Origin of the sequence: Sinorhizobium fredii USDA 257 (assembly GCF_000265205.3) — a bacterium.
GTDB classification, from domain to species: Bacteria; Pseudomonadota; Alphaproteobacteria; order Rhizobiales; family Rhizobiaceae; genus Sinorhizobium; species Sinorhizobium fredii_B.
Genome location: NC_018000.1, coordinates 684,903 through 738,751 on the forward strand (window position 1 = coordinate 684,903; position 53,849 = coordinate 738,751).

The window sequence follows — 53,849 nt, forward strand, 5'->3', positions numbered from 1 at the left end:
CCTGATCGCCATGCCCAGCATGTTCGATGCCAATTTTGCCCGCACGGTGATCTTCGTCTGTGCCCATTCCGAAGACGGCGCCATGGGCTTCGTGTTGAACCGAGCCCAGCGGCTGACCTTTCCCGACGTGCTCCTGCATCTGCAACTTCTCGACCCCGACGAAGCGATCCGACTGCCTTCGACGGCACGCGAGTTCCAGATCCAGGCAGGCGGCCCGGTCGAGACCGGCCGTGGCTTCGTCCTGCATTCGGATGATTACCTGAGCGATTCGAGCATCCCGGTCAGCGACGATATCTGCCTGACGGCGACGCTCGACATCGTCAAGGCCATTTCGCGGGGCGAGGGGCCTCTCAAGGCCACGATGCTGCTCGGCTATGCCGGATGGGGACCGGGCCAGCTCGAAAACGAAATCTCCAGCAATGGCTGGCTCACGTGCCCGGCGCGCGAAGAGCTGATCTTCAGCCGTGACCTCGATGAGAAATACGATCGGGCGCTTGCGATGATGGGCATCTCTCCAGCTATGCTTTCCCCCGACGCCGGCCACGCCTGATAGACATCCAGCCGATTCCCCGTTACGCCCTCTTCATGAGCGGAAATCGCTCCTTTAGGAGCCGCAGGATCGATTCCGACCCGACGGGCGGGCCGAACAGGAAGCTCTGGCCATAATCACAGCCCATCTGTGCGAGCTGGATCGCATCCTCCTCCGACTCGATACCTTCGGCGACGATCCGCATGTCCAATTCGCGCGCCATGGCGATCACCGAGCGCAGCACGACGCCGCGCTTGTCGCTTGGATCGCGGACCAGCGCCTTGTCGATCTTGATCGTGTCGAAGGGGAAACGGGTCAGATATGACAGCGAGGAATGACCGGTGCCGAAATCGTCGAGGGCGAGCCGCAGTCCCGCTTCCCTGAGTTTTTCGAGCACGAGCCGGGCCTGTTCCGGATTTTCCATCACCAGCGATTCGGTCAGCTCCATCTTCACCTTGGCCGGATCGCACCGGTTCTTGTTGAGGATGGCGCGCACGTCATCATAGAGCCCGTTGTTGAGGAGCTGCGCGCTCGAAAGATTGATCGAGACGAAGATAGGCAGATCGCCGGTCTGGATCTGCCATTCGGAAAGATCGCTCGTTGCCTGGTCGAAGGCGAACATGCCGAGCTGGTTGATGATGTCGGAGTTTTCCGCGATCGGGATGAACTCGGTCGGCGAGATATTGCCACGCTTCGGATGGTCCCAACGCATCAGCGCTTCGAAACCGGCGACCTCGGCGTCGCTCAGACGCACGATCGGCTGGTAGACGAGCGACAGTTCCTTGCGTTCGATCGCTCGCTTCAGGTCCGCTTCAAGCTGCAGGCGATCCGATCCGGATGTCCGGAAGGCTGGCCGAAAGGGCTCGACGCGGTTGCCGCCCTCCTTCTTGGCGCGGAACATCGCAAGCTCCGCATCGTCGAGCAGGCTTGCAGCGCTCTGCTCCTGGTCGAGCCAGGATACCAGCCCGATCGACGCGGTAAGGTTAATCTCGCGGTTGCCGTAGTTGAGCGGCACCATGATCGCCTTGCTGACCGCATCGGCGAAATCGGCGATCTTCGCCGGGTCGCGCTCGGACATCAGGATCAGCCCGAACTGGTCGCCGCCGAGGCGGGCCAGTGTGTCCTGCGGGCGCAGCAGCCGGCGCAGCCGCCGCGTCAGCGCGATCAGAATATTGTCGCCGGCCGCGATTCCGAACAGGTCGTTGACCTGCTTGTAGCGGTCGACGTCGATGGCGAGAACGGTCGGTCGCGTCGCAGTGGTGCCGTCGGACATCAGCAGGATCGCCTGCAGACGGTCGAGGAAGACCTGCCGGTTCGGCAGGCCGGTGAGGTTGTCGAGGAGGGCGTTCTGCAACAACCGCTCGACCGAATTGCGCTGTTCGGTAATGTCGACGATGGTGCCGACGCAGCGGATGATCTCGCCATTGGCGCCGAGAACCGGCCGCGCCCGGATCGACAGCCAGTGATAGTGGCCGTCCTCGGCGCGCGCGCGAAATTCATGGTTCAACCGGCCGCGCCTGTGCTCGAGAAGCACGTCCAAGGTCGCCCGGAAACGGTCTCGGTCATCCGGATGCAGCCGCGGCACCCAGTTGCGGACCGGTCCGTTCATCGTGCCGAGCGAGAGGCCGAGTTGGTGCGAAATATCCGGGATCGTCACGACGCGGTCGCGCGCCACGTCCCAGTCCCAGACTGTGTCTCCCGAACCGGTCAGCGCCAGCGCCTGCCGCTCTAGGTCCGAAAAGAGGCCCTGCTGATAGGCGCCGCCGGCAAAGGCGTGCTGCATGACCGTGAAGCCGATCAGCAGGACGATCAGAACGAGGCCGCCGCCGAGCGCCGGCTGGACGATATCATTGGCGAGCTGCCCGGTAACCGCCAGCCACGCGCCGAAAAGCCAGACAAGGATCAGGAGCCAGGCCGGAACGAGAAGGATGGCGCGGTCGTAGCGATTGAGGCCGAGATAGGCGATCAGCACGATGCCAACGGTCGCCGTCAGCGCAAAGGAGAGGCGGGCGATGCCCGATGCGATGGCAGGATCGTAGACGGCGACGCCGAACAGCAATGCTAGGCCGAGAATCCAGGCGAGCGTCGCATAGCCGAGATGCTGATGCCAGCGGTTGAGGTTCAGATAGGTGAAAAGGAATATCACCAGGCCTGCCGCCAGGAAGACTTCCGTTCCGGCTCGCCATATGCGTTCGTCACCGGCCGTCACGCTGATCAGCTTCGACAGAAAGCCGAAATCGACGCAGATATAGGCAAGAACGGCCCAGGCGAGCGCCGCCGTCGCCGGCAGCATCGACGTGCCTTTGACGACGAAGAGAATGGTCAAGAACACCGCAAGCAGACCGGCGATCCCGAGCACGATGCCGCGATACAACGTAAAGGCGTTGACCGTGTCCTTGTAGGCGTCCGGCTGCCAGAGATAGATCTGCGGCAGTTCCGGCGTTGCAAGCTCGGCGACGAAGGTGATGACCGCGCCGGGGTTGAGCGTGATGCGGAACACGTCCGCCTCGTCGCTCGGCTGGCGGTCGAGGGCGAAACCCTCGCTCGGGGTGATTGACAGAATGCGTTGCGAGCCAAGGTCCGGCCAGAACAGCTTCGAATTGACCAGCCGGAAATGCGGCGCGACGATCACCCGCTCGAGCTGCTCTTCGGAAACATTGGCGAGCGCGAAGACGGCCCAATCGCCCTGGTGGTGCTCCGTGCTCGACCTGACCTCGATGCGCCGCACGATGCCGTCCGTTCCGGGGGCGGTGGACACCTGGAAAGCTTCGCCTCGGCCGGAGTAGATTTCCGTCGTGGCGGTCAGGTCGAGCGCCGTGTCCTCGCGCGAAATCTTCACCGGCTCGAGAGCATGGGCAACGCCGCCCGCGACGCCGAAAATGAAAACGGCGAATGCGACCAGAAACGCCGCCAGCCTTGCGACGGGCGCTGCGAACGGCTTGCGGGTCAGGGGCATCAAAGGGGCATGTTCCTGCTCGGTACGGCATCCGCGGACAGAAGCGAAAACATCAGGTGATCGCGCCACTGGCCGTTTATCTTTAAGTACTGTCTCAAGTAGCCTTCGCGCTCAAAGCCGGCCTTTTCAAGGAGCCGAATGCTCCGTGTGTTTTCTGGAATACAGGCTGCTTCGATACGGTGCAACTCGAGGGTCGAAAAGATGTAGGGGATCGTCAGCTTCAGTGCCTCGTACATGTGGCCCTGGCCGGCAAATTTCTGCCCCATCCAGTAGCCGATCATGCAGTTCTGCGCCGCGCCCCGGCGGATATGGCCAATCGACAGGCCGCCGAGGAGGATCTCGTCGGGTTTGCGGAACAGGAACAGCGGCACCGCCTGGCCGGAAGCATATTCCTGTTCGTTGCGAATGACGCGGCTGCGAAACGCCCCCTCGGTCATCTCGTCAGTCCGCCAGGTCGGTTCCCACGGTTCCAGGAAGCTGCGGCTCGCGCTTCGCAATTGATACCATTGCCCATAGTCAGCGTAGCGAGGGAGGCGAAGAAGGTAATCCTTGCTGGCGATCTCGACCGATTCGGGCTGCCGCGACAGGAACCGAAAAACCGATCGTGCCATATATGCCTCCGGGCCAAAACTCGCCTGCCGGCGGGCGGAGATCGGCTTCATGCTCTTCCTCGTCCCGCTCTGGTCAACTTACGCAGCCGGGCCGAAATGCCAGCCCGGATCGCGCCATCACTTCCAAGGATTCCGAAGGCGCTGTCTCATTGCGAAGCGTTGCACAAGTCAGGGGCTAAATCGAATCCGATTTTGGAGATCGTGCAAGAAAACACGGGTCGCGCGGGCGCCGGGACGCGATCCCGCCAACTGTGATGTGACTTTAACCCGCGAGGGCGTGGACGGCGGCGGGCCCGGCGTTCAAAGACGACAGGATGTCGCTCATCGGGGCGAGGTGCTCGAGGGGGCCGATCGCCGAAAGGGTAGGGGCCGTATCGAAGAAGAGCCGACCGGCGAGATCGGTCAGCCGCTCTATCGTGATGCCGGACAGCCGCTCCATCAGTTCCTCGTTGGGAATGGGGCGCCCGTAGAGCATCATCTGGCGGGCGATCTGGCCGGCGCGCGCCGCCGGGCTTTCCTGTCCCATCAGCAGTTGCGCCCGGATCTGTGCGCGGGCACGCTCGATCTCCTGCTGCTCGATGCTGGTCGAGGACTTGCGCAACTCGTCGATGATGACCGGCATCAGTTCGGGAAGGTTTTCGCCCCCCGTTGCGGCATGGATGCCAAAGATGCCGGTATCGGAAAAGCCCCAATGGAAAGCGTAGACCGAATAACAGAGCCCGCGATGTTCGCGTACTTCCTGGAACAGGCGCGAGGACATGCCGCCGCCGAGGATATTGGCAAGGATCTGCGAGCAGTAGAAGTCCCGGGCGTGATAGGCCCTGCCTTCGAAGCCGAGCAGCACCTGGGCGTCCATCAGGTCACGGGTCTCGCGGCCGTCGCCGCCGGTGTACCGCGCCGTATCGAGGACCGGGGGCGACAGCGGCGTGACGGGCAGGGTGGAAAAGCGCTCCTGGACCTGGCGCACGATCGTATCATGGTCGACGGCACCGGCCGCGACGATGAACATTCTGTCGGTCGTGTAATTGCGGCCGAGATAATGACGGATCTGGTCGGGGGTGAACGACATCACCGTTTCCGGCGTACCGAGGATCGGGCGCCCCACCGTCTGGTCGCGATAGGCGGTCTCGGCGAAGCGGTCGAAGACAACGTCATCGGGCGTGTCGTCAGCCGCGCCGATCTCCTGCAGGATGACGTGCTTCTCGCGCCTGAGCTCTTCCTCCTCGAAGGTCGAGTCCGTGAGGATGTCGGCAAGAATATCGATCGCCAGCGGCACGTGGTCCTTGAGCACCCGGGCGTAGTAGGATGTCGTCTCGGTGGAGGTGGCGGCGTTGACCTCGCCGCCGACATTTTCGATCTCTTCGGCGATCTGGCGGGCGCTGCGCCGTCTCGTCCCCTTGAAAGCCATGTGCTCCAGCAAATGCGCAATTCCGTGTTCATCCACGGTTTCGTTGCGCGAACCGGACTTGATCCAGACCCCGAGCGCCACGCTTTCCAGATGCGGCATTCGCTCGGTTACCACCGTCAGCCCGGAAGAGAGCCGGGTGCACTCAACTTTCATCATTCGTATCTTTCGTTCTATTCCCGAACGCGGGTACGCTCGCCGATGAAGGTTTCGACCTTTTTCAGCTCAGCATCCAGGATATCGAAACGCTCCGCCCCAGTCATGAGATCAGCAAGCCACGTCGGAAGCGTGGGGTCAATACCACTTGCCGATTTTACGGCGTCGGGAAATTTCGCGGGGTGGGCGGTCCCGAGCGTTACCATCGGTGCCGATGGCTTCTCGTGCCTGGCGGCGACGCAGACGCCGATTGCCGTATGCGGATCAAGGAGATAGCCCGATTTCTCGAACGTGTCGCGGATCGTTGCGGCCACCTGCTTTTCCGAGGCGCGGCCGGCGCGAAATTCCTTGCGAATTTTTTTTAGTGCGCCCTCTGCGATTGCAAAGGATCCGGATTGCTTGAGGCTTGCCATTGCGGCGCGCACCCCTTCAGCCTCGCGCCCATAGACCTCGAACAGCAGCCGTTCGAAGTTGGATGAGATCTGAATGTCCATCGAGGGCGAGGTCGTCGCCTTGACCTCGCGCATCTCGTAGCGGCCGGTCTTCAGCGTGCGCGCCAGAATGTCGTTCTCGTTGGTCGCGATGATCAGCTTGTCGACCGGCAGGCCCATGCGTTTGGCGACATAGCCGGCGAAGATGTCGCCGAAATTGCCGGTCGGCACCGTGAAGGAAATCCTCCGGTCAGGGCCGCCAAGCGCGATTGCCGTCGTGAAGTAATAGACGATCTGCGCCATGATGCGCGCCCAGTTGATCGAGTTGACGCCCGAGAGCTTGACGCGGTCGCGAAAGGCCGTGTCGTTGAACATCGCTTTGACGAGATTCTGGCAATCGTCGAAATTTCCCTTGATGGCGATCGCATGCACGTTCGATGCGCCCGCGGTCGTCATCTGCCTCTGCTGTACCGGCGAGACCTTGCCGTGCGGGAAGAGGATGAAGATGTCGGTCCGTTCCCGACCGGCAAAAGCGTCGATCGCGGCTCCTCCCGTATCTCCGGAGGTCGCCCCGACGATCGTCGCCCGTTCGCCGCGCTCGGCAAGCACATGGTCCATGAGGCGGGCCAGCAATTGCATGGCGACGTCCTTGAAGGCGAGCGTCGAACCGTGGAAGAGTTCCATGACGAAAGAGTTGGGGCCGGTCTGGACGAGCGGTGCAATGGCCGGATGGCGGAAGGTGGCGTAGGCCTCGTCGATCATCTCGCGGAACTTGGCCGCCAAGATTTCGCCATTCGTGAAGGGTTCGAGAACGGCGAAAGCGATTTCCTGATAGGATTTGCCGCGCAGCGCCCGGATTTCCTTCTTCGAGAAGGTCGGCCATTCCTTCGGCAGGTAGAGACCACCGTCACGGGCAAGTCCTGCCAGAAGAGCGTCGCAGAAGCCGAGGGGTGCTGCTTCCCCACGCGTCGAAATATACTTCACCTTCTTCATCCTTCGTTACCGCATCTCAGTGTTACAGCGGGACGGACGGTCCGCTTTCCTAGCGCGCTATCACGCCGACGTTGCATGTCCTTTAAGGGAGAACCGCCGCCCGGCCACCTATTTGTTCCAGTTCGCCAAAAATCGCGCGGCCATTCTTGTCACCATGGCAAATTTCCGAACATTTCGGAAATTTGGGCTTGCGGCGCCCGACCGGTCGATTTTTCGAATTGCCGCTGCTATAGACGATGCCCGAGGGCCGAGAAAGGCCTTCACCGTTCGTCGGTCTGGAGGAGGAGGGGATTGCGCATGGGTTCCTGCTCCGGCCATGGAAGGGATCGCGACAGCTTCGGCCTAACGCGCCGCAGTTGCTGTGGTCTCAAAGCTTCACCGGTTCAGTAGGGGTCGTGCAACGTGTCTCGCCATCTTCTCGCAATGTCTGTCCTTTTGGTCGTCGCAGGCTGTAACAAGACGCAAGACGGCGGCGCCATCGAATCTGGCGGCAACGCGGCCGCGCCGACGCCGGCCGTGATCCAGGCGGCTTGCCCTCCTGTAACGCTGCGGGACGGCACCGCCTCCTATCGCACCTATGCGAAGGGCGGGAAGGATGACCCGACCAAGGTCGTCTATCAGGCGTCCCTTGCCGACACCACGCGGCAATGCGTGCAGAGCGAAGGCGCCCTGACGGTGACGGTGGTCGCTCAGGGCCGCGTCGTGGCCGGTCCCGCCGGTGGTCCGGGCAAGCTGACGATGCCGATCCGTGTGGCAGCGACCGACGGCGAAAAGACGCTCTATTCCGAACTGACGCAATATCCGGTCGAGGTCCCGCCGGGCAGCACCAACACGCAATTCATCTTCACAAAGGCGAATGTCACCCTGCCGGCCGGCGCCGGAACCGATGCCAAGATCTTCGTTGGCTTCGACGAGGGGCCGCAAAAGGCGAAGCAGTAGACCGCATCGCCATCCGCGGAAGAGCGAGTCCCGCTGCAATCCACCGCCCAAAGCCAAACGCCGGGGGGCACTGCCCCGGCGCTGCTCTTCCCGTCGGCACCCGTTACTCGGCCGCGACGCTCTTGCCGGCTTCCCATTTGTAGAGCGAGAAGCTCGGCGACGTGAGATCGCCGCTTTCGCCATAGGTCAGCTTGCCGATGGCGGTGTCGATCGCCTCGCCGGACTTGATCGCCGTCGCAACCGCGGTTGCATCGTCGGCGGATCCCGCCTTCTCGATGCCCGCCTTGATGACCTGGACGGCGGCATAGGCATTGAGCGTGAAGGCTTCGGCCGGGATGTTCTTGGCGTTCAGTGCCTCGATCACCGGGGCCGCGGCCGGGTGGCGGGTCGCGTCGCTGGCATTGGTGTAGATCGTGCCCTCGGCGGCGTCTCCGCCGATCGCCCAGAACTCGGTGTTGGAGAGGCCGTCGCCGCCGATCAGCAGCGACTTGACCCCCTGATCGCGCATCTGGCGGACCATCAGGCCGGCCTCGGCGTGATAGCCGCCGAAATAGACGACGTCGACATTCTCGGCCTTGAGACGCGTGACGATGGCGCTGAAATCCTTTTCACCGGGGTTCAGGCCCTCGTAAACGACTTCCGTGATGCCGCCCGCGTTGATTGCAGCCTTGAAGCCGTCGGCGAGCCCCTTGCCGTAAGCACCCTTGTCGTGCAGCACGGCGACGCGCTTGTCCTTGAGGTTCTTGACCACATAGTCGGCGGCGACGACGGCCTGCTGGTCGTCGCGGCCGCAGGTACGCAGCACGTTCCAGAGCCCGCGCGTGGTGAGGTCGGGCGTGGTTGCCGTCGGCGTGACCATCAGGATGCCGTTCTCGGCGAGCACGTCGGATGCCGGCATCGCCGTGCCGGAAAGCACCGGTCCGACGACATAGCGCACGCCTTCGCCGGCAAGCTGGTTCGAGACGGAGACGGATTGCTTCGGTTCACCGGCGTCGTCGACGATCTTGATGACGATCTTCTCGCCCTTGATGCCGCCGGCATTGTTGATGGCTTCGACCGCTGCCTCGGCGCCGTTCTTTACTTGCTCGCCGAAGGCCGCGACCGGGCCGGTGAGAGGGGTGATCACGCCAAGTGTGATGTCGGCATGGGCGAGCGGCGCGAAGGCGACGCCGGCAGCCAAGGTCATTCCGGTCAATAGTGAAAGACGCATGGTATTTTCTCCTTGGAATTAACCGCTACAGCGCCCGGATGCACGAAGGCGCTGTGGCACTTTGAACTGCTGCATGCTGCGGAAGCGGAACCATGCAGTGGTCGACCTTGATATAGACCTCGCGCGCCGTCCGAAAACCCGCTGATTCTCGGAGGAGGGCATGCGTCTTCAATGCGGCACGCCGTCCTTCGCCAAACATGCGCCTGGGTCGTTCGAGGGTTCTTGCGCCGGCGATCGCCGAAGCAAAGCGCAATCAGGCCCGGTGAGGATCAGGCCGTCAGAGCCTCAGACCACTCGGCGAGTGCCGCGATGACGCCCGGCAGGGCGGCCATCCGCGAGACGACGGTCTCGGCGCCGGCCTCCGTCAGCTTGTCGGCATGCGACGGATAGGTGTGCGAGCCGCCCGTGAAACCGACGACGCGCATGCCTGCGGCGCTGGCCGCATGGACACCATGCACCGAATCCTCGATGACGAGAACGCGTGCCGGATCGACGCCGAACTGGGCGGCGCCATGCAGAAAGATATCCGGCTTCGGCTTGACCCGGTCGGGGCCGAGATCGCGCGCCGAATAGATGTGCTTGCCGAAATGCTCCTGAATGCCGACCTTGCCGAGCATCGTCGCGAGCCGCGCCGAGGTCGAGTTCGAGCAGATGCAGTGCGGCAGCGCCAGCTGCAGCAGCACGGGCTTGACGCCGTCGATGATCTTGACGTCGCGGGCGAGCCGCTGGTCGAGAATGGTGTCGACGCGGTCGATCAACGAAGCGGAAAGCGGGATGCTGGCTTCCTTCTCGATTGCCAGCAGCGTGTCGCGCCAGGTCATGCCGGCGAAGCGCTCGCTCATTTCTTCGACGCTGATCGGGTAACCGGCCTCGGTCAGGAGTCCTGCCTCGACTTCCGAGGCGATGATTTCCGAATCGACGAGAACGCCGTCGCAGTCGAAGATGATGAGGTCAAATCCAGTCATTTTGCGTCCTTGGGAGAGGGGCGCCGCTGGCAGGGGAGGGGTCTGGTGCGGCGGGAAAATTGGATCCCGGCAGATTTATACGATGGCAGATCAAAGCTCAACCTTTGGAAATCGTCTTGCGCAGGTTGCGCCTTGCTCGACAGGCCCGGGCAGCACCTCTATCTGTAGTGCATGACAAAGGAACATGACGACACACTTGCAAGCCGGATCAGCCGGGCGCTTGCCGAGAGGATCATCTCCGGCGCCCTGTCACCGGGCGAGCGGTTGCGTCAGGACCATGTCGCCGAGGAATTCGGCGCCAGTCACGTGCCCGTGCGCGAAGCCTTCCGGCGCCTGGAGGCGCAAGGCCTTGCCGTCAGCGAACCGCGCCGCGGCGTGCGCGTCGCCTCCTTCGATCTCAAGGAGGTGCGCGAGGTTGCCGAGATGCGCGCGGCGCTGGAGGTGCTTGCGCTCCGCCATGCCATACCTCACCTGGCGCCCGCCATTCTCGATCGGGCCGAAGCGGCAACGGTTGCGGCGGACAAATCGCGCGACGTGCGCAGCTGGGAGGCAGCAAATCGCGCTTTCCACCGGCTGATCCTCGAGCCCTGCGCCATGCCGCGCCTGCTTGCCGCCATCGACGATCTTCATGCGGCGAGCGCCCGTTTCCTCTTCTCCGCCTGGCGCTCCAGTTGGGAGGCCCGCACCGATCACGACCACCGCGCAATTCTTGCGGCCCTGCGTCAGGGAAGGGGCGAGGAGGCCGCCTCGATACTCGAGCGCCATGTCGGCTGGATCGGCAAGACGCCGGTCAAGACCGCGGGCGGGGAAGTCCGCGACGCCTTTTCTATCGTCGGGTAGCCGCAATCTGTCGTAAACTCCGAATGAGCAAGTTCGTAAGCGGTGAGACCTGCCAATGGTTCGCCTGCGCGGCCATCATCTTCTGTGTCTGCTGACCTTCGTAGGTGAAGGCTATACGCCCGCATTCACTCGCAACTATCTCCGGATCGCCGGCCGCCTTTCGTCCGGCGAGGCGATCGAAATCGTCGAGGGGCCGGACGATATCTGCGCGCCCATGCTGGATGTGCGCGAAGCCCATTGCCGGAACGACAGCGTTCTTGATCGTGACGGGAAGGCCCTTGCTGCCGTCACCGACCTTCTTGGCATTTCGTTGAAAGCCGGCTCGGTACTTGTTCTTGACGGCGATCGCCTGGAGCGCATGCGTGCCTCGTTCGCAGTCGGCACCGTCCGGACCGCCTGCGAGGATTGCGAATGGTCGCCGCTATGCACGCGCATTGCGCGCGACGGCTTCGGCGGCACGCTTGTCCAGGCCAAGCCGTCATCCACCGCGAAACGGCTATAGCGGAAAAAGCGCGAGGAAGGCCTCTTCGCCCCTCTCTGTGAAGCGGATGGCGCGGCTGTCCTTCTCGCGTTTCGCCCAGCCCCTGTCGGTGAAAAGCGTGAGCAGTGCCTCGCCGAGCGAGCCGGCGAGATGCGAACGGCGTTCGCTCCAGTCGAGGCAGGTTCGGCAGATCGGCCGGCGGGATTTCTTGAGTGCCGCATAGTCGATGCCAAGTGCCTCCATTCGGGTGCGGCCGGCATCGGTCAGCGCGAGGTCGTCACCGCCAGCCATCTCGATCTCACGGGCCGCAATCAGGCTGTCCAACATGCGTACGCCGTAGTCGCCGGCGAGATGGTTGTAGCACACGCGCGCCTTACGCAGCGCCGGGTCTCTCGGGCCCGGCCGGTGGCGCGTCAGACCGCGGCTCGCGGCAAAGCCCATGAGGCTTTCGAGCATCAGCCCCACTTCGTCTTCGCTCAAGGCGTAATAACGGTGCCGGCCTTGCTTGCGCTGCGTGACCAGCCCGCCTGCCTCGAGCTTGGCGAGATGCGAGCTAGCGGTCTGCAGCGTGATGCCGGCCACACCTGCAAGCTCCGTCGGCGTTAGCGCCTGACCGCCCATGAGCGCCGTCAGCATGTTGGCGCGCGCAGGATCGCCGATCAGCGATCCGATCAGGGCTATATCCGGACCTTCCTTCATAGTTCGATCGTAATCGAAGCATCGCTGACGGGCAAGCGGGCATAATGGCGCCGATCAACAAGGAGAAAGCCATGATCACCTGCTTCATTCGCTACGAGATCGATCCGTTCCGAAAGGAAGATTTCGCCACCTATGCCCGCAATTGGGGTAAGGCTATTCCACGCTCAGGCGCCGATCTCATCGGCTATTTCGGCCCGCACGAAGGCTCGGCAACGACCGCCTACGGCGTCTACAATATCGAAAGCCTCGCCGCCTACGAGGCCTATCGGGCGCGTCTTGCCGCCGATCCGCTTGGGCGTGAGAATTACGAGTTTGCTCGCCGTGAGCGTTTCATCCTCAAGGAGGACCGTATCTTCCTGAAAAACGTCTCCCTGCCACTGGCAAAGGAATGATGCGATGATTGCGGTGATCTTCGAAGTCCTGCCGGCTGACGGCAAGCGCGGCACCTATCTCGGGCTCGCCGCCGACCTGCGTCCGCTTCTGGACGGGATCGACGGCTTCATCTCAATCGAGCGGTTCCAGAGCCTTGCCGATCCGAACAAACTCTTGTCGCTCTCCTTCTGGCGCGACGAGGCGGCGGTGAAGGCGTGGCGTAACGGCGCCGAGCATCGCGCGGCGCAGGCTGCGGGGCGGAATGGCGTTTTCGCCGACTATCGCCTCAGGATCGCCGCGGTCGTCCGGGACTACGGTCTTGACGATCGTGAGGAGGTGCCGGCGGACAGCCGGCAATGGCACGACAAGGACCGTGCCGCCTGAACGAGGGCGGCACCTGCAGCGACGCGAACTTTTCCGGACAGCCTTCAGGCTTTGGTAACCATCTTCGGTAACCATGAGTGCTATAGTCAGTCCCGAGTAAGCGTATTTGCGAGTTGCCCATGTCTTCAGTTGTTTCGCTTGCCGAAATCTCCCGTGCCGCCCGTCCGCTGAGCTGGCTGGACAGCATCATCAAGGGGGATTGCGTGGCCGCGCTGAACGCGCTTCCCGACAATTCGGTCGACGTCGTCTTCGCCGATCCGCCCTACAATCTCCAACTCGGCGGCATGCTGCACCGGCCCGACCAGTCGCTGGTCGATGCGGTCGATGACGAATGGGACCAGTTCGCCTCCTTCGAGGCTTATGATGCCTTCACCCGCGCCTGGCTGCTGGCCTGCCGCCGCGTCCTGAAGCCGACCGGCACGCTTTGGGTGATCGGCTCCTATCACAATATCTTCCGGGTCGGCGCGATCTTGCAGGACCTGCATTTCTGGATCTTGAACGACGTCATCTGGCGCAAGACCAACCCGATGCCGAACTTCAAGGGCCGCCGCTTCCAGAACGCCCATGAGACGCTGATCTGGGCGACGCCGAATGCCAAGGCGAAGGGCTACACCTTCAACTACGAAGCGATGAAGGCCGCCAACGACGATATCCAGATGCGCTCCGACTGGTTGTTCCCGATCTGCTCCGGCTCCGAGCGCCTGAGGGGCGATGACGGCAAGAAGGTGCATCCGACCCAGAAGCCGGAAGCGCTGCTCGCCCGCATCCTGATGGCCTCGACCAAACCCGGCGACGTGGTGCTCGATCCCTTCTTCGGCTCCGGCACCACCGGCGCCGTCGCCAAGCGCCTCGGCCGCCATTTCGTCGGCATCGAGCGCGAGCAGGACTATATCGATGCGGCCGCCGAACGCATCGCCGCGGTCGAACCGCTCGGCAAGGCGACGCTTTCCGTCATGACCGGCAAGAAAGCCGAGCCGCGCGTGGCTTTCAACACGCTCGTCGAAAGCGGGTTGATCAAGCCCGGCACGGTGCTGACGGACGCCAAGCGCCGCTATAGCGCGATCGTCCGCGCCGACGGCACGTTGGCTTCCGGCGGCGAGGCCGGATCGATCCACCGCCTCGGCGCCAAGGTCCAGGGCCTCGACGCCTGCAACGGATGGACCTTCTGGCATTTCGAAGAAGGGAAGACCTTGAAGCCGATCGACGAACTCAGATCCGTCATTCGAAATGACCTGGCAAAACTGAACTGATCAACCAGTTCCGCCTGGGTCTTCGAAAAGCGCTCCGCCCGGTTTTGTACCTTCAGTCCCGGAAGGAGAGCTTTAAACGCCCGGAATCCGTGAGGATTCCGGGCGTTTGTATGAGAAAGCCCCGCCGTGTTCAAGCGGCAGGGCTTAGCATCGGATGTGAAGCGTCAGAGGAAGAAGTCGTCGACCCTCAGGCTGGTGACGCCATTGACCTTGATCTGGAAGTCGGCATAGCCGTCGCCATTGACGTCGCCGGACAGGACGCCGGAGCGGAAGTTCAACTGGCCGGCGTCGCCCGAAAAGGCGCTGCCGCCGATGAAGGTGAATTTCTGATTGCCGCTCCAGGTCGTGTCCGCGTCGATCGTCGAAAGGTCGATGACGTCAAATTCGGAACGGTGGAAATCGGTGATCACATCGCGGCGGGAACCGACGGCCGATTCGCCGATCGCGTTGAAATCGAAACTGTCGATGCCGGTGCCGCCGACCAGATAGTCGAAGCCGGTGCCGCCGCGCAGGATGTCGGCACCCGAACCGCCATAGAGGTCGTCGTCGCCGCTGCCGCCGTCGAGGAAATCGTCGCCGCCAAGACCTTCGAGAATGTCGTGGCCACCAAGCCCGCGCAGCGTGTTAGCGACCGAGCTGCCGGTGATGTCGTCATGGCCGTAATTGGTGCCCGTGGCATTCTCGATGCTGATCAGGTCCTCGCGCCGGCCGGTGCCGGTGGTCGCGTATTTGTAGCCGAGGTCGATCGTGACGCCTTTGCCGCGCTCCGAACTCCAGTCGTCCTGGAACTGATAGCTGATCGAGTCGATGCCGGTGCCGCCGTTGAAATAGTTGTTGAAGCCGGCCGAGAGGAAGGTGTCGTTGCCGCTCTCGCCGTAATAGTCGCTGGCATAGCCGTCGATCTCGAAGCGGTCGTTGCCGCTGCCGCCGTAGACGACGTCGTAGGAGCTCGTATCGCGTGACCGGATGTCGGCGACATATATGTCGTTGCCGGCGCCCATGTAGATGTCGTTGCCGCCTTCGTAGGAGTTCACCACGAGGTCGTTGCCATAGCCCGCGTCGACAAAGTTGTAGCCGCCGTAGCTGTCGGTCCTGTTCAGGTAGATGTCATCGTCGCCGTCATAGGCATGGATCTCGACCGAGATATAGCCGTTCTGCTTGAGGATATCGGCGAAGTTCGTACCGTAGATGCGCGTTACCATTGCTAGACCTTTTCAGGGAAGGCGTTGAAATCTAACGCGGATCATGGAGTAAGGAAGCTGAATGGCGGGTGAACCGATTGCGGCGTTTTCGTGAATTCACCGAGCCCGTTCGATGCGAAAATCACGCGATCAGGCCGGTGTCGCCACTGCCGGACCGAGGTCATCAAGATCAGCCAACGGTTGCACGCCATAAGCGGCGAGATCGATTCTCAGCCTTTGGGCATCGGTGAAATGTACGGCATGCCAGCCGGCGGCCCGGGCGCCTTCCACATTGGCCAGGCTGTCGTCGATGAAGATCGTCGCGGCGGGCTCCAGGCCGTAGGTCCGGGCGTGAGTCCTGTAGATCTCGATGTCCGGCTTGATCAGGCCGACGTCGCCGGAAACCGTCACGCCGCGCGGCAGGGTGAGGAACGGAAAGCGCTTCTGCGCCTCGCGAAACGTGTCGGAGGCGAAATTGGTGAGCATCGTCACGTCGCGCCCCTCGGCGATCAGCCTTTCCATCAGTGCGACGCTGTCTCCATAGGCATGCGACACCATTTCGTGCCAGTGCCGCCTGAAGGCGCGAATCTGCTCTTCCCGCTCCGGGTGATCCCGGATCAAGAGCGTCTCGGCTTCCTCCCAGGAACGGCCGCGATCCTGTTCGATATTCCAGTCGTGGGTGCAGACATTGGTGAAGAACCAGCGGCGCTCCGCTTCGTCCGGGATGATCCGGGAGTAGGGGATCTGAGGATCGTAATGGATAAGAACCTTGCCGATGTCGAAAACGATGTGGCGGATGTCGACGCTGCTCATGGGCTATTCCTGAATGACTATGAAAACCGAGCGACCGGCAGGTGAGGTGCCCTGCATTACACCGCTTTGAACGCATGCGGTATAGCCTGCGCGATTGCTTTTTTCATGACGGTCGGCAGCGCCTGCGCCTTCAGCGACGCGATCGGCTCCCACCAGCCCTCGGCGCACGCCCCGGCCTGCGCGACTTTGGCGCGGTAGACCGAGAGGCGCAGCTCGAAATGCGTGAAGACATGGGTGACCGTGCCGCAGGCCTCCCAGGCCGCCGTGAAGGGTTGCGCCTCGATTGAGGTCTCGCCGTCGCGGCGTGCGGTCCAATCGGTGCCCGGCACCTCGGTCATGCCGCCGAGGAGGCCCGTCTCGGCGCGCTTGCGCAGATAGACGGCATCGGCCTTGTCGATCGCCACGAAAGCGGCGCCGAGGCGCAGCGGCCTTTCCTTCTTCGCCGCCTTTCGCGGAAATGTTTCCGGGTCGGCGACAGCGAGCGCAAGACAGCTTGCGCGGAAGGGACAGAGCGCGCAGGCCGGCCGCTTCGGCGTGCAGATCGTCGCACCGAGATCCATCATCGCCTGCGCGAAATCGCCGGGCCGGTCATGGGGCGTTAGTTCCGAGACAAGCCGTCGCATGTCCGGCTTGGCCGCGGGCAGCGGCGTTTCGATCGCGAAAAGGCGGGAGATCACCCGCTCGACATTGCCGTCGAGCACGGCGCTCTGCCGATTGAAGGCGATCGCCGCGATCGCGGCAGCCGTATAGTCGCCGATGCCGGGGAGTAACCTTAACCCCTCTTCGGTATCCGGGAAGCGGCCGCCATGCTCGCGCGCCACCGCCTCGGCGCATTTCTTCAGATTGCGCGCCCGGGCATAGTAGCCGAGGCCGGCCCAGGCCTTCATCACGTCTTCGGCCTCGGCCGCGGCAAGGTCTTCCACCGTCGGCCAGAGCGTCAGAAACTTGTCGAAATAGGCCTTGACCGCCTGCACCGTGGTCTGTTGCAGCATGACTTCGGAGAGCCAGACATGGTAGGGGTCGGCAACGGCGCCGCGAGCGGCCATCGACGGCGAGACACGCCAAGGCAGATCGCGGTGATGGCGGTCGTACCAGTCGAGCAGGAGGGGGGCGGCCTCGGTCGCCTTCAAGCTGTTCAGCGTCATTTGCCGGGGAGTCCTTTTCTGGCCTATACTTGGCCGACGCCCGCCCGAGCTTCAAGGCTCGATCGAAGTTGCGAACAGAAAGTCGTTCCGGTGAGTCAACAGAAGTCCCGCAAGGGCGTCGTCCAGATCAGCGAGGTTGCAAACGGACTGATCGATCCGGTGCTGGCCAAGCGCGCCGGCATCAACACGATGCTGCTTGGCTCCTGGGACGAGATCGCCGGCGCGGAATTTGCCGATTGCACGCGGCCGGAAAAGATCGCCTGGCCGCGCCGCGCCTCCGAAATCGGTAGCGATGGCGGCTACCAGCCCGGCGTGCTGACGGTCGCCTGTGAGGGCGCCAGGGCACTCTTCCTCACCCATGCCCAGGGCGAACTGATCCAGCGCATCAACGGCTTCTTCGGCTTCTATGCGATCGGCCAGCTGCGCATCGTCCAGAAGCCGGTCGCGGCTCCGCCCAAGCCCTACCGACGGCCGCGCCCGCTGACCGGCGAACCGGCCCGCCGGCTCGACACCATGGTCGAAGGCATCGAGAGCGAGGCGCTGAGGGCGGCGCTGAAGCGGCTCGGCACGGCCGTAATGTCTGAGCGCCGGAAGTAATTCACCATCAGGTGGTCACATTTCTTTGAATTCAGTTGAGAAACCACCCCTTGCCGCCTTGCGCGCGGCAAGTTATCGAAATCGCACTCCAGTTTTCCCCTCCTAGAACACGGGTCGAATTCATGTCCGCTTCCGAACTGAGCCTTCCGAAACGCCTCCTCAGCGGTGCAGCTGTCGCGGCGATCGCCCTCGTGCTCGCAGCCTGCAGCGACGAACAGAAGGAGGCGGCTTCCAAGGCGCCGACCGAAACGTCGGCGAGTGCGGATGCAACAACCACCGGCTCCACCAATACGGCGCCGGCTGTTAATCCGGCGAAGCCCGCCGGCACCGAAATGGCGCAGGCCGCCGCTCCGGCCGCCAAGGCCGAGCTGCCGCAGGCGGAAGGCAGCGTCGACGTCACGAAGCTGATGGAGCCGGGGGCACTGCCGGAAATGGCGCTGGGCGAGGCCAATGCGCCGGTGACGATCGTCGAATACATGTCGATGACCTGCCCGCACTGCGCCAACTTCCACAACAAGACCTTCGATGCCATCAAGGCGAAATATGTCGACAGCGGCAAGGTGCGCTTCATCGTCCGCGAGTTCCCGTTCGATCCACGCGCCGCGGCGGCCTTCATGCTGGCGCGCTGCGCACCGGAAGGACAGTATTTCCCGATGATCTCCATGCTGTTCAAGCAGCAGGAACAATGGGCCGCCGCGGAAAACGGCCGCGATGCGCTGTTGCAGATGTCGAAACTGGCCGGTTTTACACAGGAGAGCTTCGAGGCCTGCTTGACGAACCAAAAACTTCTGGATGATGTGAACGCAGTCATGCAGCGCGGCGCCAAGGAGTTCGGAGTGAAGTCGACACCGACCTTTTTCGTGAATGGCGAGCACTATTCGGGGGACATGTCGGTTGACGTTCTGTCGGCCCTCATCGACAGCAAGCTCTGATCCATCGCTTTTTCTGACAACGGGCGACGGCGGCGGCCGTGCGCCCGTTTTTTCCATGCCCTACAGGGTGAGGTCTCGTCATGCCTCACGCTGACGTCATTCCGAAAACCCGCGCCAATGCACGTCGTATGCGGGCCTCAATGGCTGGGGCCGAGCTGAAGCTCTGGAACGAATTGCGCGCTCATCGACTGATGGGTCTTGGTTTTCGCCGCCAGGTTCCCATCGCGGGCTACATCGACAATGTATGCGAGCACATCGTGCGGGTGATCGGGAAGGGGGCTTTCGAGTGAGGCGCTCGTGGCTCACCCCCCTCTGCCCTGCCGGGCATCTCCCCCGCAAGGGGGGAGATTCGCAAGCGGTGATGTTCCGGTCGACCAAATACCTTTCGCTTGGATCGACGGCGTCTGCGACCTTAATGTCGCGGAAAGCCGTGCTTCTTGCCGATCTCCCCCCTTGTGGGGGAGATGCCCGGCAGGGCAGAGGGGGGCACTCGCTGTCCACCCCAGTGTCCCGCCCATGAAATTCAACAAGCTTCGCCTGCTCGGCTTCAAGTCCTTCGTCGAACCGACAGAATTCATCATCGAGCGCGGCTTAACCGGCGTCGTCGGCCCGAATGGCTGCGGCAAGTCGAATCTCGTCGAGGCGCTACGCTGGGTGATGGGGGAGAACTCCTACAAGAACATGCGCGCCTCCGGCATGGACGACGTGATCTTTTCCGGATCGGGCAACCGGCCGGCGCGCAACACTGCAGAGGTGGGTCTCTATCTCGACAATGGCGACCGCACCGCGCCGGCCGCCTTCAACGACAGCGACGAAATCCAGGTGACGCGCCGCATCGAGCGCGAGCAGGGTTCGGTCTACCGGATCAACGGCAAGGAGGCGCGGGCCAAGGACGTCCAGCTGCTCTTCGCCGACGCGTCGACCGGCGCCCGTTCGCCGTCGATGGTCGGGCAGGGACGGATCGGCGAGCTGATCGCCGCAAAGCCCCAGGCACGCCGGCAATTGCTCGAAGAGGCGGCCGGCATTTCCGGCCTGCACTCGCGCCGCCATGAGGCCGAACTACGGCTGAAGGGGGCAGAGACCAATCTCGAACGGCTCGACGACGTCACCTCGCAGCTCGAAAGCCAGATCGAAAGCCTGAAGCGCCAGTCGCGCCAGGCCAACCGCTTCAAGATGCTGTCGGCGGAAATCCGCCGGCACGAGGCGATCCTGTTCCACATTCGCTGGGTACAGGCGAAGGAAGCGGAAGCCGAGGCGTCAAGTCAGCTGAACCAGATCACCGCGCTCGTTGCCGAGAAGGCGCAGGCGCAGATGGAGGCGGCCAAGCACCAGGCGATCGCCAGCCTCAAGCTGCCGGAACTGCGCGAGAACGAGGCGAAGCACGCAGCAGCGCTGCAGCGCCTGCAGATCGCCCGTGCGCAGCTCGAGGAGGATGCGGGGCGCATCCTGCGCCGTCGCGACGAATTGCAGCGGCGGCTTTCGCAGCTTGCCGAGGATATCGCCCGCGAGGAGCGGCTCATCGCCGACAATGCCGGCATTCTCGCCCGCCTCGACCAGGAGGAAGATGACCTCAGGGAGGCTCTTGCGGAGGCGGACGATCGCGCCGCGGAGGCGCGCGACAAGCTGGAGGAAGCCAATGAAAGGCTTTCTGGCAGTGAGGCGGATCTGGCCCGGCTGACCGCCGAGCGCGCCGAAGCGCAAGCGGCGCGCAATCAGCTCGACAGGACGCTGCGCGATCTCTCCGAGCGGCAGGGCCGCCTTGCCCGTCAGCTCGCCGAGCAGGCGCGCGACCTCGAAGGCCTCGATCGCCAGATGGCAGCACTCCCCGACCCGCACGAGAAGCAGGGACAGGTGGAGGCGGCGGAAGCGGCGCTGGAGGAGGCCGAGGCGGTGGTGGTCTCCGTCGAGGAGAGCCTTGCCGAAGCGCGAGCCGAGGAAGCGGCCACTCGCGCTCCCGTCGATCAGGCACGGGCACGGCTGAACGGTATCGAGACGGAGGCCCGGACGATTCGCCGGATGCTTGAGGCCACCGGCACCAGCACCTATCCGGCGGTCGTCGAGGACATCAAAGTCGAGCGCGGCTTCGAGACGGCGCTTGGCGCCGCATTGGGCGATGACCTCGATTCGCCGCTGGAGCAGGCGGCAGCCTCCCACTGGCGCATGCCCGGCGACCACGCGGACGATCCTGCCTTGCCCGCGGGCGCGGTGCCGTTGAGCGATTATGTCAGCGCCCCTGAGGCGCTCGGGCGCACGCTCCGCCAGATCGGCATCGTCGAAAGCGAGACGGAGGCCGAGCGCTTGCTGCCGCTCTTGAAGTCCGGCCAGCGGCTGGTGACGAAGGAAGGCGCGGTCTGGCGGTGGGATGGTCACGTGACCGGATCGGAGGCGCCGAGCGCCGCTGCCCTCAGGCTCGCCCAGAAGAACCGCCTTTCCGAGCTCGAGGCGGAGGCCGAGGATGCAGCCGTGGCCTTGCGCCAGGCGGAGGCGGATCTCGCCGCCGCCAGCGCGCGCATTCGCGCCGAGGACGAGCGGCTCCGCCTGTCGCGCGATGCCCAGAGGATGATTTCCAGGCAGCTCGCGGAGGCGCGCGACGCTCTTGCGGCAGCCGAACGCGCCTCGGGCGACCTCGCCCGCCGCCGCGCCGTGCTCGCCGAGACGAAGCTTCAACTCGAGGCCCAGGTCGAAGAGGTGGCCGAGCAAATCGAGGCGGCGAACGATGCGCTGGCCGAGGCGCCCGACCTCTCGGAACTCGAGTTGCGGCTGCGCACCCGGACGGCGGACGTTGCTGCGGACCGTGCCGCGGTCGCCGAAGTGCGTGCGGCGCATGATGGTCTCGCCCGCGAAAACGAGGCGCGTCTGCGCCGGCTCACGGCAATTGCCGGGGAACGCGAGACCTGGCGGGCGCGCGCGGCGAGCGCCGAGGAGCACATCGCCACGCTCCGCGACCGCGAGGCGGAGGCGCGCGAGGAGGTCGAGGAACTTATCGACGCGCCCGACGAGTTCGAGGAGAAGCGTCGCGCCCTGATGAACGAATTGCAGAAGGCGGAGACGGCGCGCCGGCAGGCGGCCGACGTCCTCGCGGAGGCGGAGACCCGCCAGCGTGAAGCCGATCGCCTCGCGGCGACGGCGCTTTCGGAGCTTGCCGAAGGGCGCGAGAAGCGCGGCCGGGCCGAGGAGCGGCTCGTCTCGGCGCGCGAACGGCGCGTCGAGATCGAGGCCCGCATCCTGGAGGCGCTTTCCTGTGCACCACACGACGCGATGCGCCTGACGGGACTGGCCGTCGACGCGGTGCTGCCCGACATGCGCACCATCGAGCGGGAACTCGAGCGGCTGAAGATCGAGCGGGAGCGCCTCGGCGCCGTCAACCTGCGGGCTGACGAGGAACAAAAGGAGCTTTCCGAACGGCTGGCGGCGCTCCTCAAGGAGCGCGACGACGTCATCGAGGCGATCCGCAAGCTGAGGAGCGCCATCCAGAATCTCAATCGCGAGGGGCGTGAACGGCTGATTGCCGCCTTCGACGTGGTCAATGTCCAGTTCCAGCGGCTCTTCACCCACCTCTTCGGCGGCGGCACGGCGGAGCTGCAGCTGATCGAGAGCGACGATCCGCTCGAGGCCGGTCTCGAAATCCTCGCCCGACCGCCCGGCAAGAAGCCGCAGACGATGACGCTGCTTTCCGGCGGCGAGCAGGCGCTGACGGCGATGGCGCTGATCTTCGCCGTCTTCCTCACCAATCCGGCACCGATCTGCGTGCTCGACGAAGTCGATGCACCGCTCGACGATCATAATGTCGAGCGCTATTGCAACCTGATGGATGAAATGGCGGCCTCGACCCAGACGCGCTTCATCATCATCACCCATAACCCGATCACCATGGCCCGCATGAACCGCCTGTTCGGCGTCACCATGGCCGAACAGGGTGTGTCGCAGCTCGTCTCCGTCGATCTGCAGACGGCCGAGCGCCTGCGCGAAGCAGTCTGACAGCCGCGATCCTTCGAAAATTAGGCATCCGACCACGCGCCGCTGCATTTTTGATGCACTGCAGCAAAAATCTTCGCCGAGTGCATTTTCAGGCCGAACCATATACTGTAGACCGTCATCGAAACTGTTTCTGGGTGGAGAACAGGCATGACGAAATGGGTATACACCTTCGGCGGAGGCAAGGCCGAAGGAAGTGCGGGGGATCGCAACAGGCTCGGAGGCAAGGGCGCGAACCTTGCCGAAATGTGCAATCTCGGCCTGCCCGTTCCCCCGGCCTGACGATCGTCACGGATGCCTGCAACAGCTATTTCGACAACGGCCGGACGATGCCCGAAGGCCTGCGCGAGCAGGTGCGCGACGGCATTGCCCGAATGGAAGAGATCACCGGACGCGTTTTCGGCGATACCGCCCGTCCGTTGCTTCTCTCCGTTCGTTCCGGCGCCCGCGCCTCTATGCCCGGCATGATGGATACGGTTCTCAATCTCGGCCTCAACGACCAGTCGGTGCACGCCCTGGGGCATGACGCCGGCGACGCGCGCTTCGCCTATGACAGCTACCGCCGCTTCATCCAGATGTATGGCGACGTCGTATTGGGCGTCGATCACGAGATCTTCGAGGAGATCCTCGAGGAAGAGAAGGGGCGGCTCGGCCACGAGCAGGACCCGGAGCTTTCGGCCGTCGAGTGGCAGCATGTCATCTCGCGCTACAAGGAGGCGATCGAGGAGGTGCTCGGCGAACCCTTTCCGCAGGATCCCGAGACCCAGCTCTGGGGCGCGATCGGCGCGGTCTTCTCGAGCTGGATGAACCCGCGCGCCATAACCTACCGCCATCTGCACGGCATTCCGGCCGCCTGGGGCACCGCCGTCAATGTCCAGGCGATGGTGTTCGGCAATCTCGGCAATTCGTCTGCAACCGGCGTCGCCTTTACGCGCAACCCGTCGACCGGCGCGAAGGAGCTTTACGGCGAGTTCCTGGTCAATGCCCAGGGGGAGGACGTCGTCGCCGGCATCCGCACGCCGCAGAACATCACCGAGGCCGCGCGTATCGCGTCCGGCTCGGACAAGCCGTCGCTGGAAAAGCTGATGCCGGAGGGTTTCATCGAGTTCGAAACCATCTGCCAGACGCTAGAGCGCCACTACCGCGACATGCAGGACCTCGAATTCACCATCGAGCGGGGCAAGCTCTGGATGCTGCAGACCCGTTCCGGCAAGCGCACCGCCAAGGCGGCGCTGAAGATCGCCGTCGACATGGCCGAAGAAGGCCTGATCTCGAACGAAGAGGCGGTGGTGCGCATCGATCCGGCATCGCTCGACCAGCTCCTGCATCCGACCATAGACCCGCATGCCCGCCGCGATATCATCGGCTCGGGGTTGCCGGCCTCGCCGGGCGCGGCGACGGGCGAGATCGTCTTCACCTCCGAGGAAGCGGTGCATGCCGTCAAGGAAGGGCGCAAGGTGATCCTGGTTCGCGTCGAGACGAGCCCGGAGGATATCCACGGCATGCATGCGGCTCAGGGCATCCTGACGACGCGGGGCGGCATGACGAGCCACGCCGCCGTCGTCGCCCGCGGCATGGGCACGCCCTGCGTCTCCGGCGCCGGCAGCATCCGCGTCGATCAGCGCGCCGAACTCCTGATCACCGCGAGCGTGACCCTGAAGAAGGGCGACGTGATTACCATCGACGGATCGTCCGGGCAGGTGCTGAAGGGCGAGATTGCCATGCTGCAGCCGGAGCTTTCGGGCGATTTCGGCAAGATCATGCAATGGGCCGATCAAAGCCGCCGCATGACGGTGCGCACCAATGCCGAAACGCCGGCCGACGCGCGCGCCGCCCGCTCCTTCGGAGCCGAAGGCATCGGACTCTGCCGCACAGAGCACATGTTCTTCGAGGACGACCGCATCAATGTGATGCGCGAGATGATCCTCGCCGAGGACGAGGAGGGCCGGCGCGCATCCCTTGCAAAGCTGTTGCCGATGCAGCGCTCCGACTTCGTCGAACTCTTCTCGATCATGCATGGGTTGCCGGTGACGATTCGCCTGCTCGATCCGCCGCTGCACGAATTCCTGCCGAAGACCGACGAGGAAATCGCCGAAGTCGCCGGCGTCCTGGGGCTCGATTCGGCGCATCTGCGCCAGCGCGTCGATGCGCTGCACGAGTTCAATCCGATGCTCGGCCATCGCGGCTGCCGCCTGGCCATCTCGCATCCGGAAATCGCCGAAATGCAGGCGCGCGCCATTTTCGAGGCGGCCGTGGAGGCGGCGCGCGTCACCGGCGCACCGGTGGTTCCCGAGATCATGGTGCCGCTCGTCGGGCTGCGCGCGGAACTCGACTATGTCAAGGAACGGATCGATGCGGTCGCCAAGGAGGTGATCGGCGAGTCCGGCATCGGCATCGACTATCTGGTCGGAACAATGATCGAACTGCCGCGGGCGGCTCTGCGCGCCGATGTCATTGCTGAGGCGGCCGACTTCTTCTCCTTCGGCACCAATGACCTGACGCAGACCACCTTCGGCATTTCGCGCGACGACGCGGCCCAGTTTCTCGCCACTTATCAGCAGAAGGGCATCATCGAGCAGGATCCGTTCGTCTCGCTCGACTTCGACGGGGTGGGCGAGCTGATCCAGCTCGCGGCCGAACGCGGTCGCCGCACCAAGAACGGCCTGAAGCTCGGCATTTGTGGTGAGCATGGCGGCGATCCCGCTTCGATCCGCTTCTGCGAGGAGGCCGGTCTCGACTACGTTTCCTGCTCGCCCTTCCGCGTGCCGATCGCCCGGCTGGCGGCCGCACAGGCGGCGATCAACGGCAACGGCAAGGCGGAGACGCTGGCGCTCGCGGCAAGTTGACGGCTTTCTACGCTCGCCTCTGCCTCCAACAGCTTTCGCGTCACTACCAATAATAGGGCCGGCGCATCAGGAAGTCGTTGTCGTAGCGGAAGGCGCGCGACTCGGCGCGACGGTCGAGTTCTATGCGCTGCAGGCAGGTCGCAAACGCATCCGTGCCGCGGCGAAAGCCGTAGGAGGCGCAGGTCGTTTCGTCCCTTGCGCGCCGCTCCTGCTGCGTCATCGTCTGACACCCGGCGAGAACCAACCCTGCAGCGGCGAGTGTCAGCAGTCTCGTTGTCATCATGGTCATTCCTGCCTCCTGATCGGCGCTCGCTCGCGGAACAGAAATCGGCGGGGTGTCACTTCGTCTCTCTGCGTAATGACGTTGCAGCAGAGCGGGACCCATGAGCAACTGTCCGCAGGCGCGATACAACGGAAACAAGAATATCATCCGTCCGCTGCACGATGGCGATCAATCTCGGGTTTGCTTCAGATCCGCTCGAGCACGTCGACGAAGGCATCGGCGAAGCTGGTAAGACCGGCGGTGCGCTCGCTCGGCTGCTCGACGCGGATCGAGCTTGCGTCCTCATCGAGGCAGACGAACAGGATCGCCGGCGTCTGGCCATCGGTTTGGCTATGGCGAAGGACGGCGATCGTAAGGCAATTGTCAACGAGGCCGGAGGCAGGCAGGACGAAAAGCAACTCGCCGCCGACATCGTCCGCCACCGTGCGGACAAAGGACGAAAAATCGTCCTTGCTGCCCGAGAAGCGGTCGAGCGAGAGTTCAAGCTCGAGCAGCGCCATTGGAAGGGCAGCATCTCCACCGGGGAGCGGTGGGGCAGGGGCGGCGATCTCCGAGCGTGTCTCCGATGCGGTCATGATCTCTCTCCGTTGTCACCGCGCCTCAACTCCCCCGGGCGCTGGCCGATGCCTCCATCCGGCAGGTCAGGACCTAGGCCGGAATGGTCGAGCTGAAATAACTGGTTAACGAGAATGGCGAATTTGCGGCAGAAGTACAACTGCTGCGCTCATACCCTTTTTGGACGAATTCAATGCGTGTGAAGGCAGGTAGTTCCCAGGCAAACGGCCATGGTCTAAGAAGGCGAGGTCTTTGCCGCGGGGATTGATTCCGTTTCATGATGGTCCGGTACGAGCGTCCCTATTCGCATGCTGCCCACTGGGCGCGCAGGTTTGCCCGCATCGGTTTCGTGGTTTTCGTGCTGTCGCTTGCCGCGCACCGCTTCGGTCCGCTGACGACGCCGCATTTTCTGGCGCTCGCCGGCTTCGCCGTTGCCTTTGCCCTGACAGCCGTGCTGCTTGCGGCCGTTGGTCTTACGCGCCTCTGGAAGGTGGCGGCAATCGGCGGGACGGCTTCCGTCTCGGCGCTCTTCTATTCGGCGCTTCCGCTCGGCTTCTTCGGCTATGGCGCCGTGCAATATCTGGCGCGGCCGGCGATCTATGATGTCAGCACCGATACGGTAACGCCGCCGCCCTGGATCAAGACGCCGGTCGCCGAGGAGAGCTGGATCAAGCGCAGGCCTATGGCGGCGCCCGAGGATCGCGAAGCGCAGATCTCTGCCTATCCGGGGCTTACGGGACGGCGCTACGATGGCGCTCTCGACCGCGTTTTCCAGGGCGTCCGCAAGGTCGTCGAGGAGACGCGCATCGGCATTACCGCGGAGCTCGGCGTCGAGAACGCACGCGCCGATCTCGAGGATCTCGCCGTCGGTGCCGGCCCGGGCGCAGATACGAACAGGGAACCGGAGGCCATTCCCGTCCCGGCCACGCGCCCGGAGCCCGACATCGATGGCGGCATTCCCGGGCGGCGCTCGAGCGATATCGTGCTGCAGGGCGAATGGCGCACGCTAATCGTCGGCTTTCGCTTCGACGTGCTGATCCGGCTGCGCGAGGAGGCGGAGACGACGCTTGTCGACCTGCGCGTCGCCTCGCGTTATGGCCAGCACGATCTCGGCATGGGTGCCATGTTTGCGGAAGACTTCCTGCGCGCGCTTGACGCGGAACTCCTGGGGATTGCTGGAGACTAAGCTCGCTCAGGTCACCGGTCGGTATTCGCCAAGGAGCGACGGGGCGCCGTTGGTCTCGATGCGGCCCTGCTCGATCAGGTCCTCGATATGGGCGAGCACCGACAGCGCCGCCGCGCCGTGCAGCCGCGGATCGGTCGAGGCGTAGATTACCTTCACCATGTCCGGGATCTTCCGGTCTCCGGCGCGCAGCCGTTCCAGCACGGCGCGTTCGCGCATCTTTCGATGCGCTTTGAGCGCCCGCAGGAAGGAGGCAGGCTCGCTGACCGGGCCGCCGTGGCCGGGCAGGTAGAGCCGGTCGTCGCGCAGGAGCAGCTTGTCGAGCGAGGCCATGTAGTCGGCCATGGCACCGTCCGGCGGTGCGACAATGGTCGTCGCCCAGGCCATCACGTGATCGGCGGAGAAGAGAATGCCGGTGCCGCCGAGGCCGAAGGCCATGTGATTGGCGGTGTGTCCCGGCGTGGCGATCGCCGTCAGGCTCCAGCCGTCGCCCTCGATCCGTGCGCCGTCATGAAGGGCGATGTCTGGCACGAACTCCATGTCCGAGCTTTCGGCGAAGGGGTTGGTTTCGCCGGCGTGCAAGGGGCGGGCGGCCCGGTGCGGCCCTTCGCCGACGACAATGGCTCCGGTCGCTTCCCTGAGACGGCGGGCGAGGGGCGAGTGGTCGCGATGGGTGTGGCTGACGGCGATATGCGTCACCTCGCGCCCTTCGAGCGCCGTCATCAGCGCATGGAAATGCGCCTCGTCCTCCGGCCCCGGATCGATCACCGCGACCGAGCGGCGGCCGACGATGTAGCTGTTGGTGCCATGAAAGGTGAAGGGGCCGGGATTGTTGACGGTGATGCGCTCAACGCCCGCGGCCACCGTCACCGCCTCGCCGTGGGCGGGCTTGAAATCGAGGTCGAATTCCGGTCCCTGCATGCGTCTCGCCTTCACTTGTATTCGATCTCGATGAAGGACATCGGTTCGTTGCCCGCATTGACGACATTGTGGGCGACGCCCGCATCGCGCCGGTAGGCGGCGCCCTTTGCGACATCGATCCGGCGGCTGCCGCCTTCCTCTTCCAGCAGGAACGCACAGTCCGTCATCGGCACGACGACATAGCCAAGGCCGTGGACGTGGTGTCCGGTATCGGCACCCGGTTCGAAGTCCCAGCGGATGATCCGCACCACCGGGTCATCGACGAGAACGGTCGGGACGGCAGGCGGGCGGGCGCGAAACTGGCTCATCGAGGTCTCCATTTGCGGGCGACAATAGGCCAAAGCCGGGCGCGAGGAAACGGGCTCAGCCACCGGGTTTCATCGCGTTCGACCGCCTTTGCACTGACGGCTGGCTGCACAGTCAGGTTCCATCATCAAAATATGCACGCAAAGCGAAGTTAAGCATTGTGAGCCTGCACGAGCTTTGCTAATCAGGCGCTCGATCTGGCGAGCTGACGTCTTGCCAGCTTCAAATTGGGGCGTAGCCAAGCGGTAAGGCAGCGGTTTTTGGTACCGCCATCCCCTGGTTCGAATCCAGGCGCCCCAGCCAAGCTTCCCTTTCAGGTCAAGAATCCAAGGCTTTTTTTCTAATTGCCAGACTTCCCAATTTGGGTTCTGTCGCAAAGCAATTGTCGTACACGACTGCCATACGCTGGTAGGCACGTTCCCGTCCGCTGCTTTGTCGTCCGCAACAAGGCGCCTATGGTTGGCGGCGCAACCGTAGAGGGGGGCGGCATGTCAGCATTGCAGGTTCCGGCATTTCTGACTTTCACGATCTCGATCCTGGTTTTCTTCGTCGGCAGCGGGCTCAATAGGTCCTTCGCCGTTCTCTCGCGCTGGAACATTCCCGAGGCCATCGCCAATGCTGGCATCATCACATTCATGGTGAGATGAGACTTCCGCGCTTCCGTTGCAAAAAAAGCCCGCCGATATAGGCCGGCGGGCTTTGCATACCTCTGCAGCAGGCCTGCGGCGTCCCTTACTCCGCCTTGGCGCCACCCAGGAATTCCTCGCACCAGCTCGGGCCATTGGGGCGCTTGCGGTCGCCGGCGATGCGGATCGAGCGGATGACGTAGTCGGAGGAGACGGTGAGTTGTACGGCGCAACTCAGATATTCGGTGCGGGCGGCCGCGATGCGCTTGCCGCGCTTGCCGTCGGCGGTCCTTTCGTATTCGGCCGGGATCCGGCGGGTCTTGTAGCCGCCCTTCCAGCTATAGACGGTGTCGTTGCCCGTTTCGACGTCGGAAAGCGGCGGGCCGAACTGGGCGAAAAAGGTGCCGGCGGGCTGGCCGAGCCACCGCTTTTCGACAGCGTTTCGCGCCACCCCCGTCGTCGTCGTGCAGCCGGCAAGGACCAGCGCAATGCCGGCCGCCGTCGTCATGCGGAAATTCATGTCTCTGTCCCTTTGGTCTGTGCTCGAATTCTGCGGCGCGGAAGGCGGGCATTCCCCGGATTTCCTTGCGATCCCGGAGGCTCTAGCGCCAAAAGCGACGAAAGAAAATCGGTGCGCGACCTTGCGATCGAGGAAAATCCGAAGCGTTGCAGAAACGCCCTATTGCCACGCATGGGCGAGAGCCCGAGCGGTCTTCCGCCGGCTATTTTTTTGAACGGGGCGGGTGCTTTTTTCCGTTAGGCGCTTGTGAAAACGAAAATGCTGTTCTATAGAGGCGCCGCTGGTCACGGAGTGTAGCGCAGTCTGGTAGCGCACCACGTTCGGGACGTGGGGGTCGCAAGTTCGAATCTTGCCACTCCGACCAGCCAAATCAATCACTTAGCTGTCTCTTCGATCCCCCGATGCCGCGCGGGCCGATATCGCTCGACGCGCAATTGGGGCGCGGCAATGCCGAACGCTTCTTCAAGGCGATGCGCCTCCTCCTCCTCCTCCTCCTCCTCCTCCTCCAGCCGGTGCTTTCTGGCGAATGCCTCTATCTTCATCATGCGGCCGTGAAAGGCCTCCTCCGGTGTCTCCTAGCCTGGTGCTCCGGCACCAACGGCGCATGAAAAAGGGGCCGCGCGGGCCCCTTTCTCACGTCTTGGAATTTCCGCTCACTCGTCGATCGTGTCGATGATTTCGATCGCCCTGGCGGCGGTGACCCGGCGAACTTCGGCGTCTTCCCGGCGGTTCGCGAAGGCTTCGGTTGCCATCAGCTGATCGGCGAGGTCGGCCGGTAGTGACAGGATAACGCGGCTGTCTTCGGTGTGGATGCCGCCGAGTGCCGCGCGCTTGGCAGTGATCATGCCGCCCGCCACCGTGTTGTTGGTGTCCGGATCGATCAGGATGAAGGCGCCGGTCGTGCGGTTCTGCTCATAGGCGTCGAAGATCGCCTGCTCGTCGAAGGCGAGGTGCACCTTGCCGATGGCGTTCATCGGCAGCTCGTCGGCGTGGTTCCACTTGCCGGACTTCAAGTCGAGCTGGTTGATCGGCTGCACCTGCACGCGCTGGCGGCGGCTGCCGGACTTCAGCCAGTAGCGCTTGCCCGGCTGGATACCTTCGGGCTGCAGTGCCACGAGCTGCGCGTCGAAGGCAAGCCCTGTCATCGGCTGGCTGTCGATCGTTGCGAGCATGTCGCCGCGTGAAACGTCCACCTGACGATCGAGCACGAGGGTGATCGCGTCGCCGGCGACGGCGGCGTTGCGCACCAGGTCGAAGGTGACGATCTTGGTGACGTTGGCGACCATGCCGGACGGCAGGATCACGACGGAATCGCCGGGCTTCACCGAACCGCCTGCCACCGTGCCCTGATAGCCGCGGAAGCTTTCGCCGGGGCGCGAGACGCGCTGCACCGGAAGGCGGAAACCGACGGTCTGCGCCGAGCGGGTGGTCGCGAGTTCCAGCACCTCGATCAGTGTCGGGCCTTCGTACCAGGGCATCGAGGCGCGACCGTCATAGACGACGTTCTCGCCCTTGAGCGCCGAAACCGGGATCGCGGTCACCTGGCGCACGCCGAGCGACAGCGCCAGTTCCTTGAACTCGTGCGAGATCTGATCGAAGCGACTGCGGTCGTAGTTGGTCAGGTCGATCTTGTTGACGGCGAGCACGAACTGGCGGATGCCCATCAGCGTCGCGATTGTCGCGTGCCGGCGCGTCTGCTCCAGCAGGCCGACGCGCGCATCGACGAGCAGCACGGCGAGATCGGCCGTAGAGGCGCCGGTCGCCATGTTGCGGGTATATTGCTCGTGGCCCGGCGTATCGGCGACGATGAAGGAGCGCTTGTCGGTCGAGAAGTAGCGATAGGCGACGTCGATGGTGATGCCCTGTTCGCGCTCGGCCTGCAGGCCGTCTAGCAGCAGCGCGAAGTCCGGCAGGCCGAGATCGTTCTGCTTGCCCTTGGAATCGCGCTGGAGACTTGCGGCCTGGTCTTCCTTGACGGCCTTGGTGTCCCAGAGCAGGCGGCCGATCAGCGTCGATTTGCCGTCATCGACACTGCCGCAGGTGAGGAGGCGAAGGGGACGGGTGTCGCGCACGACCCGCGCCGTCTCCTGCACGGGGAGGGCGGTTTCGTCCAAGGCTGCGGTCGCTATTGCCGGTGCGGTCATCAGAAATATCCTTCGCGTTTTTTCTTTTCCATCGAGCCGGCCTGGTCGCGGTCGATGGCGCGGCCCTGGCGTTCGGAGACGGTCGCGGTTTCAAGTTCGGAAATGATGTCGTCGAGCGTCGTCGCGCTGGAGCGGATCGCACCCGTCAGCGGGAAGCAGCCGAGCGTGCGGAAGCGGATGACCTCTTCGCGTTTCGCTTCACCGGGAAGCAGTTCGAGGCGCGGGTCCTCGGCGAGGATCATCATGCCGTCGCGCTCGACGATCGGGCGCTTCTTGGCGAAGTAAAGAGGCACGATTGGAATCTCTTCCGCCTGGATGTAGCGCCAGATGTCGACTTCGGTCCAGTTGGACAGCGGGAAGGCGCGCACGCTCTCGCCCTTGCGGACCATGCCGTTGTAGAGATTCCAAAGCTCGGGGCGCTGGTTGCGCGGATCCCAGCGATGGTCCGGCGTACGGAAGGAATAGATGCGCTCCTTGGCGCGGCTCGCTTCCTCGTCGCGGCGTGCGCCGCCGAAGGCCGCATCGTACTGGCCGGCGTCGAGCGCTTGGCGCAGCGCTTCCGTCTTCATGATGTCGGTATAGAGCGCCGAGCCGTGCGTGAACGGCGTGACGTTCTCGGCCGCACCGCGAGGATTGGTGTGGACGACCAGATCGAGATCGTATTTTTCGACCATCTCGTCGCGGAACGCGATCATCTCGCGGAACTTCCAGCCAGTGTCGACGTGCAGCAGTGGGAAGGGGACGCGACCGGGATAGAACGCCTTGCGCGCCAGGTGCAGCAGCACGGAGGAATCCTTGCCGATCGAATAGAGCATCACCGGGCGCTCGAATTCCGCGGCGACCTCACGGAAGATGTGGATCGCTTCGTTTTCCAGGGCCTTCAGATGCGGATCAAGCGGCGGTTTCGTGCTCTGCGGGTTATGCAATTCCGTTTCCGGATGGGTGTGGGGCATTTCGAACTCCGGGGAGGATACTGTCTTTTGGCTGCGGCGCTGGGTCAGGCGGCGCTGCTGGCATTGGGGATGATGGAAGAAGCCGCTTCGGCAACGTGCAGGCCGCATTCGCGCTTCTCGTCGTTCTCCCACCACCAGCGTCCGGCGCGCTCGGGCTCGCCGGGCTTGATGGCGCGTGTGCAGGGTTCGCAGCCGATCGACGGATAGCCGCGGCCGTGCAGCGGGTTGACGGGAATGGCCTCTGCGGCGACATGGGCACGGATCGTCTCGATGTCCCAATCCGCCAGCGGATTGATCTTGATGAGACCGCGCTCGAGGTCGGCTTCGGCAAAGGGCGTCGTGGCACGGTTGCCGGACTGGCCGCGGCGCAGGCCGGTGATCCAGTAGCTTGCTCCTTCGAGCGCCCGCGCCAGCGGCTTCAGCTTGCGTACGCCGCAGCAAGCGTGCCTTGCCTCGACGCTCTCGTAGAAGCCGTTCATGCCATATTGCGCCACATAGGCCTCGATATCGGCCTTTTCCGGGTAATAGCGCTTAATCAGAATGTTGTAGGTTTCCTCGGTCTCCTCGACGAGGGCGACGGTTTCGTTGAAGAGCCGGCCGGTCTTCAGCGTCGCGACCTCGATGTCGAGGCGGTTGATGCCGATGGCGGCGGTGATGACCTGATCCTCGATGCCGAGCGACGTGGTGAAGACCGCCCGACCATCGAGCCCGGCGACCATAGCCAGGCGGCCGGCAAGATCGAGGCTCTCGAGCTTGTCGTTCAGGGCCTTGGCTTCGGCTTCGAGGGATTGCGTCGTCATGGCTGCATCCTGTTGCAATTTGCACGGAATATCGCAGCCGTTTGTGACAAAGGACAGAAAAACGGATTTCTATTGCTCAAGGATCAGAGCAAATATCTCTCTGATCCATAAAGTTCTAAGAAAACCTACTAATTTAGTAGATTATCTCTGGCCGGACAGAAGGATGCGAAGATGCGTTTCTTCGCCAGGGGGTCAAGGGGTGCCGGCCGTTCAAGAATTGTTGATGGCACTGTCCTTTCGCGCCGTCTGCCCCAGCTTGTGCTTGATCAATGCGGGAGAATGAAGGGAGACGCAAATGATGCAGTCCTTGTCGAGGCGCGCCGTCCTTGGAAGCGTCCTCGGATTGCTTCTGGTGACGGGCGCCTATGCTCACCACGGCTGGTCCTGGGCGGAAGCCGACCAGGTCGAGCTCTCGGGCACTATCCGTGAGATCTCGATGGCGCCGCCGCATCCGACGCTGCGGGTCGAAACGCAGAATGACGGCCTCTGGCTGGTCGAACTCGGCAACCCGCGCCAGACCCAGCGCTCAGGCTTCGTCGAGGGCGTCGCGAAGGTTGGCGACCAGATCGTCGCGCTCGGCAACCGCTCGCTCGATCGCAGCGAAAAGAGAATGAAGGCCGTTCGGATCACGGTGGCCGGAAAAGTTTATGACATTTATCCGGAGCGTATACAGACGAACTGATGGAGGAGGTGCTGACCTGGATCGGGACGCTGCCCTTCGCTCTGGCGATACGGCGCTCCGCGAACCTCTACATCTTCGTCAATGCCTCCCATATCCTGTCGATCGGGATCATCGTCGGCGCGATCCTGCCGCTCGACCTGAGGCTTGTCGGCCTCATCCGGACGGTTCCGGTCGAGGTGGTCGGGCCGTTCCTGTCGCGCGCCGCGGCCGCCGGCGTGGCGCTGGCGGTCGCCACCGGTTTCTGCCTCTTCAGTGTCAATCCGGTTGAATATGCCGGCAATGCCGCGTTCCTGACCAAGATGACGCTGCTCGTCCTCGGCGTCGCCAACGCGGCTTTATTGCACCTGGCGCCGCAGTGGCGCACCGCCGTCAAAGGCGGCCCGATCTCTTTAAGGGTCCGCCTTTCAGCATGGCTTTCGCTGATGATCTGGACCGGTGCCGTCATCGCCGGCCGATGGATCGGCTTCCTGCTCGAGTAATCTTACCGATCGCTGATCGCCCAGCGCGGGTTGATCCAGGGCTCCTGGTTGGAGCGGGCGAGCGGCTGCTTGCCGAGGATATGGTCCGCGGCCTTCTCGCCGGTCATGATCGAGGGCCCGTTGAGATTGCCATAGGTGACATGCGGGAAGATCGAGGAGTCGGCAACACGCAAGCCGTCGACGCCGATCACCCGCGTCTCCGGATCGACGACGGCCGTCGGATCGTCCTTCGAGCCCATCTTGCAGGTGCCGCACGGGTGATAGGCGCTCTCCAGGTGCTCGCGCAGGAAGGCGTCGATCTCCTCGTCCGTCTGTACCTTCTCGCCGGGCTGGATTTCAGGGCCGCGATATTGATCGAAGGCCTTCTGGTTGAAGATTTCGCGCGTCAGGCGTACGCAATGGCGGAACTTCTCCCAATCCTCCGGATGGCTCATATAGTTGAAGCGGATCACCGGATCGGCCTTCGGGTCGGAGGCGCGCAGCGTGACGCTGCCGCGCGACTTCGACAGGTTGTAGCCGACATGCACCTGGAAGCCGTGCGTATTCGCCGCCGCCTTGCCGTCATAGCGGATCGCCACCGGCAGGAAGTGGTACTGGATGTCGGGCTGCTTGACGCCGGCCGCCGAGCGCAGGAACGCGCAGGCCTCGAACTGGTTGGAAATGCCCAGGCCGGACTTGAAGAACAACCACTGCGCGCCCGCCACCCCCTGCCAGAACCATGGCAGCCAGGAATAGAGCGAGACCGGCTTGGTGCTCACCTGCTGGAAATAGAACTCCATGTGGTCCTGCAGGTTTTGGCCGACTCCCGGGCGATCCGCCTTAACGTCGATCCCCATTTCCTTGAGGTGCGAGGCCGGACCGATGCCGGAGAGCATCAACAATTTCGGTGAATTGAAGGAGGAGGCCGAGACGATCACCTCGCGGTTCGCCTTCACCACCTCGATGCGGCCGCCGCGCTCGATCTCGACGCCGGTCGCCCGGCCGTTTTTGATGACGATCTTGCGGGCGAAGCAGCGGATGAGCTCGACATTCGGCCGTTTCAGTGCCGGCTTCAGATAGGCGGAGGCGGCCGACCAGCGACGACCGCGCCAGGTCGTCTGCTCCATGAGCCCGAAGCCTTCCTGCTTGGAGCCGTTGTAATCGTCGGTCATTTCGAAGCCGGCCTGCTTGCCGGCTTCGACGAAAGCGTGGAAGAGCGGGTTCTTGACCGGGCCGCGCTGGACATGCAGCGGCCCATTGGCGCCGCGCCAGCCGTCTTCGCCGCCATGCGAATGCTCCAGTCGCTTGAAATAGGGAAGGACGTCGGCATAGGCCCAGCCTTTTGCCCCGAGATCCTCCCAGCGGTCGAAATCCTCCGCGTGGCCACGCACGTAGACCATGCCGTTGATCGACGAGGAGCCGCCGATCACCTTGCCGCGCGGCGCGGTGATGCGCCGGTTGTTGAGGTGTGGCTCCGGCTCGGAGAGATAGCCCCAATTGTAGCGGTTCATGCTCATCGGCCAGGCGAGTGCCGCGGGCATCTGGATGAACGGGCCGAAATCCGAGCCGCCGAACTCCAGAACGATGACCGAATGCTTGCCGTCCTCCGACAGGCGATAGGCAAGCGCCGAGCCTGCCGAACCGGAACCGATGATGACGAAATCTGCCTGCATGTGTGTGGTCTTTCTTCTGCGTAGCTGCCCCCTCATCCGGCTGCCGCCAGCTTCTCCGGGTTTCACTCCCTTGTGGAGAGGGGTTGGGGAGGGGGCTTTCCCTAGTACGGCGCCTCTACCTTCCCCATGCCGACATAGACGGTCTTGAGCTCGGTATAATGATTGAGCGCCGCGACCGAATTTTCCCGCCCGAAACCGGACTGCTTCGAGCCGCCGAAGGGGATTTCCACGGGTGCCAGATTGTAGGCGTTGATCCACAGCGTGCCGGCTTCGAGCCGATCGGCGACCCGGTGTGCGCGGCTCAGATCGGCGGTGAAGACGCCGGCGGACAGACCGAATTCCGTCGCGTTGGCCCGGGCGACGACCTCCGCCTCGTCGTCGAAGTCGAGCACGCACATGACAGGCCCGAAGATTTCCTCCCGCGCGATCGTCATCTCGTCGGTAACGTCAGCGAAGACGGTCGGCTGGATATAGGTGCCCTCGCTGTTGACGGCGTTCGGGATGCCGCCGCCGGTGATCAGCCGCGCACCTTCCGCCTTGCCCTTCTCGACATAGGACAGGACCTTGTCTCGCTGCGCCTTCGAGACCATCGGCCCTAGCTGCGTCGCCTCGTCCATGGGGTCGCCGATGACGATCGCTTCGGTGCGCTGCTTGAGGCGCGCCAGGAAATCTTCCTTCACCTTCCGCTGCACGAAGACACGGGTGCCGTTCGAGCAGACCTGGCCGGTCGAATAGAAATTGCCGAGCATGGCGCCGCCGATGGCGCTTTCGAGATCGGCGTCGTCGAAGACGATCAGCGGCGACTTGCCGCCGAGCTCCATGGTCACGTGGCGCAGCCCGGCCGCAGCCGCCTCGTAGACCTTGCGGCCGGTCGGGACCGAGCCGGTGAGCGAGACCTTGGCGACATCGGGATGGTTGACGAGGAGAGGGCCGGTCGAGCGGTCGCCCTGGATGACGTTATAGAGTCCCTTAGGAAGGCCGGCTTCAATCAGGATCTCGGCGATCTTCAGCGCTCCGAGCGGCGTGTTTTCGGACGGTTTGAAGACCATGGCATTGCCCGCCACCAGCGCCGGCGCGCCCTTCCAGCAGGCGATCTGTTGCGGGTAGTTCCAGGCGCCGATGCCCACGCAGACGCCGAGCGGCACCCGCTTCGTATAGGCAAAATCGCCCCCCAGCGGGATATAGTCGCCATTGAGCGCCGCTGCCGCGACGCCGCCGAAGAACTCGAAACTGTCGGCGCCGGAGGTCGGGTCGGCGACGATCGTCTCCTGGATCGGCTTGCCGGTATCGAGCGTCTCGAGTTCGGAAAGCTCGCGGTTACGCTCGCGCATGATCTCGGCTGCGCGCTTCAGGATACGGCCGCGCGCCGTCGGGCTCATCGCCGCCCATTCCGGTTGCGCCCGCTTGGCGGCGGCGATGGCGCGTTCGACGATCGCTGGCGTTGCCGCATGCAGCCGGGCAATCACCTCGCCGGTCGCCGGATAGATGCTCTCGATCAGCGTGCCGGCCGTGTCCTCGACATATTCGCCGTCGATGAAGTGCGAGGCTTGCGGTTGGGCTTTCATCTCATTCTCCTCGCGGATAGCGTTTGGATTCCTCGAGATTGTCGAGGTTCATGTGGTTGCGCATGTAGCGCTCGGAGGCCTTTTGCAGCGGCTGGTGGTCCCAGGGATAATAGGCGCCGTTGCGGAGCGCCTCGTAGACTACCCAGCGCCGCGCCTGGCTTTCCCGCACCGCGGCGTCGAAGGCCTCCATGTCCCAGTGCGCGGCGCGCATGTCACGGAAGGCGGTGAGCGTGGCGAGGTCGACAGGCCCGCGCGGATTTTCCGCAAGATTGGTCAGTTCCAGCGGATCGTCCTCGAGGTCGTAGAGCTGGTCCGGATCGAGCGCGCAGTGGACAAATTTCCACTTGCCTTCGCGGATGGCGACGAGCGGTGCATAGGACGCCTCGGCCGCATATTCCATCAGCACCGGCTCCGTGCGCTCCGCACCGTTGATCATCGGCAGAAGGCTGACGCCGTCCGTCCAGGGTTGAACCTCGTCCATCGAAATGCCGGCGAGATCGGCAAGCGTCGGCGTCACGTCGAGATTCGATGTCGGCGTCAGCTGCAGGCCGGGTGCGACCCCGGGCCCGGCGATCATTAGCGGCACGCGCGCCGAGCCTTCGAAGAAGTTCATCTTGAACCACAGGCCACGCTCGCCGAGCATGTCGCCGTGGTCGGAGCAGAAGAGAATGAGCGTATTGTCGAGCATCCTCGTCCGGGTAAGCGTATCGACGAGCTCGCCGACCTTCTCGTCGAGATAGGAGATATTGGCGAAATAGGCGCGGCGCGACTGGCGGATGTTTTCTTCCGTCAATTTGAAGTTCTTGTAGTCGCAGGAGAGCATGATGCGCTGCGAATGCGGATCCTGACGGTCGAAGGGGAGGGCGCCCACTTCAGGCAGCAAATGTTCGCAATCCTCATAAAGGTCCCAGAATTTCCGCCGGGCCACATAGGGATCGTGCGGATGGGTGAAGGAGACCGTGAGGCACCAGGGGCGGCGGCCTTCGTCGTCGTTCTCGCGGGAAAGCTGGTAGAGCTTCTGGTTCGCCAGAAACGCCACCTCGTCGTCATATTCCATCTGATTGGTGATTTCGGCGACACCGGCGCCGGTGACCGAGCCGAGATTGTGGTACCACCAGTCGATCCGCTCGCCGGGCTTGCGATAGTCCGGCGTCCAGCCGAAGTCGGCCGGGTAGATATCGGTGGTCAAACGCTCTTCGAATCCGTGCAATTGATCCGGCCCGACGAAGTGCATCTTGCCGGAGAGCGCGGTGTAATAGCCGGCGCGCCGCAGGTGATGCGCATAGGTCGGGATCGACGACTGGTATTCCGCGGCATTGTCGTAGACGCGGGTGCGGCTCGGCAACTGCCCGGCCATGAAGGACGCGCGGGCGGGAGCGCAGAGTGGCGAGGACGTATAGTTGTTGCGGAAGCGCGCCGACCGGCCCGCAAGCGCCTTGAGGTTGGGCGCATGCAGGAAGTCGGCGGGGCCATCGGGAAAGAGCTTCCCGTTCAGCTGGTCCACCATGATGATCAGGATATTGGGTTTGGCGGTCATGGTGCCCGTCCTTGGCGGCAAAGCTGGTTGAGATGGGTGGTCAAATAGTCTTCCGTCAGCGCGATCGACGCCTCGATGCTGATCGGTGCCGATTTCAGACTTTGCCGTATGTAAAGCCCGTCGATCATCGCAGCCGCGCCCTCAGCGAGGCGTTCCGCGTCATCGGGCGGGCAGAGCGCCCTGAGGTTGGCGAGCAGATTGGAGCGCAGCCGCCGCGCATAGACGACAAGCAGGCGCCGAACGTCCTCGGAGCGCTGCGCTTCCGAATAGAAGGCGAGCCAGGCGGCGACGGTCTCCGGCGCGAACTGGTCGGCCCGGAAGCTGACGCGGATCAACGCGCTCACCTTTTCCCGCGGCGTCGGAGCGGCTTTCAGTGCAGCGACGGCATCGCGGCGCAATTGCCCGAGCAGGCTGCGGATCGTCGCGATCAGCAATTGCTCCTTGCTGCCGAAGTAATGGTGCGCGAGCGCCGCCGAGACGCCGGCCGTCCGGGCGATTTCGGACATGGTGACGGCGAGCGTCCCCTGGTCGCCGATCACCCGCAGCGCCGCGTCCACCAGCGCCTTGCGACGCACCGGCTCCATTCCGACTTTCGGCATCTCCGATGCTCCCTTCGAGGGACAGTTTATTTTTGATTGATGCATCAATCAACAAAAAAGGCAGCGCGCTTTTCCCTTCCTTTTTGCTTGAAAATCCGGCTCAATCACAAGATAGCGCTTGTGCTCATCGCCAGGACGGGAGGTTGAAATGACCAACACGTTCGATCCCACCGGCAGACAGACCGTGGCAGGAAAGTGGGCATGGTTCGTAGCGCTCGGCGTGCTGCTGATCATGGCCGGCGGCGTTGCCTTCGGCAACCTGCTGGTGGCGACGGTCGCCTCCGTCTATTACGTCGGTCTCATCATGCTGATCGGCGGCCTGCTCAATCTCGCCCAGGCCTATCAGGTCAAGGATTGGGGAGGCTTTCTCTTCTGGGTGCTGAGTGGCGGCCTCTATGCGGTGGCGGGCCTTTTTGCTTTCATCAATCCGGTGCTCGCTTCGTCGTTCCTGACCATTCTCATGGCGGTCGCGCTGATCGTTGCCGGCGCCTTCCGGATGTGGGTCGGTTTCAGGCTCAGCCCCCTCGGTGGCTGGGGCTGGATCGTCATCGGTGGGCTGGTGACGCTGCTTGCCGGTCTCGTTATCGCCGCCGGCTGGCCCGTCAACAGCCTCTGGATTCTCGGCCTGTTCCTTGCGGTCGATCTCGTTATGCAGGGTCTGGCGCTGATCGCTTTCGGCGTACTGGTCAAGAGTTAGTCGGCTGCGTAGCAGCAAGGAAGATTTCACCGCAAACCGACCTTCATAAAACTTTCACATACGCGAAAGACTTCGTTGACGCTTGCCGCCGATGCTGACCCGCGTCCGTATGTCCTATCCTGGAGCCCGGCATGCCCGCCGCCCCTGCAGAAATTCTGTCGCTTCGCCGCTTCGGCGACGACCAGATCGTCACGCTCGCCAAGCTGGTCATCGAAAACGCCTTCCAGCCGATCGTTGAGGCGACCACCGGCGCAGTCTTCGGCTATGAGTCGCTGGTGCGCGGCTTCGAGCGCCTGGGCTTCGCCTCGCCGCTCGAACTCCTCGACAAGGCTGAAAGCGCCGGGCAATTGCTCGCCCTCGAACACCTGATCAACAGCCGCGCCGTTGCCGGCTTCGCGACGCTTCCGGATTTCGCCGCGCGCACGCTGTTCCTGAATTTCGACTCGCGGCTTGTCGGCGGGGAAGGGGATATTGTCGAGCGGCTCGTCAATCATCTGAAGCGCGCCAATATCGCTCCGTCGTCGCTTTGCTTCGAACTCTCTGAGCGCTTCGACAGCGGCAAGATGCCGGACTTCTCGGCCCTGGTCCGGCAATTGCGGCTTGCCGGCTTCAAGCTGGCGATCGATGATTTCGGTGCCGGTTTCAACGGGCTGAAGCTGCTCTGCGATCAGCCGGTCGACTATGTGAAGATCGACCGGCATTTCATTTCCGGCATCGAGCGGGATCCGCGCAAGCGCCATCTCGTACGCCACGCCGTCAACATGGCGCATGTCCTCGGCACCCGGGTGATTGCCGAAGGCGTCGAGACGGAAGCGGAGTTCCTCGTTTGCCGCGATCTCGGCTGCGATCTGATGCAGGGCTATTTCATTGCCCGCCCGACGACGCACTTGAATGAACTGCAGCCGGTCTATCCGCATCTCGAGCCGGGCGGCGCCCGGCGGCTTTCGTCGACGCTGGACAGTATCTTGATCCGCAAGGAGATTGAACAACTGCCGGCGGTCAGGGAAAGCGAAGACCTCGATTCCGCCTTCGATCTCTTCCGGCGCAATCCGCGCCAGGCCTTCTTTCCCGTGTTGAATGCAAACGACGAACCGCGCGGCATCCTGCACGAGTACCATGTGAAGGAGATGATCTATCATCCCTTCGGCCGCGATCTTTTGAAGAACCGCATCTATCAGCGTCGCATCTCGCACTTCGTCACGCCAACGCCGATCGCCGACCTCGACACGCCGGCCGACGAGATGCTGAAGATCTTTGCCGGCATGGACGGCAGCGATTGCGTCATCCTGACGGAAAACATGCGCTATGCCGGTGTTCTTTCGGCTTCGTCGCTCCTGAAGATCATCAACGAGAAACAGCTGAAGTTGGCGCAGGAGCAGAACCCACTGACCGGCCTGCCGGGCAATCGGGCGATCCGCGACTACGTCCAGCACGCCATCCTCGACGGCGATGAAACACGCTATTTCTGCTATTGCGATTTCGACGACTTCAAACCCTTCAACGACACCTATGGCTTTCAGAAGGGCGACCTGGCGATCACCCTGTTCGCCGCGCTCCTGCGGCGCCACTTCATCGGCGAGGAGAAGTTCCTTGGCCATGTCGGCGGCGACGACTTCTTCGTCGGGGTCGGCGGCCCCACGGAAGCGGATCTTCGCGCCGTCCTGATGCGCCTCATCGATGATTTTCGCTCGGACGTCCGCCAGCTCTATTCGCCGGAGCACCAGGCGGCGGGACGGATCAGCGGCTATGGTCGTGACGGCGGAGCGAAGGACTTTCCGCTGATGCGTTGCTCGATCGCGGTCCTGGTGCTTCCGGAGGGCTTCATCCTTTCCGACAGCCAGACGGTGAGCAAGAGGATCGCGGAGATAAAGGCGCGCGCCAAGGCAAGTGAGACCGGACTCGTGCTGGAACTGGTTGCCCGGGAATAAACGCAGCGAGTGGCGGCTTTCCGGAGCCGCCGGTGGGCTATAGGTATAGACGGCATGCTCCCTTTGCGAGGATTACCGCCATGACCATCCCGACCGAAATGACCTATGTCGACCTGCCGAGTCCCGGTGGCGCGGAAAACATGGTTCTGGCGCGCGGCCCCCTGCCGCAGCTTAGGCCCGGCGAGATTATGATCCGCGTCGAGGCCTTCGGCGTCAACCGGCCGGACATTCTGCAGCGCAAGGGCGACTATCCTCCGCCGCCCGGCGCCAGCCCCATTCTCGGCCTGGAAGTCGCCGGCGAGGTTGTCGACCTCGGCGAGGGGGCGGCGGGTTTCGCGGTCGGCGACAAGGTCTGCGCGCTTGCCAATGGCGGCGGCTATGCCGAATTTTGCGCGGTGCCCGCGACGCAGGCGCTTGCCTGGCCGCAGGGTTACGACGCGGTCAAGGCTGCCGCCCTGCCGGAGACCTTCTTCACCGTATGGGCAAATGTCTTCGACATGGCCGGGCTGAAGGCCGGCGAGACCATCCTCGTTCACGGCGGCTCGAGCGGCATCGGCACGACCGCGATCCAGCTTGCCAGAGCCTTGGGCGCTGAGGTCTTCGCGACGGCCAGCAGTGCGGCGAAGTGCACGGCCTGCGAGACGCTCGGAGCGAAGCGGGCGATCAACTACCGCGAGGAGGATTTCAAGGCCGTGGTGCTCGAAGGGACCGGCGGCCGCGGCGTCGATCTCATCTTGGATATGGTAGGCGGACGCTATTTCGGCCGCAACCTCGCCTCGCTTGCCAAGGACGGACGCCTGTCGATCATCGGCTTTCTCGGTGGCGCGCGCGTCGAGGATGCCAATATCGCAGCGATCCTGACGAAGCGGCTGCATGTCATGGGATCCGCCCTGAGACCACGGACGGCCGAGGAGAAGCAGGCGATACGCGACGGACTTGCCGCACGGGTCTGGCCGCTACTGGAAGCGGGCGACGTCGCGCCGGTTGTTCACGCCGTTCTGCCGATGGAAGAAATTGTCGATGCACATCGCCTGATGGAAGAGGGCGACCATATCGGCAAAATCGTGATGCGGATTGTCAGAGATTAGACGATGGTCGCCCTTGTATTGCCGCGGACATGGCCTACGTTGGAAATATCGGCAACAACAGAAAGGAAGGTGATCCAATGTCTAATGAGATTTCGGACCTCGTGACAGGCATCGGAGAGGTGAAGGAGTCGAGGCAGCCCTCGGCTTGATCCCCACCTTCCTTGGGCCCGCCCGGCCCAGCCACTCACAGGGCCAAAACTCATGGAAGGGTCGCTAGCGCGGCCCTTTTCCATTTCTGGCAAAATCAGATTCCGAGGCGGCCGATCGCCGGTATCTTGATGCCCGGTCTGACGATATCGATGCCGGCCACCAGCCCCATGAAATGCAGCTCCAAGCCACTGCGCCAACCGGCTGCGATGCCGGCGAGGCCATAGAGTGTCGCATGGAAGTCGCGCCCATCCGCATCGATCTGGAAAAGCTTGCCCTCCGGCAGGTAATCGCGCCCGACCGCATCCGGCGGCAGCACGGTGTCGAGCTCGGGGACCGAGCGCAGCACATGGGCGACGAAAGTATTGGAGTTGGGTCCCGGCCAGAGGCGGTAGGCGCCGGTCGATGAATAGGGATAGGCGGCAATCGCCCGCTCGATTTTCGGGATCAGCCGCTTGGCTTGCTCGCCAGTGACCACGACGACGATGCGCGGCTCGTTGGAATACCAGCGGCCGTCGGCCCGATAGGCGTTCTTGCGGATCGGCCGGCCCCATCCGACCTTTTCATATCGATTGTAAGCGGACGCGCCTTCTTCCTTGGTGACGATCCATGCGTGGCTCGCCACAGCGCCCTTCATGCCGCCTGTCGTTGCCGAGAAGACATAGATCGCCGCCTCCGGGCTGGCGGATGTTTCAGGCAGGATGCCGGCCGACGACCAGTCCGCGTCGCGCCAGCTCTGCGGCCGTTCCTTGAAATACCATAGCCCTGCCGACGCCAGCGCCGGAAGCAGGTAGATGATCGCGAAGACGAAGAACAGCCTGCGGAGGATTTTCATCGACAATGTCTTTTCTGCCGGTGGAATCCTGATAGATGCATAGCCCAATGTTGGAAAATTGAGGGCACGGCATGTCGAATCCCGTTCTGGTCGAAGTGACGCGTGGAAACCTGGTCGAAAGCCGACACCGCGGCACGGTCATCGCGGTCGACGGCGACGGCAACACGCTGTTTGCGCTCGGCGACACGGATGCGGCCGTGTTCCCCCGTTCGGCCTGCAAGGCCATGCAGGCTCTGCCCCTGGTGGAAAGCGGCGCTGCCGACGCCTACGGCTTCGATGACAAGGCGCTGGCACTTGCCTGTTCATCGCATTCCAGCGAGCCGGAACATGTGGCGCTCGCCGGTAAGATGCTTTCCGCCGCCGGTAGGGACCTCAGTGCGCTTGAATGCGGCGCCCATTGGTCCTTCTACCAGAAGAACCTGATCGCGCAGGCTCGCACGCTCGAAAGGCCGAGCGCCCTGCACAACAACTGCTCCGGCAAGCATGCGGGCTTCATCTGCGCCTGCTGCCATTCCGGCACCGAGGTAGAGGGCTATGCCGGCTACGGTCACCCGATCCAGCAGGAGATCCGCGGCATCATGGAAAGCCTGACCGGCACGCTTCTCTCCGGCGATAATTGCGGTGTCGACGGCTGCTCGATCCCAACCTATGCGGTACCCATGAAGGGCCTCGCCCATGGTTTCGCCCGCATGGCGACGGGCGCGGGCCTGGCGTCGGAGCGGGCGCGCGCCTCGAAGCGGCTGATCGAGGCCTGCATGGCCGAGCCCTTCTATGTCGCCGGTACCGATCGCACGTGCACGCGACTGATGAAGGCGGCACCCGGGCGTATCTTCGCCAAGACCGGCGCCGAAGGGGTGTTCTGCGCCGTGATCCCGGAAAAGGGCACCGGCATCGCGGTCAAATGCGAGGACGGCACGACCCGCGCCGCCGAGTCGATGGTCGCGGCGACGCTCGCACGATTCTTCGCGGAAGACCCAGAGGTGCAGGCGGCTTTGATGGCGCAGGCCAATCATTCGATGAGCAACTGGAACGGCATACATGTCGGCGACGTCCGCGTCACGGAGGCTTTCGCCTCGTAGCACCGAAGCCCCCTGCATGGCGCCTAAGCCATGATCAGCGAGGCAGTGTCGCTGCGATAGGGCGACAAGGCCTCTGCCGGCATTTCCGAGGGCACGACAAGGCCAGCAAGCTCGCTGACGCCTAGAACGCGATGAGGCGAGGCGGCGCCGAATTTCTCAGGCGTAGCAAGGACATAGGTTTCCGTGGCTTGCCGGGCGATTGCCCGCTTGATCGCTGCTTCCTCATAGTCTCCGGTCGAAAGCCCATGCGCCGGATGGATGGCAGTGACACCGAGAAAGAAGATGTCGGCGCGGATCTGTTCGATGGCCGCAACCGTCGCCGCGCCGGTCGCCACCATGGAATGCTTGTAGAGCCGGCCGCCGAGCAGGACCACTTCGGCGACATGATGCTCGAGTTCGGCGGCGATTGTCGGGCTGTGCGTGACGATGGTGGCCCGTAGGTCGTGCGGCAGGGCGCGGGCCAGTTCCGCATTGGTCGTACCGCCATCGATAAAGACGATTTGAGCCGGCTTGACGAGTTCCGCCGCCCGGCGGCCGAGGCGGCGCTTGACCTGACTGGCGATGGTCTGACGGCTGGCGAAGTCGGGGAGCGGCGGCGTCAGCGGCAGGGCGCCGCCATGCACCCGCTTCAGCAGGCCTTCGGCCGCCATCTCCCTGAGGTCGCGCCGGATCGTATCCTCCGAAAGCCCCAGCTCGTCGGCGATCGCCTTTGCGACGAGCTGCCCATCGCGCGCAAGCCGCGCCGAGATCATCGCCCGTCTCTGTGTCGTCAGCATCGATTCTCTCCTTGACTATGAACGAAGTTGCATGAATATTCATGAACATTCCAGAAAAATCTGGAATATTCGTGCAATTTCGTGGAGGAAATCATGCTGATTCTGATTGCCGGTCCCTACCGCTCGGGTACGGGCGACGATCCGTCTAAGATGGCGGAGAATCTGAAGCGTCTGGAGGGACCGTCCTACGCCCTCTTCAAGGCCGGACATGTACCGATGATCGGTGAGTGGGTTGCCTTGCCCGTCTGGCACGCGGCGGGTGGAGGCCATGTGGGCGACGACCTCTATGAGGAGATCTTTCATCCCGTCGCCGGCCGGCTGCTTGAGCTTTGCGATGCGGTGCTGAGGTTGCCGGGCGATTCAAAGGGAGCTGACAATGACGTGCGCATCGCGCGAGAGCGCGGCATTCCGGTCTACGACCGTCTCGAAGGGGTGCCCGGCTGCGCCGACATAGCGGCGTAAAGGTGTCGGCGGGATTCCTCCCGCCGGCTGGTCTGCGATCATTCATCGACATGCGGCTCGGCGACGAAGGTCAACGTCGCCGTATAGCCGGTCTCGTCGGCGGCGCTGCTTCCTTCAAGCGGCACCTCGTGGCTGACCGCCAAGACGTTCAGCCCGGCATTGCGGAGCGTCACGTCCGTCTCGCCTTATGCATCGGTCTTTGCCGAGACGAGGTCTGGTAGTCCAACATAGTCCAGCACAACCTGCTTGCCCTCGAGCGGCTTGCCTTCGAAGAGCACCCGGATGCGGTATTTTTGGGAAATTCCTGACCTTGCCAATTCTTTCGAATTCATCTTTTCTGCTGCAGATTGCAGCTTCAGCCGCTGCGCCGGCGGGCAGGATACGAGATATGCGGGGGTCTCCCGCGTCGGCTCGAGAATCACGAATCGAGGACCATGATTATGCTGAAACTCTTCTATACGCCCGGAACCTGCTCCCTCGCATCGCATATCGCGTTGGCGGAAGCGGGCGCCTCCTATGAAGCGCACCGCGTCGACTTTTCAAGGGCCGAGCAGACCAAGCCCGAATATCTCGCCATCAACCCGAAAGGCCGCGTGCCCGCCTTGGTGACGGACCGCGGCACGATGACCGAAACGCCGGCGATCCTGACCTATATTGCGCAGAGCTTCCCGGATGCGCGGCTCGCGCCGCTTGACGATCCCTTCGAGTTCGCGCGGCTGCAGTCGTTCCTGAGCTATCTCTGCTCGACGGTCCACGTTGCCCACGCGCATTCCCGGCGCGGCGCCCGCTGGGCGGATGATGCGGCATCTCACGAGGCGATGAAGGCGAAGGTGCCGCAGAATATGGCGGATTGTTTCGCTTTGATCGAAGGCACGATGTTTGCCGGTCCCTTCGCCATGGGCGAGACCTATACGATCGCCGATCCCTATCTTTTCACCGTCGCTAGCTGGCTGGAAAGCGACGGCGTCGATCCGGCACAGTTTCCGAAAATCCTGGACCATCGCAATCGCATGGCCGAGCGACCCGCCGTCGCGAGGGTGCTGGATGTAGTTCGGGCATAAGGATCCAATCAGCGAGAAGCTGAAGCGTCGAACCGCGCCGCTAGCCGCCGTGGCGCCTTTTCCCGCCAGGCGGCGATCAGCCTCTGTGTCAGCGCCTGATCGTCGATGTTGGAGAGCCGCACGAGCATCGCCGGCCAGCCTTTGTAGTGGTCGGTCTCGAAGAAGAGCGACGGATCGAGTTCCATCAGCATGTCCTTCTCCTCGAGCGCGCACATCACCACGAGCGTCTCGGCGTCCTTCATGCGCACGAAGCTCTTGCCTTTGACGAGCAGTGCCGGCGTGCCATAGGACGTCCCGACGGCCGTTTCCGGAAGTCCGGCCGCCTCGGCAAGGCGCCGGACACGCTCGAAGCTTGTTTCGACCTCCTGCACCATCGGTGAGCCGCCGTTTGCCAAAGCCGGATTGCACCCGAACTGTGACCGGGATCAGGCGCCGTCGCAAGTGTTGATCGCGGTCGCACGAGGCCATGGCCAACCGGGGAAGGGCAAGTCCGCGAGTTCGCGCTCCGCCATGCGGGCGAGATCGGGATGCTGCAGCGGATCGCGCAGCCAAACGGCAGACGCTTCGGCCTGATGGTCGCGCCGATTTGCAGCCAGTTTCAGAATAGAGAAAAGCTTCGACATGGCGGGCACTCCATTCGGTGTTCCATGGCGTCGTCAATGCGCTCAGATCAATACGCGGTCGACGGCAATGCATTGAGTTGCCACCGGAATTCCTCCACTGATCGAGAGGAGTTGTAAGGAGCATCTTCCTGTTCGGATGACTTTGCAATTGAGATTGCCGCTTGCTTCCTTTAGAAAATCTATATGAACGACCTCAACACGATCCATCTGAACGGGCTGCGCGCCGTAGAGGCGGCCGGGCGGCTGGGATCGCTCGCCGCTGCGGCGGAAGAACTCGGCGTGACGCCCGGTGCCGTCAGCCAGCAGATTGCCAAGACGGAGGCGCAGCTTGGGCGGGTGCTCTTCGAGCGCTCGCCGCGCGGGCTTGTCGTAACGGATAGCGCCCGCCCGCTCATGATGCGGCTCTCGAATGCTTTTGCGGAACTCGCCGAAGCCGTCGCGCAGGCGCGTCGTCGCGACGAGTCGGTATTGACGGTGTCGGTGGCGCCGGTCTTTGCGGCTCGCTGGCTGGTCTATCGGCTGAACCGCTTCGCCGAGCGTCATCCGAATATCCGGTTGAGGATCGACGCGACAACGAGACTTGCCAATCTTGAAACGTCCGACGTCGATCTCGCCATCCGCGTCGGGGCGGGCGGCTGGCCGGGTGTGCGTTCCGAACTGCTTCTCGAACAGGAGGTCTTTCCCGTCTGCTCACCGGCGCTCGCTGCCGGACTGCGCGTTCCTGCCGACATTTTGAAGTTGCCGGCCGTCATCGATGAGCATGCGATGTTTTCGTGGGAGGTATGGCTGCAGGCAGCCGGTCTTTCCGGCGCCCAGATGACCGTGCGCCACACGTTCAACGATGCGTCGCTGGCGCTCGACGCGGCCATTGCCGGCCAGGGCGTGATGATTGCCTGGCAGACACTTGCGGGCTATGCGGTGATGAAGGGCAGTCTGGTGGCGCCGTTCGGCATCCGCGCCAAGACCGGCTTCGCCCATTACTTCGTCACCTCGGCCTCGCGGCGCGAAAGCAAGGCCGTAATTGCTTTCAAGCGATGGGTGCGCGAGGAGGTGGAAGAGGGAATGCGCGAGCTTGACGCTATTCCGGTTCCTTCAGCCGTTCCTCCATCATCGCCTTGAAGGCGGGGCGCGACTGGCACCGCCCCAGCCAAGCCTTCACGCGCGGGTGCCTGTCGAAGAGAGCAGTCTGGCTCATCGTGTAGCGGAAGACTTCCGCCAGGTTCAGGTCGGCGACCGTGAAGCGCTCGCCGACGACATAGTCGCGGCCGGCAAGGTGCCTCTCAAGCACGGCGAAGGCTTTTTCGAGCGACTGTGCGCAGGTATCGATCAGTGCCCGGCCCTCGGGCGTGTTCTCGACGCCGTTGTCATAGGCAAGGACGATCTTGACCCCATGCGGCTCTACCTCGGTCGCCGCCCACATGGTCCAGTTGCCGATCTGCCCTTCCTCGCCGATGTCGGCCGGCGCCAGCGGCCCGCCATATTTGCGGGCGAGATAGAGATTGTTGGCGAGCGATTCCGTCAGTACCAGACCGTCGTCTTCCATCGCCGGGATGAGACCCATCGGATTGACGGCAAGGAAGTCTGCCGACTTGGTATTCAGAGGAGCCTCGGCGGCCAGCGGATCGCTGAGGCGGCGCGCCTGGATCACCGGCACGGATTTGAAAGGAATGCCGAGTTCGCGCGCCATCCAGTAGTTGCGCGACGCGCGCGAGCGGTAAACTCCATAGATCGTCAGCATTTCCGGCCTCCTCGGTTGGCGACGCCCAAATCCATACGCAATTGCCTACGCCTGCTGAAGCCGCCCGCCTTGATTGTCATATGAAATTTTTTGATGCCAGCCGTTGCTGCCGCCTGGGTGCTCTGAGGCAGCTGACGCTCACGGTTGTAAAGCGCGGTGCCACAATCGTGATTGTATGTTTACTGGCGCAAGCCCCGAATCCAGACGTAAATCCAAGCTTGGAGCGAGATGGCAAAAGCGGTTTTTATCTTGCGTCCTGCTCCGACTTGTCGATATCGATCACGAGGATGGTATTTGCTTCGACGCAAGTTCACCGTGATCTCGTTGCAAGAAGCGGGACGGCGCAAAACGGGCGCCGCGCCGCTCTCCTTCCTCGCTGCACTCAAACCCATCAGAGTTCGATGTCATCGCTGCCTCTCTCCCGCCGCCAGTTTCTCCGCACATCCGGACTCGCAATCGCCTCCGCCGGCCTTGCGGGCTGCACGTCGTCGATGAACACCAATCGTTTTCGCCAGGAAACGATGCCGGTCTATCGCAATCCCGCCCTCGAGAGCCGCTGGGTCGATCCGGGCATGCTCGAAGAGCCGCTGACCGGGCTGCCGCCGCAGGACGCCTATTACGCCGATGTCTACGCGGGCAGGGAGGATGGCGGCTTTCTCATTCCGGCGGTGCCCTACCAGCAAATCGACCCGCGCTTCTATCGCCAGGAGGTCAGCGATCCGTTTGGTGAGGCGCCCGGCACGATCGTCGTCGATACGGCGGATCGCTATCTCTATCTGATTGGGTCTGGCGGCAGCGCCACGCGCTATGGCGTCGGCCTCGGCCGCGAAGGCTTCGCCTGGTCCGGCCGTGGCGTCATCCAGTGGAAGCAGAAGTGGCCGAAATGGACGCCGCCGGATTCGATGATCGCCCGCCAACCGGTGCTTGCCAAATATTCGGCCGACAATGGCGGCATGCCGCCCGGGCTCGACAATCCGCTCGGCTCGCGCGCGCTCTATATCTTCCAGGACGGCCAGGACACGCTCTATCGCGTCCACGGAACGCCGGAATGGCAATCGATCGGCAAGGCGGTGTCATCCGGTTGCGTCCGCATGATCAATCAGGATGTCATCGATCTCTATGCTCGTGTGCGCGGAAAGGCGCCGATTCTCGTCATCTGACGGCGGCGAGCCGCTTGTGACGGATCAATCGGCTTCCTGTCCTTCGCCCTGACTGTCGGCGAGGCGCTGTGTCAGCCGATGCAGCGCCTCGCGCAGTTCGCCGATTTCTGCGAGGCTGCAGCCCGTTGCCCGGCCGATCTCGGCAAGAATCTTGAAAGCCTCGGTCTTCAGGCGCCGGCCGTTCTCTGTGAGGCTGACGATGACCTGCCTTTCGTCGGCCGGGTCGCGGATTCGCCGGACATAGCCTGCCGCTTCCAGCCGCTTGAGCAGGGGCGACAGAGTACCGGAATCGAGGCCCAATTCCGCGCCGATCCGCTTCACCGTCATGCCGTCCCGTTGCCAGAGCGCAAGTAGCACGAGATACTGCGGATAGGTGAGCCCGAAGCGGTCGAGGAGCGGCTTGTAGGCTCGGTTGAACGCGTGCGTGGCGGAATAGACGGCAAAGCAAAGCTGCTGGCCGAGGGCTAGCGCCTCGTCGGGCAATGCATCTTCAGATTTCGCCGCTTTGGTTGTCATCTCCCTAGTGTCGCAAATTCACGGCCAGAATGCAATTTGCAAAATTAATTTGCGTGCAATTTAATATTACGCTATGCAATGCCCATCGGCAACGAAAACCAAGGAAGGAGAACTGCCATGCCTATTCTCTATCGTACCACCGCATCCGCCACCGGGGGCCGCGCCGGCCAGGCCAAGAGCACCGACGGGGTCCTTGACGTGGCCCTTACCGTGCCGAAAGAACTTGGCGGCGATGGGGCACGCGGCACCAATCCGGAGCAGCTTTTTGCCGCCGGCTATTCCGCCTGCTTCCTCGGCGCGCTGAAGTTCGTCGCCGGCAAGGAGAAGGTAAAGCTTCCGGAAGACACGAAAGTGACAGGTACGGTCGGCATCGGTCCGCGTGACGATGGCACGGGTTTCTACATCGATGCGGCACTTGAGATCACTTCGCCCGGCGTCGACAAGGCCGTTCTCGAAGAACTGGTCCAGAAGGCGCACATCGTTTGCCCCTACAGCCATGCGACCCGGGGCAATGTCGACGTGAAACTGTCGGTGGCCTGATAGGCTATCGGGATTATCTTCGGTTGAAGCCCGCAATTGCGGGCTTCAGCTTGTCTTCTCACCCACGCCGGGGCGCACTCAAGCCTTCTTGAGAAATTCGGTGCGCAGCACCAACCCCTTGACCTTTTCGACACGGCATTCGACCTCGTCCGGATTGTCCGTCAGGCGGATGCCTTTCACCAGCGTACCGCGCTTCAGCGTGGTCGAAGTGCCCTTCACCTTCAGGTCCTTGGTCAGAGTTACATTGTCGCCATCCTTGAGGATGGCACCGTTCGAATCCTTGACGTCCATGGCTGGTCCTTTCCGGGCGACAGCCCAGCGGCAGCATCGCCGATGCGGCGTCGCGGCGGCTTCCGTATGCAGGAGAGGGGCGCGGGCGCAAGCCCCACCCGGTTGCTTTTGTCTACAGCGCCGTGCGTCTCTTCAGACGGACGAAGATCGCTGTAGCACTTTGAATTGCTGCATGTTTATCTTAATTCGGCTACGATTTAAGGAAACATGCAGTAGCCTATCGCTTGAGGCTGCCGAGAATGCCGCGGACCAACGCCCGTCCCACCTGGGTCGCGACGGAGCGGGCAACCGATTTCATGGCGGCCTCGATGACCGTTTCGCGCTGGTAGCCGGATGAGCGCGGCCGGGACTGTCGATCCGGAGCCGCCTCTTCCGCGTCGTCGCCAAAGCCGG

Annotated in this window: 57 protein-coding genes, 2 tRNA genes and 1 pseudogene (2 of these 60 cut by a window edge); 27 read left to right on the plus strand and 33 right to left on the minus strand. The window is 63.4% G+C overall.

Annotated features, from left to right (window positions below; all coding sequences use genetic code 11):
- Positions 1-550: the 3' portion of a YqgE/AlgH family protein gene (locus tag USDA257_RS03110; protein ID WP_014761422.1), read on the plus strand. It extends 56 nt beyond the left edge of the window; 550 of the gene's 606 nt are visible here — the last part of the coding sequence; its start codon lies off the left edge, out of view; the stop codon is at positions 548-550.
- Positions 551-572: 22 nt separating this feature from the next.
- Here USDA257_RS03110 and USDA257_RS03115 read toward each other — a convergent pair whose 3' ends face one another.
- From USDA257_RS03115 to thrC, 4 genes are all read right to left on the minus strand, one after another.
- Positions 573-3,485: an EAL domain-containing protein gene (locus tag USDA257_RS03115; protein ID WP_014761423.1), complete on the minus strand. Its 2,913-nt coding sequence runs from the start codon at positions 3,483-3,485 to the stop codon at positions 573-575.
- Positions 3,485-4,096: a GNAT family N-acetyltransferase gene (locus tag USDA257_RS03120; RefSeq protein WP_014761424.1), complete on the minus strand. Its 612-nt coding sequence runs from the start codon at positions 4,094-4,096 to the stop codon at positions 3,485-3,487. The genes USDA257_RS03115 and USDA257_RS03120 overlap by 1 nt, the downstream gene beginning before the upstream one ends.
- A 262-nt stretch (positions 4,097-4,358) precedes the next feature.
- Positions 4,359-5,660 (minus strand): M16 family metallopeptidase, encoded by a 1,302-nt coding sequence (locus USDA257_RS03125; protein ID WP_014761425.1) that lies wholly within the window; start codon positions 5,658-5,660, stop codon positions 4,359-4,361.
- A gap of 14 nt (positions 5,661-5,674) precedes the next feature.
- Complete coding sequence (gene thrC / locus USDA257_RS03130) at positions 5,675-7,081, minus strand: threonine synthase (protein WP_174900812.1); 1,407 nt, start codon at positions 7,079-7,081, stop codon at positions 5,675-5,677.
- A 423-nt stretch (positions 7,082-7,504) separates the two neighbouring features.
- Here thrC and USDA257_RS03135 point away from each other — a divergent pair, with 423 nt between their 5' ends.
- Positions 7,505-8,020, plus strand: a complete 516-nt coding sequence (locus tag USDA257_RS03135; protein ID WP_041413879.1) for a hypothetical protein — start codon at positions 7,505-7,507, stop codon at positions 8,018-8,020.
- Between the two features lie 103 nt (positions 8,021-8,123).
- On the opposite strand, the gene USDA257_RS03140 is transcribed toward USDA257_RS03135, so the two are convergent.
- Together USDA257_RS03140 and USDA257_RS03150 are read right to left on the minus strand one after the other, a co-directional pair.
- Positions 8,124-9,230 (minus strand): branched-chain amino acid ABC transporter substrate-binding protein, encoded by a 1,107-nt coding sequence (locus USDA257_RS03140; RefSeq protein ID WP_014761429.1) that lies wholly within the window; start codon positions 9,228-9,230, stop codon positions 8,124-8,126.
- A 269-nt stretch (positions 9,231-9,499) separates the two neighbouring features.
- Positions 9,500-10,195, minus strand: a complete 696-nt coding sequence (locus USDA257_RS03150) for an HAD family hydrolase (protein ID WP_014761431.1) — start codon at positions 10,193-10,195, stop codon at positions 9,500-9,502.
- Between the two features lie 171 nt (positions 10,196-10,366).
- Here USDA257_RS03150 and USDA257_RS03155 point away from each other — a divergent pair, with 171 nt between their 5' ends.
- Both USDA257_RS03155 and USDA257_RS03160 read left to right on the plus strand, forming a co-directional pair.
- Positions 10,367-11,035 carry a GntR family transcriptional regulator gene (locus tag USDA257_RS03155; protein WP_014761432.1) on the plus strand — a complete coding sequence of 223 codons (669 nt, stop codon included), beginning with the start codon at positions 10,367-10,369 and terminating at the stop codon, positions 11,033-11,035.
- A gap of 55 nt (positions 11,036-11,090) precedes the next feature.
- Complete coding sequence (locus tag USDA257_RS03160) at positions 11,091-11,537, plus strand: DUF1284 domain-containing protein (RefSeq protein ID WP_014761433.1); 447 nt, start codon at positions 11,091-11,093, stop codon at positions 11,535-11,537.
- On the opposite strand, the gene USDA257_RS03165 is transcribed toward USDA257_RS03160, so the two are convergent.
- Complete coding sequence (locus USDA257_RS03165; protein WP_014761434.1) at positions 11,532-12,215, minus strand: winged helix-turn-helix domain-containing protein; 684 nt, start codon at positions 12,213-12,215, stop codon at positions 11,532-11,534. The two genes, USDA257_RS03160 and USDA257_RS03165, sit on opposite strands and share 6 nt — an antisense overlap.
- Before the next feature lie 71 nt (positions 12,216-12,286).
- Between USDA257_RS03165 and USDA257_RS03170 the strand changes: the two genes are divergently transcribed.
- From USDA257_RS03170 to USDA257_RS03180, 3 genes are all read left to right on the plus strand, one after another.
- Positions 12,287-12,607, plus strand: a complete 321-nt coding sequence (locus USDA257_RS03170) for an NIPSNAP family protein (protein ID WP_014761435.1) — start codon at positions 12,287-12,289, stop codon at positions 12,605-12,607.
- A 4-nt stretch (positions 12,608-12,611) separates the two neighbouring features.
- Positions 12,612-12,971: an antibiotic biosynthesis monooxygenase family protein gene (locus USDA257_RS03175; protein WP_014761436.1), complete on the plus strand. Its 360-nt coding sequence runs from the start codon at positions 12,612-12,614 to the stop codon at positions 12,969-12,971.
- Between the two features lie 119 nt (positions 12,972-13,090).
- On the plus strand, positions 13,091-14,221 hold the full coding sequence (locus USDA257_RS03180) for a site-specific DNA-methyltransferase (protein ID WP_014761437.1): 1,131 nt from the start codon (positions 13,091-13,093) through the stop codon (positions 14,219-14,221).
- A gap of 164 nt (positions 14,222-14,385) precedes the next feature.
- Here USDA257_RS03180 and USDA257_RS03185 read toward each other — a convergent pair whose 3' ends face one another.
- The 3 genes from USDA257_RS03185 to mutY all read right to left on the minus strand — a co-directional run bounded on the left by USDA257_RS03185 (position 14,386) and on the right by mutY (position 17,360).
- The gene (locus tag USDA257_RS03185; protein WP_014761438.1) at positions 14,386-15,423 is read right to left on the minus strand and encodes a calcium-binding protein; all 1,038 of its coding nucleotides are present in this window, start codon (positions 15,421-15,423) and stop codon (positions 14,386-14,388) included.
- Positions 15,424-15,552: 129 nt separating this feature from the next.
- Positions 15,553-16,215 (minus strand): HAD family hydrolase, encoded by a 663-nt coding sequence (locus USDA257_RS03190; RefSeq protein WP_014761439.1) that lies wholly within the window; start codon positions 16,213-16,215, stop codon positions 15,553-15,555.
- A gap of 56 nt (positions 16,216-16,271) precedes the next feature.
- Positions 16,272-17,360: an A/G-specific adenine glycosylase gene (mutY, locus tag USDA257_RS03195; protein WP_014761440.1), complete on the minus strand. Its 1,089-nt coding sequence runs from the start codon at positions 17,358-17,360 to the stop codon at positions 16,272-16,274.
- A gap of 90 nt (positions 17,361-17,450) precedes the next feature.
- On the opposite strand from mutY, the gene USDA257_RS03200 reads away from it, so the two are divergent.
- From USDA257_RS03200 to ppdK, 5 genes and pseudogenes are all read left to right on the plus strand, one after another.
- Positions 17,451-17,957: a DUF721 domain-containing protein gene (locus USDA257_RS03200; RefSeq protein WP_041413880.1), complete on the plus strand. Its 507-nt coding sequence runs from the start codon at positions 17,451-17,453 to the stop codon at positions 17,955-17,957.
- Between the two features lie 122 nt (positions 17,958-18,079).
- Positions 18,080-18,889, plus strand: coding sequence for a DsbA family protein (locus USDA257_RS03205; protein ID WP_014761441.1), 810 nt, complete (start codon positions 18,080-18,082; stop codon positions 18,887-18,889).
- 80 nt (positions 18,890-18,969) lie between these two features.
- The gene (locus USDA257_RS03210; protein ID WP_014761442.1) at positions 18,970-19,179 is read left to right on the plus strand and encodes a DUF559 domain-containing protein; all 210 of its coding nucleotides are present in this window, start codon (positions 18,970-18,972) and stop codon (positions 19,177-19,179) included.
- Positions 19,180-19,405: 226 nt separating this feature from the next.
- The gene (locus USDA257_RS03215) at positions 19,406-22,867 is read left to right on the plus strand and encodes a chromosome segregation SMC family protein (protein WP_014761443.1); all 3,462 of its coding nucleotides are present in this window, start codon (positions 19,406-19,408) and stop codon (positions 22,865-22,867) included.
- 147 nt (positions 22,868-23,014) lie between these two features.
- Positions 23,015-25,710, plus strand: a pseudogene (ppdK, locus tag USDA257_RS03220) (pyruvate, phosphate dikinase).
- Between the two features lie 43 nt (positions 25,711-25,753).
- Here ppdK and USDA257_RS03225 read toward each other — a convergent pair.
- Together USDA257_RS03225 and USDA257_RS03230 are read right to left on the minus strand one after the other, a co-directional pair.
- Positions 25,754-25,999, minus strand: a complete 246-nt coding sequence (locus tag USDA257_RS03225; protein ID WP_014761445.1) for a hypothetical protein — start codon at positions 25,997-25,999, stop codon at positions 25,754-25,756.
- A 179-nt stretch (positions 26,000-26,178) separates the two neighbouring features.
- On the minus strand, positions 26,179-26,568 hold the full coding sequence (locus USDA257_RS03230) for a hypothetical protein (protein WP_014761446.1): 390 nt from the start codon (positions 26,566-26,568) through the stop codon (positions 26,179-26,181).
- Positions 26,569-26,825: 257 nt separating this feature from the next.
- Between USDA257_RS03230 and USDA257_RS03235 the strand changes: the two genes are divergently transcribed.
- Positions 26,826-27,734 (plus strand): DUF1499 domain-containing protein, encoded by a 909-nt coding sequence (locus USDA257_RS03235; RefSeq protein WP_014761447.1) that lies wholly within the window; start codon positions 26,826-26,828, stop codon positions 27,732-27,734.
- 6 nt (positions 27,735-27,740) lie between these two features.
- On the opposite strand, the gene USDA257_RS03240 is transcribed toward USDA257_RS03235, so the two are convergent.
- Positions 27,741-28,652: an MBL fold metallo-hydrolase gene (locus tag USDA257_RS03240; protein WP_014761448.1), complete on the minus strand. Its 912-nt coding sequence runs from the start codon at positions 28,650-28,652 to the stop codon at positions 27,741-27,743.
- Positions 28,653-28,663: 11 nt separating this feature from the next.
- Positions 28,664-28,960, minus strand: a complete 297-nt coding sequence (locus USDA257_RS03245) for a cupin domain-containing protein (protein ID WP_014761449.1) — start codon at positions 28,958-28,960, stop codon at positions 28,664-28,666.
- Positions 28,961-29,186: 226 nt separating this feature from the next.
- Here USDA257_RS03245 and USDA257_RS03250 point away from each other — a divergent pair.
- Positions 29,187-29,261, plus strand: a tRNA-Gln gene (locus USDA257_RS03250).
- 185 nt (positions 29,262-29,446) lie between these two features.
- Positions 29,447-29,605, plus strand: coding sequence for a hypothetical protein (locus USDA257_RS35830; RefSeq protein ID WP_174900813.1), 159 nt, complete (start codon positions 29,447-29,449; stop codon positions 29,603-29,605).
- A gap of 85 nt (positions 29,606-29,690) precedes the next feature.
- Here the strand turns inward: USDA257_RS35830 and USDA257_RS03260 are convergent, their stop codons facing one another.
- Positions 29,691-30,104, minus strand: coding sequence for a hypothetical protein (locus USDA257_RS03260; protein ID WP_014761450.1), 414 nt, complete (start codon positions 30,102-30,104; stop codon positions 29,691-29,693).
- Positions 30,105-30,391: 287 nt separating this feature from the next.
- On the opposite strand from USDA257_RS03260, the gene USDA257_RS03265 reads away from it, so the two are divergent.
- Positions 30,392-30,468 (plus strand) — tRNA-Pro (locus USDA257_RS03265).
- A gap of 10 nt (positions 30,469-30,478) precedes the next feature.
- On the opposite strand, the gene USDA257_RS36540 is transcribed toward USDA257_RS03265, so the two are convergent.
- The 4 genes from USDA257_RS36540 to USDA257_RS03280 form a co-directional block, all read right to left on the minus strand.
- Complete coding sequence (locus USDA257_RS36540; RefSeq protein WP_153297021.1) at positions 30,479-30,649, minus strand: hypothetical protein; 171 nt, start codon at positions 30,647-30,649, stop codon at positions 30,479-30,481.
- 108 nt (positions 30,650-30,757) lie between these two features.
- Positions 30,758-32,248, minus strand: a complete 1,491-nt coding sequence (cysN, locus tag USDA257_RS03270; protein WP_014761452.1) for a sulfate adenylyltransferase subunit CysN — start codon at positions 32,246-32,248, stop codon at positions 30,758-30,760.
- Positions 32,248-33,201, minus strand: coding sequence for a sulfate adenylyltransferase subunit CysD (cysD, locus tag USDA257_RS03275; RefSeq protein WP_014761453.1), 954 nt, complete (start codon positions 33,199-33,201; stop codon positions 32,248-32,250). Before cysD ends, cysN begins: the two co-directional genes overlap by 1 nt.
- A gap of 44 nt (positions 33,202-33,245) precedes the next feature.
- Positions 33,246-34,001 carry a phosphoadenylyl-sulfate reductase gene (locus USDA257_RS03280; RefSeq protein WP_014761454.1) on the minus strand — a complete coding sequence of 252 codons (756 nt, stop codon included), beginning with the start codon at positions 33,999-34,001 and terminating at the stop codon, positions 33,246-33,248.
- Positions 34,002-34,296: 295 nt separating this feature from the next.
- Here USDA257_RS03280 and USDA257_RS03285 point away from each other — a divergent pair, with 295 nt between their 5' ends.
- Complete coding sequence (locus tag USDA257_RS03285; RefSeq protein WP_014761455.1) at positions 34,297-34,683, plus strand: DUF6152 family protein; 387 nt, start codon at positions 34,297-34,299, stop codon at positions 34,681-34,683.
- A complete protein-coding gene (locus USDA257_RS03290; protein ID WP_014761456.1) occupies positions 34,683-35,162 on the plus strand; it encodes a DUF6644 family protein in 480 nt (159 codons plus the stop codon). Before USDA257_RS03285 ends, USDA257_RS03290 begins: the two co-directional genes overlap by 1 nt.
- 2 nt (positions 35,163-35,164) lie before the next feature.
- Here the strand turns inward: USDA257_RS03290 and betA are convergent, their stop codons facing one another.
- The 4 genes from betA to betI all read right to left on the minus strand — a co-directional run bounded on the left by betA (position 35,165) and on the right by betI (position 40,515).
- Positions 35,165-36,814 (minus strand): choline dehydrogenase, encoded by a 1,650-nt coding sequence (gene betA / locus USDA257_RS03295; RefSeq protein WP_041413882.1) that lies wholly within the window; start codon positions 36,812-36,814, stop codon positions 35,165-35,167.
- A 101-nt stretch (positions 36,815-36,915) separates the two neighbouring features.
- Positions 36,916-38,379, minus strand: coding sequence for a betaine-aldehyde dehydrogenase (gene betB / locus USDA257_RS03300; protein ID WP_014761458.1), 1,464 nt, complete (start codon positions 38,377-38,379; stop codon positions 36,916-36,918).
- Between the two features lies 1 nt (position 38,380).
- Positions 38,381-39,916 (minus strand): choline-sulfatase, encoded by a 1,536-nt coding sequence (gene betC, locus USDA257_RS03305; RefSeq protein ID WP_014761459.1) that lies wholly within the window; start codon positions 39,914-39,916, stop codon positions 38,381-38,383.
- Positions 39,913-40,515, minus strand: a complete 603-nt coding sequence (gene betI / locus USDA257_RS03310) for a transcriptional regulator BetI (RefSeq protein WP_014761460.1) — start codon at positions 40,513-40,515, stop codon at positions 39,913-39,915. The genes betC and betI overlap by 4 nt, the downstream gene beginning before the upstream one ends.
- A 148-nt stretch (positions 40,516-40,663) precedes the next feature.
- On the opposite strand from betI, the gene USDA257_RS03315 reads away from it, so the two are divergent.
- The 3 genes from USDA257_RS03315 to USDA257_RS03325 all read left to right on the plus strand — a co-directional run bounded on the left by USDA257_RS03315 (position 40,664) and on the right by USDA257_RS03325 (position 44,228).
- Entirely contained in the window at positions 40,664-41,212 is a 549-nt protein-coding gene (locus USDA257_RS03315; RefSeq protein WP_014761461.1) for an HdeD family acid-resistance protein, read from the plus strand.
- A 131-nt stretch (positions 41,213-41,343) separates the two neighbouring features.
- Positions 41,344-43,140: a GGDEF domain-containing protein gene (locus USDA257_RS03320; protein WP_014761462.1), complete on the plus strand. Its 1,797-nt coding sequence runs from the start codon at positions 41,344-41,346 to the stop codon at positions 43,138-43,140.
- An 80-nt stretch (positions 43,141-43,220) separates the two neighbouring features.
- Positions 43,221-44,228, plus strand: a complete 1,008-nt coding sequence (locus USDA257_RS03325; RefSeq protein ID WP_014761463.1) for an NAD(P)H-quinone oxidoreductase — start codon at positions 43,221-43,223, stop codon at positions 44,226-44,228.
- A 244-nt stretch (positions 44,229-44,472) separates the two neighbouring features.
- On the opposite strand, the gene USDA257_RS03330 is transcribed toward USDA257_RS03325, so the two are convergent.
- A complete protein-coding gene (locus USDA257_RS03330; RefSeq protein ID WP_014761464.1) occupies positions 44,473-45,210 on the minus strand; it encodes a DUF3750 domain-containing protein in 738 nt (245 codons plus the stop codon).
- 71 nt (positions 45,211-45,281) lie between these two features.
- Between USDA257_RS03330 and USDA257_RS03335 the strand changes: the two genes are divergently transcribed.
- Positions 45,282-46,289: an asparaginase gene (locus USDA257_RS03335; RefSeq protein ID WP_014761465.1), complete on the plus strand. Its 1,008-nt coding sequence runs from the start codon at positions 45,282-45,284 to the stop codon at positions 46,287-46,289.
- Positions 46,290-46,312: 23 nt separating this feature from the next.
- On the opposite strand, the gene USDA257_RS03340 is transcribed toward USDA257_RS03335, so the two are convergent.
- A complete protein-coding gene (locus tag USDA257_RS03340) occupies positions 46,313-47,065 on the minus strand; it encodes a DeoR/GlpR family DNA-binding transcription regulator (RefSeq protein ID WP_014761466.1) in 753 nt (250 codons plus the stop codon).
- Between the two features lie 93 nt (positions 47,066-47,158).
- On the opposite strand from USDA257_RS03340, the gene USDA257_RS03345 reads away from it, so the two are divergent.
- Complete coding sequence (locus tag USDA257_RS03345) at positions 47,159-47,527, plus strand: hypothetical protein (RefSeq protein ID WP_014761467.1); 369 nt, start codon at positions 47,159-47,161, stop codon at positions 47,525-47,527.
- A gap of 38 nt (positions 47,528-47,565) precedes the next feature.
- Here USDA257_RS03345 and USDA257_RS38365 read toward each other — a convergent pair whose 3' ends face one another.
- Both USDA257_RS38365 and USDA257_RS37570 read right to left on the minus strand, forming a co-directional pair.
- Positions 47,566-47,700 carry a hypothetical protein gene (locus tag USDA257_RS38365; protein WP_269845039.1) on the minus strand — a complete coding sequence of 45 codons (135 nt, stop codon included), beginning with the start codon at positions 47,698-47,700 and terminating at the stop codon, positions 47,566-47,568.
- 12 nt (positions 47,701-47,712) lie between these two features.
- Positions 47,713-47,949: a hypothetical protein gene (locus USDA257_RS37570; protein ID WP_041413883.1), complete on the minus strand. Its 237-nt coding sequence runs from the start codon at positions 47,947-47,949 to the stop codon at positions 47,713-47,715.
- Between the two features lie 18 nt (positions 47,950-47,967).
- Between USDA257_RS37570 and USDA257_RS03355 the strand changes: the two genes are divergently transcribed.
- Positions 47,968-48,588 carry a glutathione S-transferase family protein gene (locus USDA257_RS03355; protein ID WP_014761468.1) on the plus strand — a complete coding sequence of 207 codons (621 nt, stop codon included), beginning with the start codon at positions 47,968-47,970 and terminating at the stop codon, positions 48,586-48,588.
- A gap of 8 nt (positions 48,589-48,596) precedes the next feature.
- On the opposite strand, the gene USDA257_RS03360 is transcribed toward USDA257_RS03355, so the two are convergent.
- Positions 48,597-48,962: an MmcQ/YjbR family DNA-binding protein gene (locus tag USDA257_RS03360; protein ID WP_041413884.1), complete on the minus strand. Its 366-nt coding sequence runs from the start codon at positions 48,960-48,962 to the stop codon at positions 48,597-48,599.
- Between the two features lie 51 nt (positions 48,963-49,013).
- Complete coding sequence (locus tag USDA257_RS03365; protein WP_014761470.1) at positions 49,014-49,211, minus strand: hypothetical protein; 198 nt, start codon at positions 49,209-49,211, stop codon at positions 49,014-49,016.
- Between the two features lie 183 nt (positions 49,212-49,394).
- Between USDA257_RS03365 and USDA257_RS03370 the strand changes: the two genes are divergently transcribed.
- The gene (locus USDA257_RS03370) at positions 49,395-50,330 is read left to right on the plus strand and encodes a LysR substrate-binding domain-containing protein (protein ID WP_014761471.1); all 936 of its coding nucleotides are present in this window, start codon (positions 49,395-49,397) and stop codon (positions 50,328-50,330) included.
- On the opposite strand, the gene USDA257_RS03375 is transcribed toward USDA257_RS03370, so the two are convergent.
- Complete coding sequence (locus USDA257_RS03375) at positions 50,290-50,949, minus strand: glutathione S-transferase family protein (RefSeq protein ID WP_014761472.1); 660 nt, start codon at positions 50,947-50,949, stop codon at positions 50,290-50,292. The two genes, USDA257_RS03370 and USDA257_RS03375, sit on opposite strands and share 41 nt — an antisense overlap.
- A gap of 401 nt (positions 50,950-51,350) precedes the next feature.
- Between USDA257_RS03375 and USDA257_RS03380 the strand changes: the two genes are divergently transcribed.
- Positions 51,351-52,109: a L,D-transpeptidase family protein gene (locus USDA257_RS03380; protein ID WP_041413885.1), complete on the plus strand. Its 759-nt coding sequence runs from the start codon at positions 51,351-51,353 to the stop codon at positions 52,107-52,109.
- A 24-nt stretch (positions 52,110-52,133) separates the two neighbouring features.
- Here USDA257_RS03380 and USDA257_RS03385 read toward each other — a convergent pair whose 3' ends face one another.
- Positions 52,134-52,625: a MarR family winged helix-turn-helix transcriptional regulator gene (locus tag USDA257_RS03385; RefSeq protein WP_014761474.1), complete on the minus strand. Its 492-nt coding sequence runs from the start codon at positions 52,623-52,625 to the stop codon at positions 52,134-52,136.
- A 117-nt stretch (positions 52,626-52,742) separates the two neighbouring features.
- Between USDA257_RS03385 and USDA257_RS03390 the strand changes: the two genes are divergently transcribed.
- Positions 52,743-53,165, plus strand: a complete 423-nt coding sequence (locus tag USDA257_RS03390) for an organic hydroperoxide resistance protein (RefSeq protein WP_014761475.1) — start codon at positions 52,743-52,745, stop codon at positions 53,163-53,165.
- A gap of 78 nt (positions 53,166-53,243) precedes the next feature.
- Here USDA257_RS03390 and USDA257_RS03395 read toward each other — a convergent pair whose 3' ends face one another.
- Positions 53,244-53,456: an alkylphosphonate utilization protein gene (locus USDA257_RS03395; protein ID WP_014761476.1), complete on the minus strand. Its 213-nt coding sequence runs from the start codon at positions 53,454-53,456 to the stop codon at positions 53,244-53,246.
- Positions 53,457-53,673: 217 nt separating this feature from the next.
- On the minus strand, positions 53,674-53,849 hold the final stretch of the coding sequence (locus USDA257_RS03400; protein ID WP_014761477.1) for a helicase HerA-like C-terminal domain-containing protein. The gene runs 1,378 nt beyond the window's last position; the window shows 176 of its 1,554 coding nt (coding positions 1,379-1,554); the start codon falls outside the window, past its right edge; the stop codon is at positions 53,674-53,676.

Excerpts from the sequence above, each read along its gene's own strand:
- USDA257_RS03115 (WP_014761423.1), bottom strand. The coding sequence starts at position 3,485 with ATGCCCCTGACCCGCAAGCCGTTCGCAGCGCCCGTCGCAAGGCTGGCG.
- USDA257_RS03120 (WP_014761424.1), bottom strand. The coding sequence starts at position 4,096 with ATGGCACGATCGGTTTTTCGGTTCCTGTCGCGGCAGCCCGAATCGGTC.
- USDA257_RS03125 (WP_014761425.1), bottom strand. The coding sequence starts at position 5,660 with ATGATGAAAGTTGAGTGCACCCGGCTCTCTTCCGGGCTGACGGTGGTA.
- thrC (WP_174900812.1), bottom strand. The coding sequence starts at position 7,081 with ATGAAGAAGGTGAAGTATATTTCGACGCGTGGGGAAGCAGCACCCCTC.
- USDA257_RS03135 (WP_041413879.1), top strand. The coding sequence starts at position 7,505 with ATGTCTGTCCTTTTGGTCGTCGCAGGCTGTAACAAGACGCAAGACGGC.
- USDA257_RS03140 (WP_014761429.1), bottom strand. The coding sequence starts at position 9,230 with ATGCGTCTTTCACTATTGACCGGAATGACCTTGGCTGCCGGCGTCGCC.
- USDA257_RS03150 (WP_014761431.1), bottom strand. The coding sequence starts at position 10,195 with ATGACTGGATTTGACCTCATCATCTTCGACTGCGACGGCGTTCTCGTC.
- USDA257_RS03155 (WP_014761432.1), top strand. The coding sequence starts at position 10,367 with ATGACAAAGGAACATGACGACACACTTGCAAGCCGGATCAGCCGGGCG.
- USDA257_RS03160 (WP_014761433.1), top strand. The coding sequence starts at position 11,091 with ATGGTTCGCCTGCGCGGCCATCATCTTCTGTGTCTGCTGACCTTCGTA.
- USDA257_RS03165 (WP_014761434.1), bottom strand. The coding sequence starts at position 12,215 with ATGAAGGAAGGTCCGGATATAGCCCTGATCGGATCGCTGATCGGCGAT.
- USDA257_RS03170 (WP_014761435.1), top strand. The coding sequence starts at position 12,287 with ATGATCACCTGCTTCATTCGCTACGAGATCGATCCGTTCCGAAAGGAA.
- USDA257_RS03175 (WP_014761436.1), top strand. The coding sequence starts at position 12,612 with ATGATTGCGGTGATCTTCGAAGTCCTGCCGGCTGACGGCAAGCGCGGC.
- USDA257_RS03180 (WP_014761437.1), top strand. The coding sequence starts at position 13,091 with ATGTCTTCAGTTGTTTCGCTTGCCGAAATCTCCCGTGCCGCCCGTCCG.
- USDA257_RS03185 (WP_014761438.1), bottom strand. The coding sequence starts at position 15,423 with ATGGTAACGCGCATCTACGGTACGAACTTCGCCGATATCCTCAAGCAG.
- USDA257_RS03190 (WP_014761439.1), bottom strand. The coding sequence starts at position 16,215 with ATGAGCAGCGTCGACATCCGCCACATCGTTTTCGACATCGGCAAGGTT.
- mutY (WP_014761440.1), bottom strand. The coding sequence starts at position 17,360 with ATGACGCTGAACAGCTTGAAGGCGACCGAGGCCGCCCCCCTCCTGCTC.
- USDA257_RS03205 (WP_014761441.1), top strand. The coding sequence starts at position 18,080 with ATGTCCGCTTCCGAACTGAGCCTTCCGAAACGCCTCCTCAGCGGTGCA.
- USDA257_RS03210 (WP_014761442.1), top strand. The coding sequence starts at position 18,970 with ATGCCTCACGCTGACGTCATTCCGAAAACCCGCGCCAATGCACGTCGT.
- USDA257_RS03215 (WP_014761443.1), top strand. The coding sequence starts at position 19,406 with ATGAAATTCAACAAGCTTCGCCTGCTCGGCTTCAAGTCCTTCGTCGAA.
- USDA257_RS03225 (WP_014761445.1), bottom strand. The coding sequence starts at position 25,999 with ATGACCATGATGACAACGAGACTGCTGACACTCGCCGCTGCAGGGTTG.
- USDA257_RS03230 (WP_014761446.1), bottom strand. The coding sequence starts at position 26,568 with ATGACCGCATCGGAGACACGCTCGGAGATCGCCGCCCCTGCCCCACCG.
- USDA257_RS03235 (WP_014761447.1), top strand. The coding sequence starts at position 26,826 with ATGATGGTCCGGTACGAGCGTCCCTATTCGCATGCTGCCCACTGGGCG.
- USDA257_RS03240 (WP_014761448.1), bottom strand. The coding sequence starts at position 28,652 with ATGCAGGGACCGGAATTCGACCTCGATTTCAAGCCCGCCCACGGCGAG.
- USDA257_RS03245 (WP_014761449.1), bottom strand. The coding sequence starts at position 28,960 with ATGAGCCAGTTTCGCGCCCGCCCGCCTGCCGTCCCGACCGTTCTCGTC.
- USDA257_RS35830 (WP_174900813.1), top strand. The coding sequence starts at position 29,447 with ATGTCAGCATTGCAGGTTCCGGCATTTCTGACTTTCACGATCTCGATC.
- USDA257_RS03260 (WP_014761450.1), bottom strand. The coding sequence starts at position 30,104 with ATGAATTTCCGCATGACGACGGCGGCCGGCATTGCGCTGGTCCTTGCC.
- USDA257_RS36540 (WP_153297021.1), bottom strand. The coding sequence starts at position 30,649 with ATGATGAAGATAGAGGCATTCGCCAGAAAGCACCGGCTGGAGGAGGAG.
- cysN (WP_014761452.1), bottom strand. The coding sequence starts at position 32,248 with ATGACCGCACCGGCAATAGCGACCGCAGCCTTGGACGAAACCGCCCTC.
- cysD (WP_014761453.1), bottom strand. The coding sequence starts at position 33,201 with ATGCCCCACACCCATCCGGAAACGGAATTGCATAACCCGCAGAGCACG.
- USDA257_RS03280 (WP_014761454.1), bottom strand. The coding sequence starts at position 34,001 with ATGACGACGCAATCCCTCGAAGCCGAAGCCAAGGCCCTGAACGACAAG.
- USDA257_RS03285 (WP_014761455.1), top strand. The coding sequence starts at position 34,297 with ATGATGCAGTCCTTGTCGAGGCGCGCCGTCCTTGGAAGCGTCCTCGGA.
- USDA257_RS03290 (WP_014761456.1), top strand. The coding sequence starts at position 34,683 with ATGGAGGAGGTGCTGACCTGGATCGGGACGCTGCCCTTCGCTCTGGCG.
- betA (WP_041413882.1), bottom strand. The coding sequence starts at position 36,814 with ATGCAGGCAGATTTCGTCATCATCGGTTCCGGTTCGGCAGGCTCGGCG.
- betB (WP_014761458.1), bottom strand. The coding sequence starts at position 38,379 with ATGAAAGCCCAACCGCAAGCCTCGCACTTCATCGACGGCGAATATGTC.
- betC (WP_014761459.1), bottom strand. The coding sequence starts at position 39,916 with ATGACCGCCAAACCCAATATCCTGATCATCATGGTGGACCAGCTGAAC.
- betI (WP_014761460.1), bottom strand. The coding sequence starts at position 40,515 with ATGCCGAAAGTCGGAATGGAGCCGGTGCGTCGCAAGGCGCTGGTGGAC.
- USDA257_RS03315 (WP_014761461.1), top strand. The coding sequence starts at position 40,664 with ATGACCAACACGTTCGATCCCACCGGCAGACAGACCGTGGCAGGAAAG.
- USDA257_RS03320 (WP_014761462.1), top strand. The coding sequence starts at position 41,344 with ATGCCCGCCGCCCCTGCAGAAATTCTGTCGCTTCGCCGCTTCGGCGAC.
- USDA257_RS03325 (WP_014761463.1), top strand. The coding sequence starts at position 43,221 with ATGACCATCCCGACCGAAATGACCTATGTCGACCTGCCGAGTCCCGGT.
- USDA257_RS03330 (WP_014761464.1), bottom strand. The coding sequence starts at position 45,210 with ATGAAAATCCTCCGCAGGCTGTTCTTCGTCTTCGCGATCATCTACCTG.
- USDA257_RS03335 (WP_014761465.1), top strand. The coding sequence starts at position 45,282 with ATGTCGAATCCCGTTCTGGTCGAAGTGACGCGTGGAAACCTGGTCGAA.
- USDA257_RS03340 (WP_014761466.1), bottom strand. The coding sequence starts at position 47,065 with ATGCTGACGACACAGAGACGGGCGATGATCTCGGCGCGGCTTGCGCGC.
- USDA257_RS03345 (WP_014761467.1), top strand. The coding sequence starts at position 47,159 with ATGCTGATTCTGATTGCCGGTCCCTACCGCTCGGGTACGGGCGACGAT.
- USDA257_RS03355 (WP_014761468.1), top strand. The coding sequence starts at position 47,968 with ATGCTGAAACTCTTCTATACGCCCGGAACCTGCTCCCTCGCATCGCAT.
- USDA257_RS03360 (WP_041413884.1), bottom strand. The coding sequence starts at position 48,962 with ATGGTGCAGGAGGTCGAAACAAGCTTCGAGCGTGTCCGGCGCCTTGCC.
- USDA257_RS03365 (WP_014761470.1), bottom strand. The coding sequence starts at position 49,211 with ATGTCGAAGCTTTTCTCTATTCTGAAACTGGCTGCAAATCGGCGCGAC.
- USDA257_RS03370 (WP_014761471.1), top strand. The coding sequence starts at position 49,395 with ATGAACGACCTCAACACGATCCATCTGAACGGGCTGCGCGCCGTAGAG.
- USDA257_RS03375 (WP_014761472.1), bottom strand. The coding sequence starts at position 50,949 with ATGCTGACGATCTATGGAGTTTACCGCTCGCGCGCGTCGCGCAACTAC.
- USDA257_RS03380 (WP_041413885.1), top strand. The coding sequence starts at position 51,351 with ATGTCATCGCTGCCTCTCTCCCGCCGCCAGTTTCTCCGCACATCCGGA.
- USDA257_RS03385 (WP_014761474.1), bottom strand. The coding sequence starts at position 52,625 with ATGACAACCAAAGCGGCGAAATCTGAAGATGCATTGCCCGACGAGGCG.
- USDA257_RS03390 (WP_014761475.1), top strand. The coding sequence starts at position 52,743 with ATGCCTATTCTCTATCGTACCACCGCATCCGCCACCGGGGGCCGCGCC.
- USDA257_RS03395 (WP_014761476.1), bottom strand. The coding sequence starts at position 53,456 with ATGGACGTCAAGGATTCGAACGGTGCCATCCTCAAGGATGGCGACAAT.